This is a genomic window from Streptomyces sp. NPDC055013, from assembly GCF_053608645.1.
This window is the reverse complement of record NZ_JBSGVW010000023.1, coordinates 56,513-114,183: the sequence shown is the minus strand read 5'-3', so window position 1 is coordinate 114,183 and position 57,671 is coordinate 56,513. Positions and strand designations below refer to the sequence as shown.

The window sequence follows — 57,671 nt, the reverse complement described above, 5'->3', positions numbered from 1 at the left end:
CTCAGGACCTGCCGCGTTCAAGAACCTGATGTCCGCCCTGCGCACCGAGTTCGGCTCCAACTACCTGGTCACCGCTGCCATCACCGCCGACGGCTCCAACGGCGGCAAGATCGACGCGGCCGACTACGGCGGTGCCGCCCAGTACCTCGACTGGTACAACGTGATGACGTACGACTACTTCGGCGCCTTCGACGCGGACGGTCCGACCGCCCCGCACTCGCCGCTGACCTCGTACGCCGGCATCCCGCAGGCGGGCTTCAACTCCGCCGACGCGATCGCCAAGCTGAAGTCGAAGGGCGTACCGTCCGCCAAGCTGCTCCTCGGCATCGGCTTCTACGGCCGCGGCTGGACCGGCGTCACCCAGTCCGCCCCCGGCGGCTCGGCGACCGGCGCGGCCCCCGGTACCTACGAGGCGGGCATCGAGGACTACAAGGTCCTCAAGAACTCGTGCCCGTCGACCGGCACCATCGCAGGCACGGCCTACGCGCACTGCGGCAACAACTGGTGGTCCTACGACACCCCGTCGACCATCGCCGGAAAGATGACCTGGGCCAAGAACCAGGGCCTCGGCGGCGCGTTCTTCTGGGAGTTCAGCGGCGACACCAGCAACGGTGAGCTGGTGACCGCCATCAACAGCGGGCTGAAGTAAGCCCATTAAGCAACATTGACGCTCCCCCAGACTTCGTCCGGGGGGACCCCCACCCAGCGAGTGAATGTGGCTACGCCACATTCACTCGCTGTCCGGGCGGGGCTGCTTCCAGCCACGCGAGAAATCCGGTCAGCGCGTCTTCGCTCATGGCGAGTTCGAGGCGGGTGCCCCGATGGAGACAGGTGAGGATCACCGCGTCGGAGAGCAGCGCCAGTTCCTCCTCGCCGTCGGGTACCCGGCGGCCGGCCACCTCGATGGCGGAACGCTCCAGGATGCGGCGCGGGCGGTAGGCGTAGGAGAAGACGCGGTACCACTCGATACGGTCGCCGTTGTAGCGGGCGACGCCGTAGCTCCAGCCCTTGCCGCTGGTATCGGGTTTCTCCGGCACGTCCCAGCGCAGGGAACAGTCGAAAGTGCCGCCCGAGCGCTGGATGAGCCTTCGGCGCAGGCCGAAGACGAACAACCCCAGCACCACGAGGGCGACGACGATTCCGCACACAGTCAGAGCGAGGACCATCGACACCGACCTCCTCGTCTCCTAGGTAACGGAACGGAAAAAACTTCCATATCTGCCTCAGCCGCGACCGGCACCGGATTGCTCCGGTCCCAGCCGCGGCTGAGTGACGTCTTCGCGTGCGCTCCCTCCAGAGCCTAAAGGGCCCGGGAGGTACCTCCAGGGGTCAGCGCGCCGTCGCCGCCCGCAGACGGACCTCCGCGCGGCGCTCGGCGGAGGCATCGTCGTCGGACTGCGCGCGCTCCAGCGCCCGCTCCGCGCGCTGGACATCGATCTCGTCCGACAGCTCGGCGATCTCGGCCAGCAGCGACAGCTTGTCGTCAGCGAAGGAGACGAAACCGCCGTGCACCGCGGCGATGACGGTTCCACCTTCACTCGTACGGATGGTCACCGGGCCCGACTCCAGCACACCGAGCAGCGGCTGGTGACCGGGCATGACGCCGATGTCGCCGGACGTGGTACGCGCGACGACCAGGGTGGCCTGGCCCGACCAGACCTCACGGTCGGCGGCGACCAGCGCGACGTGCAGCTCAGCAGCCAAGGTGGCTCCTCGGGTCACCACCCGGCGGGTTCTGCCGGGTGTTGGTTACAAGTCTAATAGGCATGGAAGAGGGGGCGGGACGTGCCCCGCCCCCTCACCAAGAGCACAAGGCTCACAAGCACCGGTGCGTCAGGAGACGCCCAGCTCCTTCGCGTTCTTCTTCAGGTCCTCGATACCACCGCAGAGGAAGAATGCCTGCTCCGGGAAGTGGTCGAAGTCACCGTCGATGATCGCGTTGAACGCGGTGATCGACTCGTCCAGCGGCACGTCCGAGCCGTCCACGCCGGTGAACTGCTTGGCGACGTGGGTGTTCTGGGACAGGAAGCGCTCGACACGGCGGGCACGCTGGACGACCAGCTTGTCCTCCTCGCCGAGCTCGTCGATGCCGAGGATCGCGATGATGTCCTGGAGGTCCTTGTACTTCTGCAGGATCCCCTTGACGCGCATGGCCGTGTTGTAGTGATCCGCCGCGATGTAGCGCGGGTCCAGAATCCGGGACGTGGAGTCCAGCGGGTCCACGGCCGGGTAGATGCCCTTCTCGGAGATCGGACGGGAGAGAACCGTCGTCGCGTCGAGGTGGGCGAACGTGGTGGCCGGGGCCGGGTCGGTCAGGTCGTCCGCGGGGACGTAGATCGCCTGCATCGAGGTGATCGAGTGACCACGGGTCGAGGTGATGCGCTCCTGGAGGAGACCCATCTCGTCGGCCAGGTTCGGCTGGTAACCCACCGCGGAGGGCATCCGGCCGAGCAGGGTCGAGACCTCGGAACCGGCCTGCGTGAAGCGGAAGATGTTGTCGATGAAGAACAGCACGTCCTGCTTCTGGACGTCACGGAAGTACTCGGCCATGGTGAGGCCGGCCAGCGCGACGCGCAGACGGGTGCCCGGGGGCTCGTCCATCTGACCGAAGACCAGGGCGGTCTTGTCGATGACGCCCGACTCGGCCATCTCCTCGATGAGGTCGTTGCCCTCACGGGTGCGCTCACCGACACCGGCGAACACGGAGACACCGTCGTGGTTGTTGGCGACGCGGTAGATCATCTCCTGGATGAGCACCGTCTTGCCGACACCGGCACCACCGAACAGACCGATCTTTCCACCCTTGACGTACGGGGTGAGAAGGTCGATGACCTTGACGCCGGTCTCGAACATCTCGGTCTTCGACTCGAGCTCGTCGAAGTTCGGCGCCTTGCGGTGGATGCCCCAGCGCTCGCCGTCGTAGCTCTCGTCGACGTTCAGCACCTCACCGAGGGTGTTGAACACCTTGCCCTTGGTGAAGTCGCCGACGGGCACCGTGATGGAGGCACCGGTGTCGGTGACCGGGGCCTGGCGGACCAGACCGTCGGTGGGCTGCATCGAGATCGTGCGGACCAGGCCGTCACCCAGGTGCTGGGCGACCTCCAGGGTCAGCGTCTTCTTCTCGCCGTCCTTGGCCGGGTCGGCGACCTCGACGTGAAGGGCGTTGTAGATCTCCGGCATGGCGTCGACGGGGAATTCCACGTCGACGACCGGGCCGATGACCCGGGCGACGCGGCCCGTGGCAACGGCCGTCTCAACTGTCGTCGTCATTACCTGTCACTCCCCGCGGTCGCGTCGGCCAGGGCTGCGGAGCCACCGACGATCTCGCTGATTTCCTGGGTGATTTCGGCCTGGCGGGCCGCGTTGGCAAGCCGCGAGAGCGTCTCGATGAGCTCTCCCGCGTTGTCGGTGGCCGACTTCATCGCGCGCCGCGTGGCGGCGTGCTTGGAGGCGGCCGACTGGAGCAGCGCGTTGTAGATACGGCTCTCCACATAGCGCGGCAGCAGGGCGTCGAGGACGTCCTCCGCCGAGGGCTCGAAGTCGAACAGCGGACGGATCTCGCCCGAGGGCGCGGACTCCTTGGCCACCTCTTCGAGGCTGAGCGGCAGCAGACGGTCGTCGAGGGCCGTCTGCGTCATCATCGAGACGAACTCGGTGAAGACGATGTGGAGTTCGTCCACGCCGCCCTCGGCCGTGTCCTTCTCGATCGCCTCGATCAGCGGCGCCGCGACCTTCTTGGCGTCCGCGTACGACGGCTCGTCGGTGAAGCCGCTCCACGACTCCGCGATCTTGCGCTCACGGAAGTTGTAGTGGGCGACACCACGGCGGCCGACGATGTAGATCTCGACCTCCTGGCCCTCGCCCTCAAGACGCGCGGTCAGCTGCTCCGCGATCTTGATGGCGTTCGCGTTGAAGGCGCCGGCGAGACCGCGGTCGCTCGTCAGGAGCAGCACCGCGGACCGCGTGACCGTCTCGGCCTGCGTGGTCAGCGGGTGCTTGGTGTTCGAGCCGGTACCGACCGCCGTGACCGCGCGGGTGAGCTCGGTCGCGTACGGCGTGGAGGCCGCCACCTTGCGCTGCGCCTTGACGACGCGCGAGGCGGCGATCATCTCCATCGCCTTGGTGATCTTCTTGGTCGCGGTGACGGATCGGATGCGACGCTTGTAGACCCGGAGCTGGGCTCCCATGAGTCAGGTCCCTTCCTTACGTCACTTGCCGGAGGCCGGGGCGTCCTCGCCGAGAAGCTTGCCGTCCGAGGTCTCGAACTGCTTCTTGAAGTCGGCGATCGCGTCGGCAACAGCGGTGAGGGTGTCGTCCGACATCTTGCCGCCCTCCTTGATGGAGGTCATGAGGCCCTGCTCCTTGCGGTGCAGGTACTCGAGGAGCTCCTTCTCGAAGCGGCGGATGTCGTTGACCGGAACGTCGTCCATCTTGCCGGTGGTGGCACCCCAGACCGAGACGACCTGGTCCTCGGTGGCCATCGGCTGGTACTGCGCCTGCTTGAGCAGCTCGACCAGACGCGAACCACGCTCCAGCTGCGCCTTCGACGCGGCGTCCAGGTCGGAACCGAAGGCGGCGAACGCCTCCAGCTCGCGGTACTGGGCCAGGTCCAGACGGAGACGGCCGGAGACCTGCTTCATCGCCTTGTGCTGCGCGGAACCACCGACTCGGGAGACGGAGATACCCACGTTCAGCGCGGGGCGCTGACCGGCGTTGAACAGGTCCGACTCCAGGAAGCACTGGCCGTCGGTGATGGAGATGACGTTGGTCGGGATGAACGCCGAGACGTCGTTGGCCTTGGTCTCGACGATCGGCAGACCCGTCATCGAACCGGCGCCCATGTCGTCGGAGAGCTTCGCGCAGCGCTCCAGCAGACGGGAGTGCAGGTAGAAGACGTCACCCGGGTAGGCCTCACGGCCCGGCGGGCGGCGCAGCAGCAGGGACACGGCGCGGTAGGCGTCGGCCTGCTTCGAGAGGTCGTCGAAGATGATGAGGACGTGCTTGCCCTCGTACATCCACTGCTGACCGATGGCCGAACCGGTGTACGGGGCCAGGTACTTGAAGCCCGCCGGGTCGGACGCCGGAGCGGCGACGATGGTCGTGTACTCGAGCGCGCCGTTCTCCTCCAGCGCGCGGCGGACCGACGCGATGGTCGAGCCCTTCTGGCCGATGGCGACGTAGATGCAGCGGACCTGCTTGTTCACGTCGCCCGAGCGCCAGTTGTCGCGCTGGTTGATGATCGTGTCGACGGCCAGGGCGGTCTTGCCGGTCTGGCGGTCACCGATGATCAGCTGACGCTGACCACGGCCGATCGGGGTCATCGCGTCGACGGCCTTGTAGCCGGTCTCCATCGGCTCGTGCACCGACTTACGGGCCATGACGCCCGGAGCCTGCAGCTCGAGGGCGCGGCGGCCGGACGTCTCGATCTCGCCGAGGCCGTCGATCGGGTTGCCGAGCGGGTCGACGACGCGGCCGAGGTAGCCCTCGCCGACAGCCACGGAGAGGACCTCACCGGTACGGGAGACCGGCTGACCCTCCTCGATGCCGCTGAACTCACCGAGGATGACGGCGCCGATCTCGCGCTCTTCCAGGTTGAGCGCGAGTCCGAGGGTGCCGTCCTCGAACTTCAGCAGTTCGTTGGCCATGGCCGAGGGCAGGCCCTCGACCTTCGCGATGCCGTCGCCGGCAAGGGTGACCGTACCGACCTCCTCGCGCGAGGCCGCGTCCGGCTTGTACGACTGGACGAAGTTCTCCAGCGCGTCCCGGATCTCCTCCGGCCGGATCGTGAGCTCCGCCATCTGGGTTCCCTGCTCTCCTTGTTGGGCCCGAAGTTTCACTTTGGGGGGATGGGGACTCCCCCCGTAAAAGAGGTGAATCCTCTGCACGGCCCAACATGGGCCGTCGTAAGTACGTACTGCTCTTGCTATGAAGTTGCTGCTAGCTCGCCAGTCGGCGGCCGGCGTCCTCGATGCGGTCCGCGAGGGAGCCGTTGATGACCTCGTCACCGACCTGCACCCGGATTCCGCCGACGACCTCGGGGTCCACGTCGAGGTTGAGGTGCATCTGGCGGCCGTAGAGCTTCGCGAGGGCGGCGCCCAGGCGCTGCTTCTGCGGGTCGCTCAGCGGCACCGCCGAGGTGACGATGGCCACCATGCGGTCCCGGCGCTCGGCGGCGAGCTTGGACAGGGACTCCAGTCCCGACTCCAGGCTACGTCCACGCGGCGCGGTCACAAGACGCGTCACCAGACGCTCGGTGGTCGCCTTGGCCCGGCCGCCGAGCAGGCTGCGCAGCAGCTCGCCCTTGGCCGACGCCGTCGCGGCGCGGTTGGTCAGCGCGGCGCGCAGCTCGGTGTTCGAGGAGACGATCCGGCCGAACCGGAACAGCTCGTCCTCGACGTCGTCGAGCCTGCCCGTGCGCTGCGCGGCGGTGAGGTCGGCGGTGTTCGCCAGCTCCTCCAGCGCGTCCACCAGGTCGCGGGACTGCGACCAGCGGGAACGCACCATGCCGGCCAGCAGGTCAGCGGTCTCGCCGCCGACCTGGCCGCCGAGCAGGCGCTGAGCCAGCTCGGCCTTGGCCTCGCCGGCCTGCGCCGGGTCGGTGAGGACCCGACGCAGCGACACCTCGCGGTCGAGCAGCGCGGTGACGGCGGCCAGCTCGTCGGCGAGCTTGGCCGCGTCGACGGACGTGTTGTCCGTCAGCGCGTCGAGACGCTCACGTGCGGCTGCCAGGGCCTCGCGGCTCGCTCCGTTCATCGCGCGGCCTCGGCCTTCTCCTCGAGGTCCTCGAGGAAGCGGTCGATGACACGGCTCTGCCGGGCGTGGTCCTCGAGGGACTCGCCGACGAGCTTGCCTGCCAGTTCGGTGGCGAGCTTGCCGACGTCCTGGCGCAGCGCGGAGGACGCGGCCTTGCGGTCGGCCTCGATCTGGGCGTGACCGGCGGCGACGATCTCCTCGCGCTGCCGCTGGCCTTCCGCGCGCATCTCGGCGATGAGCGTGGCGCCCTGCTCCTGCGCCTCCTGACGCAGACGCGCGGCCTCGTGCCGGGCCTCGGCGAGCTGGGCCTTGTACTGCTCCAGAACGCTCTGGGCCTCGGTCTGGGCGGCCTCGGCCTTCTCGATACCGCCCTCGATGGCCTCGCGGCGCTCTTCCAGAACCTTGTTGATGTTCGGGAGGAGCTTCTTGGCGAGGAAGCCGAAGACGATGGCGAAGGCGATCAGGCCGATGACGAGCTCGGGGATCGGCGGGACAAGAGGGTTCTCCCCCTCGCTCGCCGCAATGAGCAGCTGGCTCATGTGAGTGCCTTTCGTCTGGTCGGCTGGTTCAGCGGTTTAGTTGTAGCCGTAGACGAACGGCATAACGAGACCGATCAGGGCGAGCGCCTCACAGAAGGCGAAGCCGAGGATCTGGTTGGCACGGATCAGGCCGGCAGCCTCGGGCTGACGGGCGAGGGCCTGGGTGCCGTTACCGAAGATGATGCCGACGCCGACGCCCGGGCCGATGGCAGCAAGGCCATATCCGATGGAGCCGAGCGAGCCGGTGACAGCGGCAAGGGTCTGGGACATGCCAGTTCTTCCTTTTCCTTAACGGACCGGTGGGGGTTGGCCACCGGACGACTTGTAGAGGTCCTGAGGGGAGTGGCTCAGTGGTGCTCGGCGAGAGCGCCCTGGATGTAGGTGCACGTCAGCAGGACGAACACGTACGCCTGCAGAGCCTGGATGAACAGCTCGAAGGCAGTCATCACGATGACCATCACGAACGAGACACCCGCGTAGGCGATACCGAAGCCGTTCAGCATGTACCAGCTGGCGATCGTGAAGAGCAGCAGCAGGGTGTGACCAGCGAACATGTTCGCAAAGAGTCGCACGGCGTGGGTGAACGGCCGGATCAGCAGGTTCGAGAACAGCTCGATCAGCATGGCCAGCGGAAGCACCGCGCCGAGCGACTTGTCGTAGCCGGTGACGTTCTTCCAGAAGCCGACGAAGCCGTGCCGCTTGAACGTCAGGGACACCCACAGGATGTAGACGATCAGGGCCAGGACCAGCGGATACGAGATGATCGAGGTGACCGGGAACTGGGCGATCGGGATGATCGACCAGAGGTTCAGCATCCAGACGAAGAAGAAGAGCGAGACGACGAGTGGTACGTACTTCTCGCCTTCCTTCTTGCCGATGGTCTCGTAGACGACACCGCGCCGGATGAAGTCGTAGCCCGCCTCGGCGACCATCTGGAGCTTGCCCGGGACCACCTGCGGCCTGCGGAACGCGGCCCAGAAGAAGCCCACGATGATGATCGAGCCGAGCAGCGCCAGCAGCATCGTCTTGTTGAAGTACACGCTGCTGTCGCCGTCACCCCACAGGGGCTGGAACATGAACGAGTGCAGGCCCGGGGACACATCGGCGAAGCCACACCCGTCGAAGAGGTGGCAGTTGGTGTCGAAGGCGAGCACCTGCGTCGGGTCAGCACTCACCGCGGGCTCCTTCAGCGTGGCGCATAGGTACGGCAACCTCGTTGTGTCGGCGCGGCGCGCAGCCGCGGTTCGGCACGGGACTGGTGTTACGGATGTGGGGGCGGCTGTGGGGCATCTCGCCTCGCGATTGAGCAGGCGTCAGCTCAGATGCCCGCGCCCGCGATGCCGCAGTTGGCACCGGACGATAGCAGGACTTCTCAAGCGGCTTTATCCCGGCCCTACCCCTCACGACGAGTGCCCCGTCTTTTCGGGCTTGTCACCCTTCGAGGAGACACCCGAATCGGGTTCGACGTAGAGGATCTTGGCCTTCATGTGGGCACGGGTCTGCAACGCGATCCACACGAGGGTGGTGGCGAGCAGCGTGGCCGCGAAGGCCCGGGGATTGAAGAGCGTGGTGTTCTTGAACGCGGCCATGAAGATGAACAGCAGCAGGATCTGCGCCATATACAGCATCAGGCCCATTGCCTGGAACAGATGCGGAAGCGATTTGGCGGTGCGCTGAAGAACGTAGAGACCGAGCCCCATGAACAGGATCACGACAAGTGTCGCGATGACCGCCCCGATCGCCCCCTTGCCACCGGCAACCACCCCACTGACGACGGCGGCGACAGCACCGGCGGCGGCTGTGGGTACGGCGGCCTGGAGCAGGATCCGGGCGTCATTGGACGGCATGGCGGCAACTCCGCTTTCACGGTGGGGGCAGGGTGTCGTCATGGACGAGCGTAGTCCCGGGCTGAGAGAGAACCTCACACCAATGGACCGTCGCACTACGGCCCTTCGGCTCTATCCGGGGGGTTCTCGTGAACCGTATCACAAACTATTTGATGAGGTCTTTACCTGGGAGCGTGCCCAGAGTCACACATGAGAGTGATGGTGCGCGTCTGTGCGGGCCCCTGGTCGACTTGTCTGGTATTGGGGCGCTTCGCTCCCCCATGACTTGGCAATGCTCTAGTCAGATTCTTACCTTGGCCGACTCCTGGAGGTTGGTCCGCGTCGGACGAGAACGCGGCTGGGGCCGTGCGCGGTGCACTCGCGCACGGCCCCAGCCGTTCACTCATCCCCGAGGGGCCAGAGTCAAGCCTTCTTCAGGTGACCCTTGACCTTGCCGTCGATGTCCTTGGCCCAGGAGCGGCCGGCCTGGATACGGAAGCAGGTTCCCTTCTTCACCTTCTTGTCGAGGGTGTAGTAGTCGCCGTACTCCTTCTTGAAGTCCTTCCAGCCGGTAAGGGACTTCCAGTCGCTGCCGCACGTGATGAGGCGCACGCCAACGCCGTTGTTGTACTGCTTCTTCGTCAGCGTGTACTGGATCTTGCCGGTCTTGGTCGCCTTGAACTTCTGATCGGACTCCGTCTTCTCCGTCGGCCTGGTGTGGATGTGGAACTTCCCTGTCGGCAGCGCCTTGGTCGTGGCAGCCGACACCTCCACTGCCCCAACCGCGAGCGTTCCGGCAGTCAGGACGGCCGCGACGGCAGCGCTTACAACTTTGCGCATTATTACTCCCCGTTTCTTCCGATTGGTCATGGCGAGAAGGGCGGCATGGTCATGTGCACGCCATCTCGCCTCGGACGTCGGATTTTGTAACACGCAAAGGCGAATCACCTCAACGCGTTAGCGCCGGGGAAAGCGTTTACAGCTGCATCAATCGGGCCGAAACGCGCGCCACTTCCCCTTTGCAGGAGGAACAGCCCGGCCCGTTCAGCCCTGACCCTCGCCCCGTAAGCGCCGATATGCACACCATTGGGGAGCGATCTTGAGCACCCGCTTCCGGTTTCGAACGTATGTTTTAGCCATCTTCGATGTACCTCCCTGGATCGCCACGGTCCGCAAGCCTCATGCGCAGCAAAAAGCGCGGCTGCCACGGTGTTTGTGGCGGCCGCGCTCCAGGACTGAGCAGGTCACGTACGGGTGGTGTCGACCTTCCGCCGGTCCACAGGGTACGAACGCGCGCCGATCGCGGTCGCCCCGTTGACGCGCGAGGCGCCGGCGGCGACCGGAGTGCGCGGCTCCTGTTCGGACCCGGCCTCCCCCGCTCCGCCGGACTGCGGTGTGGTGGCCGCCGGCTCCGCGACGGTGCCGCCCCGGCGGTAGCGCGGCGGCACGAAGGCCTCGGCCCAGCGCGGAGCGCGCGGTGTGAAGCGAGGGAGCAGCAGCAGGGCCAGGCCGATGGCGCTCAGGAACACCACGCTCAGCACGATCCACATGGACGCCGAGTTCACGGAGTAGGCGAGCGCGCCGAAGGCGATCAGGGCGGACCAGAAGTACATGATCATCACCGCGCGGCTGTGCGAGTGGCCGATCTCCAGCAGGCGGTGGTGCAGGTGGCCCCGGTCCGCGGCGAACGGCGACTGGCCGCGCCAGGTGCGGCGGACGATTGCCAGCACCAGGTCGGCGGCCGGGATCGCGATGATCGTCAGAGGCAGCAGGAGAGGGATGTAGACCGGCACCGTCTGGTGCACGGCCGCCTTCTCGGAGCCGGCGAACAGCTTCAGCGCGTCCGGGTCGACCTGGCCGGTGATGGAGATCGCGCCCGCGGCGAGGACGAGGCCGATGAGCATCGAGCCGGAGTCACCCATGAAGATCCGCGCCGGGTGCATGTTGTGCGGCAGGAAGCCCAGGCACATGCCCATCAGGATCGCCGAAAACAGGGTGGCGGGGGCGGCGGCCTCGATGCCGTACGACACCCAGACGCGGTAGGCGTAGAGGAAGAACGCGGCCGAGGCGATGCAGACCATGCCTGCTGCCAGGCCGTCGAGGCCGTCGACGAAGTTGACCGCGTTGATGGTGATGACGACCAGGGCGACGGTGAGCAGGGTGCCCTGCCACTGGGTCAGCGCGACATTGCCGACGGTCGGGATCGGCAGCCACAGGATCGTCAGACCCTGCATGACCATGACGCCGGCGGCGATCATCTGGCCGCCCAGCTTGATCAGGGCGTCGATCTCGAACTTGTCGTCCAGGACGCCGATCAGCCAGATGAGCGCCGCTCCGGAGAGCAGCGCCCGCGGTTCGTTGGACTTCTCGAAGACCGTACTGAGGTTGGTCAGGTGGTCCGCGACCAGCAGGCCCGCGCACAGGCCGAAGAACATCGCGATACCGCCGAGCCGCGGAGTGGGTTCCCGGTGCACGTCACGTGCCCGGATCTCCGGCATCGCTCCGGCCACGATCGCGAACTTACGCACCGGCCCTGTCAGCAGATACGTCACCGCGGCCGTGATGCAGAGCGTCAGCAGGTATTCACGCACGGGCTTCCCCACAAGTCTCGCTGGCCATCTCAGCCCCACACCCTAGCGACGTACAGATACGCGACGCATATGTGTGGGGACTTCCGGGTAGCGACGATGGTTGCACGTGTGGCTGTGTGCGCAGGTGCGTCTACCCCGTCTCAGCCGGGATACGGCAGAAATCTACCGGCCAGCTCCCGCACTTCTTCACGCGCCTTGTGACTTTCGGTCTCTCCCCGCAGCACACTCGCCAGCAGTGCGGAGAGCCACACCATCTCCGTCTCCCCCATGCCCTGCGTGGTCACGGCCGCCGTGCCGAGGCGCAGGCCGCGGGCGTCGCCGTGCGGCAGGGCGCAGCAGTCGAGCACGATCCCGGCCGCCGCGAGCCGTCCGCGCGCGTCCCGGCCGTCGGCGCCGAGGGGCGCCGGGTCGGCGGTGATGAGGTGCGTGTCGGTGCCGCCCGTGGTGACGACCAGCCCCTCCGCGGTCAGCCCGGCGGCCAGCGTCCTGGCATTGGCGACCACCTGATGGGTGTACACCGCGAACGCCGGGGTTGCCGCCTCGCCGAACGCGACGGCCTTGGCGGCGATGGTGTGCATCTGAGCGCCGCCCTGTGTGAAAGGAAACACAGCGCGGTCGATCCGCTCGGCCGGGTCCGAGCCGCACAGGATCATGCCGCCGCGCGGACCGCGCAGCACCTTGTGGGTGGTGGCGCACACCACATCGGCGTACGGCACCGGGTTCGGCGCCGCTCCCCCCGCGACGAGCCCCATCGGGTGGGCGGCGTCGGCGATGAGATACGCACCCACCTCGTCCGCGATGTCACGGAAGAGGGCGTAGTCGATGTGGCGCGGGTAGGCGATGGACCCGCACACGACGGCCTTGGGCCGGTGGTTGCGGGCCAGCGTGCGCACCTGGTCGTAGTCGATGAGCCCGGTCTCGGCGTCCACCCCGTAGCCGACGAAGTCGAACCAGCGGCCGGAGAAGTTGGCGGGCGAACCGTGCGTGAGGTGTCCGCCGTACGGCAGCCCGAGGGCGAGGACGGTGTCGCCGGGGCGCAGCAGGGCGGCGTACGCGGCGAGGACGGCCGAAGACCCCGAGTGCGACTGGACGTTGGCGTGTTCGGCGCCGAACAGTGCCTTGGCCCGCTCGACGGCGAGGCGCTCGGCGACGTCGACCATCTCGCACCCGCCGTGGTAGCGGGCGCCCGGGTACCCCTCCGCGTACTTGTTGGCGAGCGGCGACCCGAGCGCCGCCAGCACGGCCGGCGAGGTGTAGTTCTCGGCGGCGATGAGCTGAAGCGTCGTCGACTGCCGCTCGAGCTCCCCGAGCAGGATGTCGGCGAGCTGCGGGTCCTGGCGGCGCAGGACATCGGCCTCGAGGGTATGGGTGACCGACATATTGAGCTCCGGGCGTGCGTCGACGGTGACGTACGTCCAATGTAGGCCGCGGACGTCAGCCGCGCCCGGTGTTGTCACGCGCGCGCACGAACCCCCGTCAACGCCGTCACCACCGGATCCAGTGCCTCGTGTATCTCGTCCCCCACCGACCGGAAGAACGTCAGCGGTGCCCCGTACGGGTCGTACACCTCGTCCGCCTCCGCCGTCGGCGCGAGCAGCCACCCGCGTAGCGCGGCGGCCGCACGGACCAGGGCACGGGCGCGGAAGACCACGCCGTCCTCCAGCGGAGGGAGCGTCGCCGGGTCTATGGCCTTCACCAGGCGGGTGAACTCCTTGAGGGTGAAGGTGCGCAGGCCCGCCGAATGGCCCATGGAGATGACCTGGGCACGGTGGTCTCGGGTGGCCGTCAGGACCAGGTCGGCCCGGATGACGTGTTCGTCGAGGAGCTCACGGCCGACGAAGCCGGAGGCGTCCGCGCCGAAGTCGGCGAGGACGGTCTCCGCGTTGGATTCCATGGGCGCGCCCTCGTGGCCCCAGGTGCCCGCGCTCTCCACGATCAGCCCGCCGCCGAGCACACCGAGCCGCTGCGCCACGAAATGACGGGTCAGCCGCTCGGTGATCGGCGAGCGGCACACATTTCCGGTGCTGACGTGGAGGATGCGGAAGCTGTCACGCGGGAGGCCGACGAACGTCGTCGTGATCTCCGCCGCGCTTTCCCCGTTGCCTATGCCACGCCCCGCTTCAGGGGCTGTCAATTGGCCACCTCGAGGTCGGGTACGACCTTCCGCAGCTCTTCCGCGGAGATCGCGCCCGCACGCAGGAGGAGGGGCACCTCGCGCGTCACGTCGACGATCGACGACGGGACGTTGCCGGGGGTCGGACCGCCGTCCAGGTACACGGACACCGAGTCGCCGAGCATCTCCTGTGCCGCGTCGCAGTCCTCGGGGGCGGGGTGACCCGTCAGGTTCGCCGAGGACACCGCCATCGGGCCGACCTCCGTCAGCAGCTCGATGGCGATCGGGTGGAGTGGCATGCGCACGGCAACCGTGCCCCGGGTGTCACCCAGGTCCCACTGCAGCGACGGCTGGTGCTTGGCGACGAGTGTCAGCGCGCCCGGCCAGAAGGCGTCGACCAGCTCCCACGCCAGCTCGGAGAAGTCCGTGACGAGACCATGGAGCGTGTTCGGGGAGCCGATCAGGACAGGGGTGGGCATGGTGCGGCCCCGGCCCTTGGCCTCCAGCAGATCGCCGACGGCCTCCTTGGCGAAGGCGTCCGCGCCGATGCCGTACACCGTGTCGGTCGGGAGGACCACGAGCTCGCCACGGCGGACGGCGGACGCGGCTTCACGCAGACCGGTCGTGCGGTCGGTCGCGTCGTTGGTGTCGTATCGCCGTGCCATATCTAGCGGGCCTCCTCGTACACGAAGTACACGTAACGCGGGGAAAGAGTCTCGGGGGCGGTCACGGCAGTGCCTTGCGGGCGGTCGCGAACCTCGGGCGGTTGTTGAGGTCGGGGTGGTCGGCCGCGTCGGCCCAGCCCCGCTCCTCGGTGAAGATCCACGGCACCTGGCCGCCCTGGGTGTCGGCGTGCTCGATGACGACGACGCCGCCGGGACGCAGGAGACGGTGTGCGGTGCGTTCCAGGCCGCGGATGAGCTCCAGGCCGTCCTCGCCCGAGAACAGGGCGAGTTCGGGATCGTAGTCCCGCGCCTCGGGAGCGACGTACTCCCATTCGGTCAGCGGGATGTAGGGCGGGTTGGAGATGACCAGGTCGACCTGGCCGTCGAGGTCGGGGAAGGCGTCCAGGGCGTTGCCCTGGCGCAGGTCGACCCTGGACCCCTCGACGTTCTTGCGCGTCCAGCGCAGGGCGTCCTCGGACAGCTCCACGGCGTGCACGCGCGAGCGCGGGACCTCCTGGGCGAGGGCGAGCGCGATGGCCCCGGAGCCGGCGCACAGGTCGACGATGCAGGGCTCGACGACGTCCATCGCGCGCACTGCGTCTATGGCCCACCCGACCACCGACTCGGTCTCGGGGCGGGGCACGAACACCCCGGGCCCGACTTGGAGTTCGAGGTAGCGGAAGTAGGCCCGCCCGGTGATGTGCTGCAGCGGCTCGCGCTGCTCACGGCGGGCGATGACCTCCCAGTAGCGGGCGTCGAAGTCCGAGTCCTTCACGGAGTGCAGCTCGCCCCGCTTCACGCCGTGCACGAACGCGGCGAGCTCCTCCGCGTCGGTGCGCGGCGAGGGCACGCCGGCGTCGGCCAGCCGCTGGGTGGCCTGTGCCACCTCCGCGAGCAGCACGCTGCGGGGGCTTGAGGGTCGCCCCCCAATGAATTGCTGCACGCAAGTCCTCCGTGTCGTACTCGTACGTGCGTACGTACGTCGTTACGCAGCCGCCAGCTTCGCTGCCGAGTCCGCGTCGACGCAGGCCTGGATCACCGCGTCGAGTTCGCCGTCCAGGACCTGGTCCAGGTTGTACGCCTTGAAGCCGACGCGGTGGTCCGAGATGCGATTCTCCGGGAAGTTGTAGGTGCGGATCTTCTCGGAGCGGTCGACGGTGCGGACCTGGCTGCGGCGGGCGTCGGCTGCTTCCTTCTCCGCTTCCTCCTGCGCCGCTGCGAGCAGCCTGGAGCGCAGGATACGCAGTGCCTGCTCCTTGTTCTGCAGCTGGCTCTTCTCGTTCTGGCAGGAGGCGACGACTCCGGTGGGAATGTGCGTGATGCGCACGGCGGAGTCGGTGGTGTTGACGGACTGGCCACCGGGTCCGGAGGACCGGTAGACGTCGATGCGGAGGTCGTTGGGGTTGATCTCGACGTCGACTTCCTCGGCCTCGGGCGTCACGAGCACACCGGCCGCCGACGTGTGGATACGGCCCTGCGACTCGGTCGCAGGCACACGCTGCACGCGGTGCACGCCGCCCTCGTACTTCATCCGGGCCCAGACGCCCTGCCCGGGCTCGGTGGCGCCGTTGCCGCCCTTGGTCTTCACGGCGACCTGGACGTCCTTGTAGCCGCCCAGCTCGGACTCGGTCGAGTCGATGATCTCGGTCTTCCAGCCGACGCGCTCGGCGTACCGGAGGTACATGCGCAGCAGGTCGCCCGCGAACAGTGCGGACTCGTCCCCGCCGGCCCCGGCCTTGATCTCCAGAATGACGTCCTTGTCGTCACTCGGGTCACGCGGGACGAGCAGCAGGCGCAGCTTCTCGGTCAGTTCCTCGCGCTGCTTGTCGAGCTCCTTGACCTCGGCCGCGAAGTCCGGGTCGTCGGCGGCGAATTCCTTCGCCGTCTCGATGTCGTCGCCGGTCTGCTTCCAGGAGCGGTACGTGGCGACGATCGGGGTGAGCTCGGCGTAGCGCTTGTTCAGCTTGCGCGCGTTCGCCTGGTCCGCGTGGACCGACGGGTCGGCGAGCTTCGTCTCCAGGTCGGCGTGCTCTGCGACGAGCTCCTCGACGGCCTCGAACATCTTTGGCTCCTGTGTAGGTACGTCTGTGAAGGGCGGGCGACCAAAAACGCCGGTCCCGGCGCGCCTGAGTAGGGCGCGACCGTGGACCGGCGAATTGGAGCTCGCTACTTCTTGGAGCCGGCAGAAGCCTTGCCGAAGCGGGCCTCGAAGCGGGCCACACGGCCACCGGTGTCGAGGATCTTCTGCTTACCCGTGTAGAACGGGTGGCACTCGGAGCAGACCTCGGCACGGATGGTGCCGCTGGAGATCGTGCTGCGGGTGGTGAACGACGCGCCACAGGTGCAGCTGACCTGCGTCTCGACGTACTCGGGGTGGATGTCGCGCTTCAAGGGTGTCTCCTAGTTTCGGGAGGGCGCCGGGTCGCTGCCGCGGGATACGAGAGCGTGAACCGGAGCCGACGTACCAGTCTGCCAGGACTGGGGCCATCCCCCAAAACCGGGGGGCGGTGCGATCTATTCCCGGGGGCCGGGAGCGAGGGGTGCGGGGATGAGTTACGAGTTGCGGGCGGTGATCGCCGGTGAGGCGCTGCTGTGCACGGTCACGAGGGATGTGCCCGCCGCCCGGGCGTCTCTTGAGCAGGGCCTGGCGCTGATGCCGATAACGGGCGACCTCTTCGACTCCGCCACTAACGGCGACGCCACCCGGGCCCTGGGGTTCCGGGGACTACCCGGGGGGTTCGAGGGCCGCCTCGCCGCTTGGTCGGCCGACGGGCCGGTCGCCTTCGTGGAGGCCGAGTACTTCGGTGGCGTGGGTGAGCAGCGCGCGGCCGTGTGGGACGACGGTGCCCTGGTGCTGGGGCCGCTGGGCATCGGGGAGGACCAGGGCTTCCCGGTGGCCGGCAGCCCGATCTCACAGGCTCTTCGCCGGCTGGGTGCGGTGGCACGGGCCGGCGGCGACGAGTTCTCGGCCGTGGGGCTGGGCCGGCATCGTCACAGCGCCCGCTGGGTGGGCTGACCCCGCCGCGAACCCGCGCCCCTCAGGGCGTCACCACACTGTTGGCGTCGCCCTTCGCCGTGCCCTTTGTGGCCGACTTCGGGATCGGCTTGTCGTTCTTCAGGGCCGTCCACACCTGCTGGGCCTGCGACTCGGCCACGATCACGCGGTTCGGGTCCGCGGGGTCGTACCGGACCGGCATCGTGACCATGGTCATGTTCTTGGAGTCGATGCTCTTGAGGCCGCCTGCGAACGACATCAGGGAGTTGACCGAGCCCAGGTCGGAGTCGGTGGTCACCGTCTTGGTGGCGGTGTTGGCCAGGTCGTAGAGCTTCTTCGGGTTGCCGAAGAGGTTGATGTCCTTGACCTGGTTGATCAGTGCCTTGATGAAGGCCTGCTGGAGCTGGATGCGGCCGAGGTCGGAGCCGTCGCCGACGCCGTGCCGGGTACGGACCAGACCGAGGGCCTGCTTGCCGGTGAGCTGGTGGGTGCCGGCCTCGAGGTTGAGATGGCTGTCGGGGTCGTTGATGGCCTTGGTGGTGGTGACCTCGACGCCGCCGAGCTTGTCGACCAGCTTCTGGAAGCCGGAGAAGTCGACCTCCAGGTAGTGGTCCATGCGGATACCGGAGACGGACTCCACCGTCTTCACCGCACAGGCCGCACCGCCCGTCGTGTACGCGGAGTTGAACATCACGTCGGAGTCGGCCGGGTATCTCTTGCCGTTGGTGTCGGTGCAGTCGGGCCGGTCGATGAGCGTGTCGCGCGGGATGGAGACGACGCTCGCCTTCTTGTGGCCCTCGTAGACGTGCAGGATCATCGCCGTGTCCGAGCGGGCACTGCCGTCGTCGGCGCCGCCGCCGAGCTTCTTGTTGCTGCCGGAGCGGGTGTCCGAGCCGAGGATGAGGATGTTCTCCGAGCCGTTGTCGACCTTCTCGGGCCGGTCGGTGCCCAGGACCTGGTCGATGTCGACGCTCTTGAGGTTGCCGTTGAGCTTGAAGTACAGGTAACCCGCACCGGTGCCGCCCAGGACCACGATCCCGGCGGCCGTCCAGGCCATGATCAGCAGGCCCTTGCGCTTGTCGCGCGGCTTGCGTCGGCGGCCCTTGGCGCGGCCACGCGGACCCTTGGTGCCGTTCTCGCCCGGTATGGCAGGCTCCGGCGTGCTCTCGGCAGACACTGTGCTCCTCGGTTCTCGTCCGGTCGGTTACCCCCTGCTTTCAGGGTCAGGCGTGGCCATTTGGCCCGTACCACACCATCGTCACCCCGTCCGGTCAGACGGGGAAACTCGGAGAAGGGTTGCACAACGGACCGTGCCCACCGCTCGCAGGCGATGGGCACGGTCCGTAGTCGGAGAGGCCGGGCAAACCGGCCTCACCTGCGATTTCAGCCGAAGATGTCGTACTGCTTGTAATCGGTTCCTACGGATCTTGCTGTGGTAAAGATCTCGCTGGTGGCCTTGCCGGAACCCGGGTACAGATAGAGCGTTCCGGAGGAGTTGCGGGCCAGGAAGTCCGCCTTGCCGTCGCCGGTCACATCACCGACGGCGTCGAAGGCCGTGTAGCTCTCCCAGGTACGCACCTTGACGCGGCCGGCGAAGGCGCCGGTGCCGGCCTTGCCGGTGCCCTTGAACAGGTAGACATGGCCGCCGGTCTTGCTGCGCGCGATCAGGTCGGTCCTGCCGTCGCCGGTGAAGTCGCCGTGGCCGCGCAGGGAGTTGTACTGGTTCCAGCCGGAGCCGACCTGCACTCGGGCACCGAAGGTGCCGTTGCCCTTGCCCGGGTAGATCCACAGATAGCCGCCGGAGTCGACCGACAGCAGGTCGGGCAGGTAGTCGCCGGTGACATCGCCCGGGGTGACGATGCGGGTGCGGGTCTTCCAGTTGTCGGCGAGCTGCTTGGTGGCCCAACTGCCGCTGGAGGGCACGAAGTGCGACCAGAACAGGTCGCCGTCGGAGCTGCGCCGGTAGACCAGGTCCTGGTAGCCGTCCCGGTCGAGGTCGGTCTGCAGCACGACGTTGACGCCGTCCCAGTTGCCCCAGGACTCGCGCGCCCCGAACGAGGTGCCGGTCGAGTCCTTCGAGTAGCCCGTCCTGCTGGAGGCGTTGCGCAGCCACAGGTCGGCCCGGTGGTCCCCGCTGAGGTTGGTGTCGTCGACGCGCGGGTGGGCGGCGCCGACATAGCTCGTCACCTTGGCGAACACGCTGTACGCGCCCTTGGCGACGCAGTCCCGCACGCCCCAGGAGACGACGCCGACGATCCGGCCGTTCACGACGAGCGGCCCGCCGGAGTCCCCGTTGCAGGCGGAGGTGGTGCCGCTGTCGGCGCCGCTCGCCGGCTTGCCCGCACAGACCATGTGGCCCTTGACGAACCCGCCGCCGTAATAGCCGGCGCAGGTGGTGTCGGACTGGATGGGCAGCGTGGCCGTCTTCAGCGTCTGGGAGATGTCCGAACTGGTGGAGCTGGTACGGCCCCAGCCGTAGACCTTGGCGCTGGTCCCGGCGGCGTACGAGGCGGTGTCACCGGCGGTCGTCATGCGGATCGGCGTCGCCTTGACCGCGTTCGCCAGCGTGATGACGGCCATGTCGTTGTCGATCGTCGTCGAGTTGTACGACGGGTGGTACCACTGCCGGTGCGGCAGTGTGACGGTGCCGCCGTGCAGGTCGCTGTTGCCGGCATCGTCGGTGGTCGGCAGCTGGGCGGTGCCGGTGATGACGGCGCCGAAGTTGTGCCAGTCGTAGCCCTTGACGCAGTGCGCGGCGGTGAGGATCTTCGTCGGCGCGACGACGGCGCCGCCGCAGAAGAACCCGAGGTCGTCGGCCTCGTCGGCGGTGCCCTGGTCGTCGTGGTACCAGAGCTGCGCCATCCAGGGCGCCGAGGTGATGCCGGTCGTGGTGCCGCCGATGACCATGGGACTCACGGTGGAGTCATCGGAAGAGCTGCTGCTCGCGCCGAACGACGACTTCCCGGTCGTCTCCCCCGCGGTGTCGTCGCCGACTACGGCGCCCGCGACCCGCCGCTCCAGCTCGGCGAGCGAGGCGGAGCTGGTGGCGGGCTTCACGGTGGGCCTGGGCAGCGCGGTCGCGGCCCCGGCGGACGAGGTCAGCAGCGCGGCGGCGACGGCCGCGGCGAGGCCGGCGGCGGCGACGGGCAGCCCGAAACGTATCCGGCGTCTGTGACGACCACTGCCGGACATGGTGGTGCTCAAGTAGGTCCCCCCAGAGACACAAGAGTAGGAAGGGGCGTACTGATACGCCCGTCCCTATCAGCGCCAAAAGGCCGCTTCCCGTCACTGATTGACGGGAAGCGGCCTTGTGGGATCGCTGTGCTCAGTCTCCGTTGCCGGGGGCCGGCGTCGTCTTCTGAATCTGCATCAGGAACTCGGCGTTCGACTTCGTCTGCTTCATCTTGTCGAGGAGCAGCTCGACCGCCTGCTGCTGGTCGAGGGCGTGCAGCACCCGGCGCAGCTTCCAGACGATGGCAAGCTCGTCGGGAGCCAGCAGGATCTCTTCCTTACGGGTACCGGACGCGTCGACGTCCACCGCCGGGAAGATGCGCTTGTCGGCGAGCTTCCGGTCGAGCTTGAGCTCGGCGTTGCCGGTGCCCTTGAACTCCTCGAAGATCACCTCGTCCATGCGGGACCCGGTGTCCACCAGCGCGGTGGCGAGGATGGTCAGCGAGCCGCCGTCCTCGATGTTGCGCGCGGCACCGAAGAAGCGCTTCGGCGGGTACAGCGCGGTCGAGTCGACACCACCGGACAGGATGCGGCCGGAGGCCGGGGCGGCGAGGTTGTACGCACGGCCCAGACGCGTGATGGAGTCGAGCAGCACGACGACGTCGTGACCCAGCTCCACCAGTCGCTTCGCACGCTCGATGGCGAGCTCGGCGACCGTGGTGTGGTCCTCGGCCGGACGGTCGAAGGTCGAGGAGATGACCTCGCCCTTCACCGACCGCTGCATGTCGGTGACCTCTTCCGGACGCTCGTCGACGAGGACGACCATCAGGTGGCACTCGGGGTTGTTGTGCGTGATCGCGTTGGCGATCGCCTGCATGATCATGGTCTTACCGGTCTTCGGCGGGGCCACGATCAGACCGCGCTGGCCCTTACCGATCGGCGACACGAGGTCGATGATGCGGGTGGTCAGCACGCCCGGGTCGGTCTCCAGACGGAGCCGGTCCTGCGGGTACAGCGGGGTGAGCTTGTTGAACTCCGGGCGGCCGCGGCCGTGTTCGGGCGCCATGCCGTTGACGGAGTCGAGGCGGACCAGCGCGTTGAACTTCTCGCGCCGCTCGCCTTCCTTGGGCTGACGGACCGCACCGGTGATGTGGTCGCCCTTGCGCAGGCCGTTCTTGCGGACCTGGGCGAGGGAGACGTACACGTCGTTGGGGCCCGGCAGGTAGCCCGACGTACGGATGAAGGCGTAGTTGTCGAGGATGTCCAGGATGCCCGCGACCGGGATCAGGACGTCGTCCTCGTTGATCTGCGGCTCCGAGGCCATCTCGTCACGGCCGCGACGGCCACGACGGTCGCGGTAACGCCCGCGACGGCCACGGCGGCCACCCTCGAAGTCGTCATCGTCCTGCTGCTGCTGACCACGGTCCTGACGACCGCCGCCCTGCTGCTGGTTCTGCTGCTGGCCACGGTCCTGACGGCCACCGCCCTGCTGGTCGTCGCCCTTGCGGCGGTCACCGCGGTCACCGCGGTCGCCACGGTCACGGTCGCGGCCGCGCTCACGGCGGTCACGACGACGGCCCTCGCCGCCGTCACCGGCGTCGCCCTTGGCGTCGCCCTGCGACTGCGCGGGCGTCTCCGCCTTCGACTCGCTCTTCGCCTCGGCGGCGACCGTCTCGGGGGATCCGGCATCGGCGGTGGCACGGCGACGGCGGCGCTCGGCCGGGGCGTCGTCGCTGGCCGGCTGGCCGGGAATCTCGATCTGCTGCTGGGCCACGGCCTTCTCGGCGGGGGCCTCAGCCGCCTTCTCCGCCTTCTTCTCGGCGTCGTCGCCGGTACGGGCCTTGGAGGTGGCGCGGCGCTTGGGCTTGGTCTCGGTGGCGGCCTCCGCCTTCGGAGCCGCGGCACCTCCCCCGGCCTGCGCCTCCTTGATGACCTCGATCAGCTGGCTCTTGCGCATGCGCGCCGTGCCCCTGATGCCGAGGCCGGATGCGACCTGCTGAAGCTCGGCCAGCACCATGCCCTCGAGGCCGGTACCGCGGCGCCGCCGGGAGCCGGCACCGCTGGCAGGCGCGGAGGCGTCCGTGGCGGGCGCGGCAGCGGTCTCCTCGACACGTGCGCCCATCAGATCGGTGGTGTCGCTCACGAAGGGTCCTTCCCTGGAGCGGACGTCGGCCTGTCTGGCTCGGCGACCGGTTGTGCTGTCCGGCTTCGGTCCCTGGTGTGTGGACCGTGCCGGGGCGGTGGTCCGCCAAAGCGGCGGAAGAAATATCTGGTGATGACGGTTCCCAGAGCCGTGGCACGGAGTGTCTGTGTCACTCGGCTCGGTATCGCCGGTTCCGGAGCGTGCCCGGCAAGTCGCTCAGCGCCCGCGTACGAGGTACTGCCCGCGTACGTCGTACGGAACACAGTGCGGCTTGGGAGGCTCCCGGAAGAATGTCTGTCCCTGACGGGGACAACAAGCACCTCGCCATGGTGGGGTCGGGTGCAGACTTGAGGTTAACACTACCGGATCCAACAAACATTCCCCCTCTCGAAATCCGGCAACCGAGTGTCAGGTCGCAAGCGGCAGCACGCTCGCTCCCTGGGCATCCAGCTCGAGCCGGTTCGCGGCCCAGCCGTCGCCTGCCAGATGAGCCACCTTGTCGGCGCTGTCGTGATCCGCCAGCGCCAGAACGGTGGGACCCGCGCCGGAGATGACCGCCGGCACTCCGTCGGCCCGCAGCCGCTCCACCAGCGCCGCGCTCTCCGGCATGGCGGGCGCGCGGTACTCCTGGTGGAGACGGTCCTCGGTGGCCGGCAGCAGCAGCTCGGGGCGCCTGGTCAGGGCCTCTACGAGCAGGGCGGCACGGCCGGCGTTGGTGGCGGCGTCGACATGCGGCACGGTGCGCGGGAGCAGGCCGCGCGCGGTCTCGGTGAGCACCGGCTTCCCGGGCACGAAAACCACCGGAACGATGGAATCGGCCGGCTCCATCCTGATCGCTCGCGCGGCACCCGCCTCCATCCAGGAGAGGGTGAACCCGCCGAGCAGACACGCCGCCACGTTGTCGGGGTGGCCCTCGATCTCGGTGGCGAGCTCCAGCAGGGCCGTGTCGTCGAGCTTGGCCTCGCCGCCTATGGTCACGGCGCGCGCGGCGACGATGCCGGCGCAGATGGCGGCCGAGGAGGAACCGAGGCCCCTGCCATGCGGGATGCGGTTGGCGCAGACGATCTCGAGGCCGCGCGGCTGGCCGCCGAGCAGGTCGAAGGCGGTACGCAGGGAACGTACGAGAAGGTGGCTTTCGTCACGCGGCAGCGTCTCGCTGCCCTCACCCGCGATGTCGATGTGCAGCCCGGAGTCGGCCACCCGGACGACAACGTCGTCGTAGAGCCCCAGCGACAGGCCCAGGGCGTCGAAGCCCGGGCCGAGGTTGGCGCTGGTGGCGGGGACGCGCACCCGGACGGCGGCGGCGCGGAACGCTGGACCGGCCATCGCTTGATGACTCTCCTTGAACTGCGTGATTGTCGAAGACATTCGATGACGTACGAACACCCCTGGGGCCGCTTCCGGGCCGCGGAGACGGCGCGGCACCGCACCCCATGCGGAGGCATATGCGGCGGGCGGGTTCGGTACAGCCTATCGAAGGTAGGTTCTGTGGCGACATAGGGCGCACAGGAGGCGCACGATGCGTGTCGTATGCCCCCTGTGCACCCCCTGTCGGGAAGTTCCCCAGGTAAGCGCCCTCGTACTCGCGGACGCGAGCCCCGTACGACGGGGTGTGGCCCGCTTACGCCTGCGCTTACGCCAGCCCGAGCCGCTCGGCCGCCGTGGCCGCGTCGACCGGGACGGTGACGGGCTGCGGGGCGCCGGCGACGGCCCAGTCGGGGTCCTTGAGGCCGTTGCCGGTGACGGTGCAGACGATGCGCTGGCCCGGGTCGACCTTGCCCTGCTCGGCGGCCTTCAGCAGACCGGCGACGGACGCGGCGGACGCGGGCTCGACGAAGACGCCCTCCTGCGCGGCCAACAGCCGGTAGGCGCGCAGGATTTCACGGTCCGTCACCTCGTCGATCGACCCGCCGGACTCGTCCCGCGCGGCGAGCGCGTACTGCCAGGACGCCGGGTTGCCGATGCGGATGGCGGTGGCGATGGTCGACGGGTCCTTGACGATCTCGCCGCGCACGATGGGCGCGGAGCCGGAGGCCTGGAATCCCCACATGCGGGGGGTCCGCTTCGAGACACCGTCGGCGGCGTACTCCTTGTAGCCCTTCCAGTACGCGGTGATGTTGCCCGCGTTGCCGACCGGCAGGACGTGGATGTCGGGGGCGTCGCCCAGCATGTCCACGATCTCGAAGGCGGCCGTCTTCTGCCCTTCGATACGCACCGGGTTAACCGAATTGACCAGCGCCACGGGGTAGTTGTCGCTCAGGGCCCGGGCGAGCGTGAGGCAGTCGTCGAAGTTGCCGTCCACCTGGAGGATCTTCGCGCCGTGCACGAGGGCCTGGCCCATCTTGCCGAGCGCGATCTTGCCCTGCGGGACGAGAACGGCCGAAACCATGCCCGCGCGGACGGCGTAGGCGGCGGCCGAGGCCGACGTGTTGCCGGTGGAGGCGCAGATGACGGCCTTCGCGCCCTCCTCCTTGGCCCGCGTGATGGCCATGGTCATGCCGCGGTCCTTGAAGGAGCCGGTCGGGTTCGCACCCTCCACCTTGAGGTGGACCTCGCAGCCCGTGCGCTCGGAGAGCACCTGCGCGGGCACGAGGGGCGTGCCGCCCTCGCGGAGCGTCACGACCGGAGTGGTGTCGGAGACGGGCAGCCGGTCCCGGTACTCCTCGATGATTCCGCGCCACTGGTGGGTCATTGCTGGTTACTCTCCTTCAACCCGCATGATGCTGGCGACACCCCGCACGGTGTCGAGCTTGCGCAACGCCTCGACGGTCCCGACCAGGGCCGCGTCGGACGCACGGTGGGTGACGACGACGAGGGAGGCCTCGCCGTCCTTGCCCTGCTGGCGAACCGTATCGATCGAGACACCGTGCTCTGCGAACACGGTCGCCACCTGGGCGAGAACACCCGGTTTGTCCGCCACGTCGAGGCTGATGTGGTAGCGGGTGACAACCTCACCCATCCCCGACACGGGCAGGGCGGCGTACGCCGACTCGCCGGGCCCCGTTGCCCCGCTGAGCCGGTTGCGGCAGACGGCGACGAGGTCGCCGAGCACGGCCGAGGCGGTCGGGGAACCACCCGCGCCGGGGCCGTAGAACATGAGCTGGCCGGAGGCGTCGGACTCGACGAACACGGCGTTGTACGCGCCGCGCACGGAGGCCAGCGGGTGGCTCAGCGGGATCATCGCGGGGTGCACGCGCGCGGTGACGGACGCGCCGTCCTCGGCCCGCTCGCAGATGGCGAGCAGCTTGATGGTGCAGCCCATCTCCTTGGCGGAGGCGAAGTCGGCCGCGGTCACCTCGTTCATGCCCTCGCGGTAGACGTCGTCGAGGCGCACGCGCGTGTGGAAGGCGATACCGGCGAGGATCGCGGCCTTGGCGGCGGCGTCGAATCCTTCGACGTCGGCGGTGGGGTCGGCCTCCGCGTACCCCAGGGCGGTGGCCTCGTCGAGGGCCTCCTGATACCCGGCGCCGGTCGAGTCCATCTTGTCGAGGATGAAGTTCGTGGTGCCGTTGACGATGCCGAGGACCCGGTTGACCTTGTCGCCGGCGAGGGACTCGCGCAGCGGGCGGATCAGCGGGATGGCGCCGGCGACGGCGGCCTCGTAGTAGAGGTCCTTGCTGTTCGCTTCCGCCGCCGCGTGCAGGGTGGCCCCGTCCTGGGCGAGGAGCGCCTTGTTGGCGGAGACGACGGACGCGCCGTGCTCGAAGGCGGTGGTGATGAGGGTGCGGGCGGGCTCGATGCCGCCGATGACCTCGACCACGACGTCGATGTCGCCGCGTTTGACGAGGGCGGTGGCATCGGTGGTGATCAGCGACGGGTCGATGCCCTCACGGACCTTGGAGGGCCGCCGTACGGCCACGCCCGCGAGCTCCACGGGCGCCCCGATCCGGGCGGCGAGGTCGTCGGCGTGCGTCGTCATGATGCGCGCCACCTCTGAGCCGACCACTCCACAGCCCAGCAGCGCCACCTTCAGCGGACGCGTACGCATCATCCGACCTCGTTTCCTCTTACCGTCTACGGTTGCACCAGTCTCACTCACCGGACGGGACTTTCTGCCCTTCGTCCGGATCGTGAGATATCGATTTCATTTCTACCGGGGTGGAAGACAGGAGATCTTCCACCCCGGTGTCTTTGCGGGTTACCCGACATCGAGACGGAGGAGGTCCTCCTCCGTCTCCCGGCGGACGATCACCCGGGACTCGCCGTCGTTCACCGCGACGACGGGCGGCCGGAGGACATGGTTGTAGTTGCTGGCCATGGACCGGCAGTACGCACCCGTCGCCGGTACGGCGATGAGGTCACCCGGCGCCAGGTCGGCCGGCAGGAACGCGTCCTTGACCACGATGTCCCCGCTCTCGCAGTGCTTGCCGACGACACGGGCGAGCATCGGCTCGGCGTCGCTCGTCCGGGACACGAGGGCGACGCTGTACTCGGCGTCGTACAGCGCCGTACGGATGTTGTCCGACATGCCGCCGTCGACGGAGACGTACGTCCGCAGCCCGTCGAGCGGCTTGATGGTGCCGACCTCGTAGAGCGTGAAGGCGGTCGGCCCGACGATGGCGCGCCCCGGCTCGACGGAGATACGGGGGGTCCGCAGACGGGCGGCCTCGCACTCACGGGTGACGATCTCGGTCAGCGCCTTGGCGATCTCGTGCGGCTCACGGGGGTCGTCGTCACTCGTGTAGGCGATCCCGAGCCCGCCGCCGAGGTCGATCTCGGGCAGCTCCACGCCGTGCTCGTCACGGATGTCCTTGAGAAGCGAGACCACCCGGTGGGCGGCGACTTCGAAGCCCGACATGTCGAAGATCTGCGACCCGATGTGCGAGTGGATCCCGATGACGTCCAGCCCCTCGAGCTGGAGCGCCCGCCGCACGGCCTCGGCGGCCTGCCCACCGGCCAGCGGAATCCCGAACTTCTGGTCCTCGTGGGCGGTCGCGATGAACTCGTGGGTGTGTGCTTCCACGCCCACGGTGATACGGATCTGGACGCGCTGCCGCGTGCCGAGCTCCTGCGCGATGTGGGCGACGCGGACGATCTCCTGGAAGGAGTCGAGGACGATACGTCCGACGCCTGCGGTGATCGCGCGGCGGATCTCCTCGACGGACTTGTTGTTGCCGTGGAAGGCGATGCGGTCGGCGGGCATGCCGGCGGAGAGGGCGGTGGCGAGCTCACCCCCGGAGCACACATCCAGGTTGAGCCCTTCCTCGTGCAGCCACCGCACGACGGCACGGGACAGGAACGCCTTGCCGGCGTAGAAGACGTCGGCGTCGGTCCCGAAGGCGCTGCGCCAGGCGCGGGCCCGGGACCGGAAGTCGGCCTCGTCCATGAAGTAGGCCGGGGTGCCGTGCTGTTCGGCCAGGGTCTTCACGTCGATACCGCCGACGGTGACGACGCCGTCGGCGTTGCGGCCGACGGTCTCGGCCCACACCTTCGGGTCGAGGGTGTTGAGGTCGGCGGGCGGGGCGGAGTAGTGGCCCTCGGGGAAAACGTCGGCGTGGCGGGGCCCGGCGGGGTGTGCGGAACGGCTCATGACTTTCGTGGGCTCTCTCAGAGATGGTCGGGTGCGTCGATGCCGAGCAGGGACAGGCCACCGGCCAGCACCGTCCCGGCGGCTTCGGCGAGCGCGAGCCGGGCGCGGTGGGTGGCCGAGGGTTTCTCCGCACCGCGGGGAAGGACGGCGGGCAGCAGGGGCAGGACGGCATCGGCGACGGTGACGAGGTGCCGGGCGAGACGGTCGGGGGCACGGTGGGCTGCCGCCTGGGCCAGCAAGCGGGGGTGATCCGCGAGCAGGACGACGACGTCGTGCCGTACGTCCCCGGGCTCGGCGTCGAACCCCAGGTCGGCGGCGTTGCGGCTGAGAGCCCGGGTGCGGGCGTGGGCGTACCGGACGCGGAAGAGAGGGTTGCTCTCACGCTGGACGAGGTGCCCGTCCGTAACACGGGGCCGGTCGTGACCGGCGGGATGAAGCAGGGCCCAGCGTGCGGCGTCACGGCCGAGCGGGAGGGGGTCGACGGGGGCGGGCACCGGACGCACGGCGTAGTGGGGCAGCGCGGGTGAGTCCTGCATACGACGCCCGTCGACCCGTACGCCGAGGATGTCGACCCAGCGCGGATCGAGGGGCGCCTCGCATCCGGTGCGGACGGCGGCCCCCTGGGACTGCAGAATCCGGGCGAGGGCGTCCATCACCACGACGGCCCGTACCTCGTGGGGGCAGTACAGCGGGATGAAGTCCGCCGAGGGGCCGTTGACGTATCCGTACCGCGTGCCGCGCCGCCGGATCTCCTCGACGACGGTGGCGGAGGCGGTGGCGCCGAGGCTGATGTTCAGGAAACCGGGGCCGGTGATGACGACGTCGGTGATGCCGTCGGTTGCGCCACCGGTTGCGCCATCGGTGACGCCGCTGCTGACGCCGTCGCTGCTGAGCAGGAGGGCCTGCAGGATCTCGGCAACCTCCCTCGGCGGCCGCCCGGCCGGGCGCGCGAGCTGAAGCGCGATGTTGGTGGCGTAGTCCCCACAGCCCCCGGGCCCCGGGGCTGTGACCACGACCCGCTCCGGCACGGCGACCCGCAGCTCCCCGTCATCGACAGCACGACGCACCGCGCGCAGCACGGTACGGGAGAGCTCGACGGGGGTCACGGGACAAGCGTATGGGAGGAGGGGGGTGGGTATGCGAATGGGTTTGGGGAGGGTCCGGGATGTGGACGGGTGGATGGGTGGACGGGTGTGTGTGGGGGGTGGCGCGGCGGGTGGGTGTGGGTGCCGGTGGGCTGCCGACGTGGGTCGGGCACGCCCAGGGATGCGTCTGACCGACCGGGGGGTGGGCTGCCGACGTGGGTCGGGTATGGCCGGGGATGCGTCTGACCGACCGGGGGGTGGGCTGCCGACGTGGGTCGGGCACGCCCGGGGATGCGTCTGTCGACCGGGATGCCGGGCCGTCAAGCCCTGTTGTGCCGGTCCGGAACGGCCCTCGGCGTCAGCTTCCGGTGCGCCCGGCGGCCTCGCCGGCTGCCCCCAGGACGCCCCCGAACACGGCCGTGTCCTCGCTCCCGCCGTCGCGTTCCGCGCCCCTTTGCAGAGCCCGTTCCGCGTTCCTCCTCACCTCGATCAACCTCCCTACGAGGCTGACGAGTTCGGCGGGCTCGAAGGGCTTGGCGAGGAAGGCGTCAACGCCGACGTCGAGGCCGGTGTCGACCTCGTACTGCGTACAGGCACTGATGATGGCGACGGGAAGATCACGGGTACGCGGATCGGCGCGCAGCCGAGCGGCGGTGCGCAACCCGTCGAGCCGCGGCATGACGACGTCCAGGGTGACCACGTCGGGCCGCACCTGATGAACGACTTCCAGACACTCGGCACCATCGGCCGCGGTCACCACCTCAAGCCCCTCCAGCTCGAGATTGACCCTGATCAGCTGCCGGATGACCTTGTTGTCGTCCACAACAAGCACCCGGCCCGACGCGCCTGGCACAACTCGAGAGTAGGTCCGGACCGGCCACCGCGTCCGGGTTTTCCCCACTTCCACCCCCTGCGAGCGAGCCACCCCAGGTCACACCCCGTGCGGCGACCCCATAAGCCCGTTCATGAACACCCCACCGAAGCTGGTAGGGTTCTACCCGTCGCCGCCAAGCAAGGCGCCCGACACGCCCCCGTAGCTCAGGGGATAGAGCAACGGCCTCCGGAGCCGTGTGCGCAGGTTCGAATCCTGCCGGGGGCACCCTGTATGAGGTGCCCAAAGACCCCGCCATCAGCGAGAGCGCTGAGGACGGGGTCTTCGCGTATCTGCAGGCGTTATGCCGCCCGGAGCGGCCCGATGTCGGAGGCAAGGGCCCGCACCGGCGCCAGGCGGCGGCCCACCAGGACACTCGTCGCGCGGTGGAGGCCACCCGCAGCTCCCGCTGGGGGTGGCCGGCACCTCACCAAGGCCCGCTCAGGGGCTGGCGGTGGCGAGTCACGTGGTGCGCCTGTTCGGGCGTCGGTGTCTGCCTGTGTCGCTGTTGCGTTGCTGCTGGGGTGCGTGGCTGCCACTCGTTGGAGGCTCGGTCCGGCGGGCCCGTCGTCGCCGCTCAGCCGAAGTGGTGGTGGTCCCGGTGAGGAAGCTCCCCGGGGGTCAGCAGTTCGGACGCCTGGTGCTGGGTGTGTGCGGCTGCTATTTGTGCTTCCGTCACGGCGTCTCCGCGTTCGCGCACCAGGTCTTCATAGATCGGCAGGTGATCGCTTCCGGTGGGAGTGCGGGGAGTGGGTGCCATAAAGCTGGTCCTTCGCTGGGTAATGCCGTCAGGCCCTGTTGAGTCGGGCGGCAATTCCGTGCCCGAGGAGCAGATAGAGGACGGCCGGGAGGCCGTAATTGAGGAGGACTCGGAGGCCCTCTGTGTCCATCGTGAAAATGTCCTGTGCCCATCCGGACAGCCAGTCCGCCGATCCGTGCACGAATTCCACGAACGCGTTGCCTTGGTTCGCGTCGAGCAGGTACAGCACGATCCACAGGCCTAGCAGACCTGCCGCGACGTCGGCAATCGTGCAGATTGTCAGGGCCGCTTTGCGTGCGGTGTCCGGGTTGTGCTGGGGGCGGTCGGGGGGTGGGGGCTGGTCGTAGGGCTGGTAGCCGGGAATCGGGTCGGTGTTCACGAGGAAATCCGTTCTGACGCGTTGCCGGGCGGAGGGTGTGAGCCATCCCGCGAAACCGGAAACGGACGTCGAGGATGACCTGCTTCTGCCTGGTTCTGCGTCATGCGGACGTGACCGTGTTACACCGCTGCCCTGATCGTCCCCAAACAGCGGCAATATGCCGGCCTATTCGGGTACTTGCCTCAATAGGCGCGTGCGGCCGTACATTTACCGCACATTTGCGCATGCACCGGCATCGCCGGGTCCCGGAGGGCGGGTCAGGCCTGCCTGGCCGTCGGGAGCATCGCCCAGACCGTCTTGCCCGCAGGCTGGCGTCTCGTCCAGCCCCAGTGTTCGGACAGGGCGTCGATGATGCGCAGCCCGCGGCCGTGCTCATCGAAGGGGTCACTGGTGTGCGGGTAGACAGGGAGGTTGTCGCTCGGGTCGACGACGGCGCAGACGAGGTGGGCCGGGCGCCGGAGGCTGAGCCTCAGCCAGATCTCGGTCTCGGGGCGCGACGGGGTTGCGTCGGCCGAGCAGGGCGAGGGGGGCGATACGGCGTGCAGCACGGCGTTGGCGAGCAGTTCGGTGACCACCGTGAGGGCGTCGGCGCTGCAGTGGTCCAGTGCCCAGTCGTCGAGCGTGCGACGGACGAAGTCGCGGGCTCGGCCGCAGCCCTGTTCGGCGCCGACCAGGCGCAGGGCGGCGGAACGAGGCGAGGTACGCGGGGGCTCGGGGCTGCCGAGCGGGCGGAGGCCCGAGGTGCCGCGCTGTGCTTCCGGCGTCACCGTCAGCCCCGCATGGGGCGCAGCGCTGCCGGGCAGTTGGAGCCCTTCGTACGCAGGTAAGGACACAACGTCTCCCTGATACATGGTCAGGACAGGGCGTCCGCACTGCCGTTGACGCCACGGACTATTATCCACGCCGACGGCTCCTCCGTGCAATTTCACGGGAAATTGCGGGAAGGTGTCGGCGCAGAGCACGTGGTGCGGCCGGTGTCCGGCGGGGCGTCGGGGTGCGCGCGTGGCCGAACGTGAGCAAGGAGAGTGCAGTGCCAACAGCACAGAACGGCGTACGGGCAAGCTCGTTGGGCGTCCGCTGGATCAAGAGCCGGCACAGCAATGCCGAGGGCAACTGCGTCGAGGTGGCGAGCCTGGGCGACGGCAGCATCGCGATGCGCAACTCCCGCGACCCCGAGGGGCCGGCCCTGGTGTACACCCCGGCCGAGATCACCGCGTTCCTGGCGGGCGCCAAGGAGGGAGAGTTCGACCACCTCGTGTGACCTGGACGGAGAACCGGGCGGGAGGCGAAACACCGCCGGGAAGCGGAAGTTGAGCCTTCTAATTGCTGCGGTTCCGGCAGCAGGAGGCGGCGGGATGCGATAATGCGGTCTGTCGTATGCCGGTCTACGGGGAGTCAGGATGTCCGCCGAGTCACCTCGCATCTCCCGCCTCGAGCCCTACCTCAGCCGGACCGAACCCGCGCCGACCCTGCTGAAGATGCTGGTCGGCGTCCAGTTGGCGGGTATCCGCGACGACGCGGGCCTCTCCCAGGACCAGGCGGCGCGTGCCGTGGGTTTCAGTCCGGCGAAGCTGTCGCGCATCGAGGCGGGCAAGGGGCGTCGGCCGCCGGCGGAGGCCGATGTCCGCCTGCTGCTGAACGAGTACCGGACCGAGGAGTACGAGGCCTCGGTGCTGCTGCAGTTGCTGAAGCGTGCCGGTGAGCCGGGGTGGTGGCAGCGCTATGACAAGCGGCTGATGCCCGAGTGGTTCGACCGGCTGGTCGGGCTGCAGGAGGCCGCGACGGCCATCCGTACCTTCGAGATCCAGTACGTGCCCGGCCTGTTGCAGACCGAGGCATACGCACGGGCCGTGGTGGAGCGCGGGCTGCCGTCGGCGCCCGGCCGCGAGGTGGAGCGGCGTGTGGAGCTGCGGATGCGGCGGCGCCAGCTTCTGCACCGCGCGGACCCGCCTCAGCTGTGGGCGATCGTCGACGAGTCGGTGCTGCTGCGGATGCTGGGCAGCCGCGAGGTGATGCGCGAGCAGCTCGAGTATCTGGAGGAGATGGCGCGGCTCCCCCATGTGACCCTGCAGATCGTGCCCCTGGACGTGACCAACGCGTCCGCGCCGGCCATTCCCGTCACCTATCTGCGCTTCGGCGGCATCGATCTGGCCGACATCGTCTATCTGGAGCACATCAAGAGCGCCGCGTTCCTGGAGGACCAGGACGAGACGGAGGAGTACCGGATCGCCCTGGACCGTCTCGGCGACGAGGCCCTCAACCCGCGCGAGTCGCTGGAGCGGCTGCGTGAGACGAAGGCCCGCTACTCCCCTGCCCCGTAGGACACTGCACGCCGTAGGACACCGCAACCAGTACGGCACTGCGCCCCGTGGGCGAGGCCTCGTTACGGCAGGCGGCCCACGCCGCCGAACTCGATCCACTCCTGGGTGAGTTGACGCGGCGCCACCTCGGTGTCGGGGCGCCAGGTGGAGACCTCCACCAGGCCGGGGTCGAGAATCTCCAGGCCCTCGAAGTACTCCGCGACGTCCTTCTCCTGGCGCACCCGGCCCCAGTGACCCTGGGTCGCCTGGTCCATGAAGTCGGTGACGAACTCACGGACCTTGGGGTCCTCGCTGACCAGCTGGCACATCAGCATGAAGCTGCCGGGCGCGAGGTGCTCGCGCACCCGGCGGGCCACGGCGAGGGGGCCGTCGGTGTCGCTGTCGGGGATGCAGTGGAAGACCGAGTTGAACAGCACCGCCACCGGCTGCGAGAAGTCGATCAGGCGCTCGGTGTCGGGGTGGGCGAAGATCGCGTCGGTCTCGCGCATGTCGGCGTGAATGACGGCCGTGTTGTCGTTCTGGTCCAGCAGGGCGCGGCCGTGGACCAGGACCATCGGGTCGTTGTCGACATAGACCACGCGCGAGGACGGGTCGATGGACTGCGCGACCTGGTGGACGTTGTTCTGGGTGGGCAGGCCTGAGCCGTGGTCGAGGAACTGCCGGATGCCGTGGTCCTCGGCCAGTGTCCTGACCACCCGCTGCAGGAAGCGGCGGTTGTTCAGGGCGAGGGCGCGGGTGCTGGGGACGACCTTGTCCAGCTCCTCGCAGGCGGCTCGGTCGGAGGCGTAGTTGTCCTTGCCGCCGAGGTAGTAGTCGTACATGCGCGCGGCTGTCGGGATCGCGGCATCGATCGACGTGGACAGCTGCTTTCCAGGCTCCATCGTTTCCCCCAGTCACAGGGCCGGCCGAGGAGATCACCTCGCCGACAACACATCCTAGGGAGGCGGCAGTTGGTGGGGCCAGTCCATCGGTCAACCGCCGGAGAAATGTGCCCTCGGCGAGCGGAGGGCGAGTGGCCGCCGGGGGAACCGGCGGCCGGAGTGCGACTCAACCCGGCCGCGAGGCAACGGAATTGTCCGGAGAGAGCGTCTCTCGTCCCGGATGTCGTTGTGTCGTCAAAGGTTCGTAGATGTATACGAGGCACTGCAGTTCGACGCCAGTCAGAGCGCGCCCTCACCGTCATGGAGCCGCATCCGTGAGGGCTTCTCGGACGCCTTTCAAGATCGGGGCTGTGCTGCGCGCCACTTCGAACTAGGGTTCTCGGTCGGAAGCCACATTCGACGGGGGTACGCACGTGGCCGATTCGGCGCGCTCGCTCGACGACACCGCGCAGGACGGGGGAAAGCCGGGCCGGTTCACCGGCATGGGCCCCTTCATGCTCGTCTGGAGCGGGCAGGCGATATCGCTGGTCGGTAATTCCGTCCTGCGTTTCGCCTTCGTCTTCGAGACCTGGTCGGCCACCGGCCGCGCGACGGCGCTGACCACGCTGTCGCTGTGTGCCCTCCTCCCCCAGGTGCTGCTGAGCCCGCTCGCCGGGGCCTTCGTCGACCGGGTCAGGCGACGTACCGCGCTGCAGGTGGCGGACGGCGGCGGGCTGTTGATCGTGGCGCTGCTCGGCGTCCTGCACTTCACCGGCGGGCTGCACACCTGGGAGGTCTACGCGGCGGTCATGCTGCTCGGCTCGGCCGCCGCCTTCCAGTTCCCGGCGCTGGGCGCCTCGGTGCCGCTGCTCGTGGACAAGGCCCAACTGCAGCGGGCCAACAGTCTGCTCGCCAGCGCCAAGAGCACGGCGGATGTCGGCGGTCCCGCTCTGGGCGGGCTCCTGGTGGCGTTCTCCGGGCTCGGTTTCATCCTCGTCGCCGACCTGGTGAGCTTCGCTCTCGCGCTGGTCGCCATCCGGGTCGTGCGGATGCGGGGGGACACCGGTCCCGCGAGCAAACCGGCGGGCGGGCCGCGCAAGAAGCTCACCGCGGAGGCCATGGAGGGGATGCGATTCCTCTTCCGGTATCCGAGCCTGCGCGATCTGATGCTGGCCTTCTGCGTGGTCAACCTGGTCATGGTCTTCGGCTTCGCCGCCGTACAACCCATGGTTCTGGCCCGGTCCGGCGGTGAGACCGCGGCGCTGGCCGGCGTCAACACCGCGATCGGCGTCGGCGGGGTCGCGGGCGGGCTGCTGATGGCGGCGTGGAGCGGGCCGAGGAACCGGGCCCGGGGCATGCTGCTCGGGATCATCGGCATGTGCCTGTCCGCCCAGGTGGCGATGGCACTCGTGGGGGGCGTGGTCGGCTGGTGCGCGGCCATTCTGGTGGGCGCGGCGCTGATGCCGATGATCAACGGCGTGATGCAGGCGATCGTCCAGACCAAGGTGCCTCAGGAGTGGCACGGCCGGGTCTTCGGCGCCGTGATGTTCCTGTCGCAGATCTCCGTCCCGCTGGCGACCGCCGTCTCCGGGCCGCTCGCCGACGAGGTCTTCGAACCGCAGGCCGCGGAGGGCACCGGGATCTTCGTGGTGCTGGGGCCGCTCGTGGGCGACGGGCCGGGCAGCGGCATGGCCGCGATGCTGCTCATCGCCGGCCTGTGCGGCATCGCCGTCGGGGTGCTGAGCATGACGCGGCGCACGGTGCGGGAGATCGACACGCTGCTGCCCGATGTCACCGACGACTCCCCCGACACGGCCGACATCGGCACCACCGACATCGATGCCACCGACGGCTCCGGACGCCCCGGCGATCCCGAGGACCCGGAGAACCCCGACCACCCCGACAACCCCGGGAACAAAGAGCTTGTGGAGGGCTGACCATGACCACCAATCCGTTCGAGGACGAGAGCGGCACCTACCTCGTACTCACCAACGCCGAGGGCCAGTTCTCGCTGTGGCCCGACGGGATCACCGTGCCGGACGGGTGGGACGTTGCCCTGACCGCGAGCAGCCGCGCGGACTGCCTCGCCTTCGTCGAAGACCGCTGGACGGACATATGTCCCACCCGCACGGCCTCCGATGCCTGAGACGAACGCAACGGGGGCGTTGCACGGCGTGCATGAACTCTTCGAGGAACAGGCCCGGCGGACACCGGCGGCGACCGCGCTGGTGTCCGGCGACCAGCGGCTGAGCTACGGCGAACTCGACGCGCGGGCCGACCGGTTGGCCGGGCTGCTGCGGGACCACGGCGTACGGCCGGGAGCCCTGGTGGGCGTTCATCTGGAGCGGTCCGCCGAGATGGTGGCGGCACTGCTCGGCACGCTCAAGGCCGGTGCCGGCTACGCGATGCTCGACCCGGGCTTTCCGGCGGAACGGCTGCGCGGGATGGCGGCCGACGCGGGCGTCGCGCTGGTGGTGTCCCGGCGTGGCTCCCAACAGCCCTTATCCGCGGTCGGGTCGGTGACCGTGGAGGACGCCGAACAGGCCGGGCCACTGCGGCGCGGCACCGTGGAGGTACGGCCGCAGGACCCGGCCTGCGTGATGTTCACCTCCGGCTCCACCGGCCGCCCGAAGGGCATCGTCGCCTCCCACGCCGCGATCACCGGGACACTGACCGGGCAGGACTTCGCGTCGTTCGGGCCCGGCGCGGTCTGGCTGCAGTGCTCCCCCGTGTCCTGGGACGCGTTCGCGATGGAGCTGTGGGGTCCGCTGCTGAACGGCGGTCTGTGCGTACTGCACCCGGGCCGGCGCCCCGACCCGGTGGTGATGGCCGGTCTGGTCGAGCGGCACGCCGTCACCTCCCTGTACCTCTCCGCCTCCCTCTTCCACGTGATCGTCGACGAGTACCCGCGGGCCCTCGCCGGTGTACGCGAACTGATCGTCGGAGGCGAACCGTTGTCGCCCGCGCACGCGGCCCGCGCCCTGGAGCGCCACCCCGCGCTGCGGCTGAGCAACGGCTACGGCCCGGTCGAGGGCATGGTCTTCCTGACCGTCCATCCGGTCACCGCCGACGAGGTACGGGACGGCAGCCCGGTGCCGATCGGCCGCCCGCTGGCCGGCAAACGACTCCGGGTGCTCGACGAGCGGCTGCGGCCGGTCGCCGACGGGGAGACGGGTGAGCTGTACGCCGCCGGGGCGGGCGTCGCCCTCGGCTACTGCGGCCGCCGCGAGTTGACGGCCGAGCGGTTCGTGGCCGACCCGTACGGGCCCGCCGGTGGCCGGATGTACCGCACCGGTGACCTGGTGCGGCGCCGGGCGGACGGAGTGCTGGAGTATTTGGGGCGGGCCGACGCGCAGGTGAAGATCCGCGGGTTTCGGGTGGAGCCCGGCGAGGTGGAGACGGTGCTGACCGGCCATCCGGGCGTGGTCCGGGCCGCCGTGGTCGCCCGTCCCGACGCCACGGGTGACAAGCGGCTGATCGCGTACGTCGTCCCTCGGGAAGGTCATCGGCAACAGCTGCCGGCAGCGGAACTGCGGGACCACGCGACGCGCGTCCTGGCCGACTATCTCGTCCCGGCCGCCTTCGTGGTCCTCGACGCCCTGCCCCTCACCCCCAACGGCAAGCTGGACCGCGCCGCCCTGCCGGAGCCCGGCCCCATCACCGGCTCCCTCGCGTCGGCGTCGGCACGACAGCCGTCCGGCCCGGTCGAGGGGGCGCTGTGCGAGCTGTTCTCCGAGGTGCTGGGGGTGGCGTCGATCGGCCCCGAGGACGACTTCTTCGCGCTCGGCGGCAACTCGCTGACGGTGGCGCGGCTGCTGGGGCGGATCCAGTCGACGCTGGGCGCCGGGATCGGCGTACGGACGCTGTTCGAGTGCCGGACGCCGGCGGCGCTGGTGCCGTATGTGGAGAAGGCCTGCAAGGCGGAGGCAGGGAGGGTCGAGGAGCCCGCAGTCGCCCCGGAGGGGGATGCGCTGCCCCTGTCGTACGCCCAGCGCCGCCTCTGGTTCCTCGACCAGGTCGACGCGGGTAACGCCTACACGCTTCCGGTGCTGGTGCGGCTGCGCGGCACGGTCGATCCGGAGGCTCTTCGGGCCGCTCTCGGGGACGTGGCCGCCCGGCAGACGGCGCTGCGTACGGTCTTCGAGGAGCGCGACGGTGAGCCGTGGCAGCGGGTACGGGTCGGCGCCGAAGCACTGCCTCGGCTTCGGCAAGTCGACGTGACATCCGGCCAATTGGTCACGGCTGTCGCGGAAGCCGCCCGGCACCGTTTCGACCTCGCTGCCGAACTTCCCCTGCACGCCGTGCTGTTCGGCATCCAGGACCGGCCGGGCGAGCACGCGCTGCTGCTTGTGCTGCACCACATCGCGGGTGACGGCTGGTCGCTGCCCCCGCTCTTCCGGGACCTGTCGCGCGCCTACGCCACCCGGGTCTCCGGCTCCGCGCCGGAGCTCGCCCCGCTGCCGGTGCCGTACGCCGATTTCGCCCGCCGGCAGCAGGGGCGGCTGGGTTCGGCGGACGATCCGGGATCGCTCGCCGCGGCCCACCTCACCTTCTGGCGCAAGGCATTGGCGGGCCTTCCGACCGGCGGCCCCCTGCTCCCGCGGCGCCCTGGAAGGCCCGCCGTGCCGGGCCGGGAAGCCGCCACGGTCGTACGGCGGCTGGACGCCCGAGCGCATGCGCTGATCGTCGACGGGGCCCGGGCGGAGGGCGCCACGCTCTTCATGGCGTTGCACGCCGCCCTCGCCGCCGTGCTGGTGCGTGCGGGGGCCGGCGAGGATCTGGCGGTCGGCTCCCCCATCGCCGGGCGGGGGCACGACGGCGCGGTCGACGACGTCGTCGGGTTCTTCGTCAACATGCTGGTGCTGCGCAACGACGCCTCCGGCGACCCCACGGCCCGGCAGCTGCTCGCGCGTACCCGGGAGACGGCGCTGGACACCTTCGCCCACCAGGACGTGCCGTTCGAGGAGGTCGTGGGAGCGCTCAACCCGGTACGGCCCCCGGGGCGGCAGCCGTTCACCGAGGTCGTGCTGGCGTTGCAGAACAACGCCCGGGCCGAGGTGGACCTGCCCGGCGCCGAGTCCGGCGTGGAGCCGCTGCGCACCGGAACCGCGCGCTTCGAGCTGCTGGTCGACGTCACCGACGACCACGGGGCGTCGGGCGCGCCGGACGGCATGACGCTGGTCTTCGAGTACCGGACCTCGTGTCTGGAGCCGGAGTTCGTCGAGTGGCTGGCGGACGCGGTCGTCGAGGCGCTGCGCGCGGGGGCCGCCGAGCCGGACGTACCGCTGTCCCGGCTCGAGCTGCCGGAGCCTCCCCGGCGGGCGGACGCGGCGCGGGACGCTGTCCTCACCCCCGCGACCTCGGCAGGCGTCCCGACGGACTCCGCGCTGCACCGGGAGATCGCCGCCGTCTGGTCCGACGTCCTCGGGATGGAGCACATCGGTCCGGATGACGACTTCTTCCGGCTCGGCGGCAACTCGCTGCGCGCGGTACGGGTCGCGGCCCGCCTCACCAGCACCGGGCGCACGGTGACGGCCGGCCAGCTGTTCACCTCGCCCACGGTCGCCGCCCTCGCCGCCGAGCTGGAGCGGGCACCGGCCGAGGCACCCGCCGCCCCGGCGCCCATCCCGCGCCGACCGCGCGTTCCCCGGCAGCCGGGCCGCGGCAGCCGTACCGACGTCCCCGGTACAGGCCGTACCGACGACCCGAGTCAGAAGGAGGTGCCATGGACCTGAGTGTGATGTTCTTCGGCGCCGACACACCCGCCGACAGCCCGGCCGGCGGCGTGCCGCGGCACAGCGAGGCCTACGACGACATCCTCACGGTCGCCCGCACCGCGGACCGGCTCGGCTTCCACGCGATCTGGACGCCCGAGCGGCACTTCCAGCAGGTGGGCCAGGTGTTCCCGAGCCCGCCGGTGCTCAGCGCGGCGCTCGCGGTGGCCACCGAGCGGATCAACATCCGGGCGGGCAGCGTGATCCTGCCGCTGCACCATCCGCTGCGGATCGCGGAGGACTGGGCCGTCGTCGACAACCTCTCGCACGGCCGGATCGGGCTGTCCGCGGCCACGGGCTGGCACTCGACCGACTTCGTGCTGGCCCCGGACAACTACGACGGCCGGCGCGAGCAGACGCTCCGGGACATCCCGCTGCTGCGGCGGCTGTGGGCCGGCGAGGCCGCCGAGTTCACCGACGGCACCGGCACCCCGGTCGCCGTCCTGCCGCAGCCCCGCCCCGTCCAGAAGACCCTGCCCCTGTGGCTGACCAGCTCAGGCAACCCCGTGACCTGGGAGGCCGCCGGAAGCCTGCGCACCGGCGTACTCGGGGCGACCGTCGGGCAGAGCCGGGACGAGCTGGCCGAGAAGATCGCCCGCTATCGCGCGGCCTGCGCCGCCGCCCCCGACCAGGGCGGCACCGACGCGCACGGCCGGGTGACGCTGATGGCACACACGTTCGTCGGCGCGGACGACGAGGAGGCGCGGCGGCTGGCCGGCGTACCGCTGAAGCGGTATCTGCAGTCGTACGTACGGCAGACGACCGCCAACCGCACGGCCGACAAGGCGACGGCGGAGCTCACCGAGGAACAGACCGTGCTGCTCGCCGAGTTCGCCTTCCACCGTTATCTGACCTGGGGCAGCCTGCTCGGCTCCGCCGGGACCTGCCGGAAGATGCTCGCCGATCTGCGCGAGCTGGGCTGCGACGAGGTCGCATGCTTCGTGGACTTCGGCCTCGGCCGCGACGAAGTGCTGGCCGGGCTGCACCGGCTGGCCGAACTCCGGGAGGACGTGGCGTGACAGGGGATTTCGCGAGACTCCGGGAGGACGTGGCGTGACGGGGACGACGGGGGCGGCCAGGGCGACCGGTGCCTCGATGGCCGAGCGGTTCGGCGCGCTCAGCGGTGAGCAGCGCGTCCGGCTGATGCGCCGGCTCGTGGAGTCCGGGCAGCTGGGTCTGATCCCGGCGGTCGTGCCGCGCCGGGACGAGAACGGTCCGGTGCGGCTCAGCCCCGCGCAGGAGGACCTGTGGGTGTACGAGTCGCTGTATCCCGGCACTCCCGCGCTCAACCTGTGCAGCGCCTACCACTTCGACGAGACGGTCGCGCCGGTCGACCCGGACCGGCTGGAGACCGCGCTCACCCTGGTCCGGTCCCAGCACGACATCCTGCGGGCGCGCCTCGGCGGCGAGCCGGGCGCCCTGTACGTCACCTTCCCGTCCGAGGACCGTTTCGTCCTGGAGCGGGAGGACCTGCGCGGCACCGGCACCACCATCGCGGAAGCCTTCGAGACCTTCCGGCGCCGCTCCTTCGACCTGGCCGGCGGACCACTGATGCGGGCCCGCCTCGTCACCCTCGACGAGCGGCGCACCACGCTGATGCTGGGCCTGCACCACGTCATCGCCGACTGGTGGTCCTTCGACGTGCTCCAGGCCGAGTTCGCCGAGGCCCACCACGCCACCGGCAGCGGCGGCGGTACGACCACGGCCCGTCCCCTCATCCAGTACGCCGACTTCGCCTCCTGGCAGGGTGAGCTTGAGGAAGCCGGCGTCTTCGCGGCACGGCTGGACTTCTGGCGCCGCTACCTGGCCCAGCCGCCGGGCCCGCTCACCGTGCCGGGCAGCCGCAACGACTCCGGCGACGACATCGCGCAGATCCCCTTCCGCGTCGACGCCCCGACCGCCCGGGCGATTCGGGCCCTGGCCCGGGAGCGCGGTGCCTCCGTCTACGTCGTCCTGATGGCGGCCTTCGCGGTCCTCGCGCACCGCCTCACGGGCGCCGACGACATGGTGCTCGGCACCCCGACCGCCAACCGGGCCGCCAAGGGCCTGGAGCGGGTCATCGGGTATGTCATGAACGCCATCCCGACCCGCTGGCGGATCCGGCCCGGGGACTCCTTCGCCGACGTGCTGTCCCGGTTCGCCACGGACTTCCCCGAGCTGATGGCCAACGCCGACGTGCCCGTGGGCCGGATCGTCTCGACGGTGGCCCCCGACCGCAGCGCCGGGCGCTCCCCGCTGTTCCAGTGGGTGTTCATGCACCTCACCCAGCAGCGCAGCGTGGCCGCGCTGCGGGAGTTCAGCGAGCCCGAGCGGATCCACACCGGCGGCGAGCACGACCTCGTGGGCATCGTCCGCGACGCCGACGACGGCGCGATGGACGGCAGCTTCGAGATCCGTACGGCCCTCTTCGGCGCCGACACCGTACGTCACTGGACGGACGCCTACCTGGAGCTGCTGCGCCGCTTCACCGCCGACCCCGAGGTGCCGCTCGCCGAGGTCGGCCTGGTTCCGGAGGCCGACCGGACGCGGCTGCTGGAGCTCGGCGTCGGCCCTGACGCACCCGAGCCGGTGTCGCTACCCGACCTGGTGGCACGGCAGGCGGTCCGTACGCCGGACGCGCCTGCGCTGGAGGCCGGGGCGCTGGCGCTGACCTACGCCGAACTCATTGACCGGGTTGACAGGTTGGCCGCGGTGTTCGCCGAGCACGGGGTGGGGGCCGGTGCGGTCGTGGCCCTTGCGCTGGGGCGCACGGCGGCGATGGTCCCTGCGTTGCTGGCCGTGCAGCGGGTCGGCGCCGCCTATCTGCCGGTGGATCCGGACTATCCGAGCGAGCGGATCCGGGGGGCGCTGGAGGACGCGAAGCCGGTGCTGATGGTGGTGGGCGAGCAGGGCGCCGCGGTCGATACGGATGTGCCGATGCTGGTCTTGAGCAATTCACTGGAATTGCCGCACAATGCCGGTGGTCGTGTGCCGCGCCGTCGTGGCTTGTCGCACAGTTCCCCGCGCCCCTTGAGGGGGCTGACGCCTGCGTATGTCATACACACCTCGGGTTCCACCGGGCGTCCCAAGGGCGTCCTCGTCCCGCACACCGGTCTGGCCGCCCTCGCTCGCGGTCTCACGGAGTCGATGGAGCTGGGCCCCGACAGCAGGATCCTGCAGCTCGGGTCGCCCGCGTTCGACATCTCCGTGGCCGAGATGTGCATGGCGTTCGGCTCGGGCGGGACGCTGGTCGTGCCGCCCGAGGGGCCGCTCGCCGGGCCGGGGCTGGCCGATGTGCTGACCGGGCTGCGGATCAGCGCCGCGATGCTGCCGCCGTCGGTGCTGGCGACGGTCCCCGCCGGGGAGTACCCGGCGCTGCGGTCGCTGGCCGTGGGCGCGGAGGCGTGCCCGCCGGAACTGGTGGCCCGCTGGGCGGTCGGCGGACGCCGGTTCCACAACGCCTACGGGCCCACCGAGTTCACCGTCGCCGCCACCGTCTCCGGCCCGCTGACCGGCGACGGCACGGCCCCGCCCATCGGCGCCCCGCTGCCGGGCACGCGCGCGTACGTGCTCGACGGGCGGCTGCGGCCGGTGCCGCCCGGGGTGAGCGGCGAGCTGTATCTGGCGGGGCCGGGGGTGGCGTACGGCTATCTGGGCCGGCCGGGGGCGACCGCCGAGCGGTTCGTCGCCGACCCGTACGGGGAACCCGGCGCGCGCATGTACCGCACCGGTGACCTGGCCCGGCGGCGTGACGACGGGCAACTGGAGTACCTGGGCCGGTCCGACGACCAGGTGAAGATCCGGGGGCAGCGGATCGAGCCCGGCGAGATCGCGGCCGTCCTCGGCGGGCATCCGTCGGTGGAGCAGGCCGTGGCCGTCGTACGGGAGGACCGGCCGGGCAGGCCGCGGCTCGTCGCGTACGTCGTCGGCGCGGCCGGCAGGGAACCGGCGCCGGACGCCCTGCTGGCGTACGCCGCCGGGCGGTTGCCCGCCGGCATGGTGCCGGCCGACGTGGTGGTGCTGGGGGCGCTGCCGCTTGCGCCCAACGGCAAGCTGGACCGGGCGGCGCTGCCCGCGCCGGGAACGCGGCCCGATCGTGCCGGGCGGGCGCCGGAAGGCGTTCGAGAAGTCACCCTGTGCGCCCTGTTCGAGGAGGTGCTCGGTGTCGAACGGGTCGGTGCCGATGACGACTTCTTCCGGCTCGGCGGCGACAGCATCATGGCGATCCAGCTGGCCGGGCGGGCTTCGGGGGCGGGACTCGGCATCACGCCGCGTGACGTCTTCACGGCCCGTACGCCGGCCGCACTGGCACTGACGGCGCGGGAGGTGGCGGGACTCGGCGCGGATGCGGGCCCGGACTCCGGCACCGGGCGCTTCCCGCTCACGCCGGTCATGCGCTGGTGGCGTGAGCAGGGCGGCGGGGACGCGGCGGCGTTCACGCAGTCGATGGTGTTCCCGGTGCCGCGGGACGTGACCCCGGAGCGTGTCGAGGAGGCGGTGCGCGGGCTGGTCGGGCGGCACGGTGTGCTGCGGATGCGTCTCGTGGACGGGGAGTTGGAGGTTCCCGAGGACATTCCCGGGGCGGCCGTCGACCGTGTCGGAGTGCCGGTCGGTGCCGATCTGCGGGTAACGGCCGAGGAGTTGGCGGCGTCGGTGCGGCTCGACCCGGAGAGGGGCGAGATGCTGCGGGCGACCTGGCTGGCCGCTGCTGCCGGGCAGCCGGGGTTGCTCCTGCTGACGGTGCACCATCTGGCGGTGGACGGGGTGTCCTGGCGGCTGCTGGGTCCCGAACTGGCCGCCGGGCTGGCCGGGGAGCGGCTGCCGGAGAGCGCGGGCACCTCCTTCGCGCGCTGGGCCGGCCTGCTGGCGCAGGAGGCGGTGCGGCCCGAGCTTGCCGATGTGGAGTCCGCCTGGTGGGAGCGGATGCTGACCGGCCCGGACGCGCGGATCGCCGGCGGGCGCGGTGTCGGGGCAAGCCGTGCCGTGCTCACCGTCGAGCTGACACCCGAGGTCACCGAGGCTGCCCTGTCCGAGGTGACCGCGGCCTTCCACTGCGGCCCGGACGCCGTGCTGCTGACGGCGCTGGCCGCCGCCGCGGTACGGCGCCGGGGCGAGGGCTCCGGCCTGCTGGTCCACCTGGAGGGCCACGGCCGTGAGGCACTCTCCACGCCGGCCGACGTCTCTCGTACGGTCGGCTGGTTCACCACCCAGTACCCGGTCCGGGTGGACGCGGGCAGCGCGCTCGGCCCGGACTTCTGGCAGCCCGTGCGGGACGCGGCCGGAGAGGCGCTCAAGCAGATCAAGGAGCAGCTGCGGGCGGTCCCCTCGGGCGGCCTCGGCTGGGGTCTGCTGCGCCACCTCAACCCGGACACGGCCCCGAAGCTGGCCGCACTGCCCGTCCCCGACCTGCGCTTCAACTACCTGGGCCGGTTCTCCGGCGACGACACGGCCGACGGCGAGCTGCTCGGCATGGCCACGGAGGCGCTGCCGCTCGGACACGCGGTGGAGGTCGACGCGCTGGTCACGGAACGGGATTCCGGGCGGCTGTGTCTCAGCGCCGGATTCTCGTACGCGCGTGGCGAGCTCGGCGAGGACGAGGTCCTGGCGCTGGCCCGGCTGTGGTGCGAGGCGATCGAGGTGCTGGTCGAGCACACCCGCCGGGACGGCACCGGCGGCCACACCAGCTCCGACTTCCCGCTCGTCGACCTGTCCTCCGATCAACTCGCCCTGCTGGAGGAAGACTTGGACTTCGAGCCGGCCGACGAGGACAGCGAGGGGGACGACTGATGGGCGGCCGTATCGCGGACGTGCTTCCGCTTTCCCCCGCGCAGGAGGGGCTGCTCTTCCACGCCCTGCGTGATCCGGAGGGCCCCGACCCGTATCTGGTGCAGGCGCGGTTCCGGATCGCCCCCGGTGTCACGGCCGAGGCGGTGCGGGCCGGGGTGGCCGGGCTGCTGGAGCGGTATCCGAATCTGCGGGCGTGCTTCCGGCACGAGCACGTCGACCGGCCGGTGCAGGTGATCCCGCGTGCGGTGAAGCTGCCCTGGACGCAGACCGACCACACCGGGCGTACACCGGACGAGACGGAGGCGGAGCTTGCCCGCCTCATGGCCGAGGACCGGCACCGGCGCTTCGATCCGGCCCGGCCGCCCTTGGTACGGGCCACCCTGGCGCGGCACGACGAGGGTGCGGATCTGCTGCTGACCTTCCACCACATCCTGCTGGACGGCTGGTCGTTGCCGTTGCTCGCGCGGGATCTGGAGGCGCTGGTGGCGGGTACCGGGGAGCTCTCACCCGCCGCTCCCTTCAAGCAGTACCTGGTCTGGCTGAACGGTCAGGACCAGGTCCGCGCGGAAGCTGCCTGGCGCGAGGCGCTGGGCGGCCCGACGCGGCCCGCGTTGCTGTCGCCGCAGGGGCCCGACGGCCGCGAGGACACGGTCGACATCGAGCTGACACCCGAGCTGACGGCGGCCGTCACCCGACGTGCCGCGGACGCCGGTGTCACCGTCAACACCGTCGCGCAGACCGCCTGGGCCCTGGTGCTGGCCCGGATGACCGGCGCCGAGGACCTGGTGTTCGGCGCGGTCGTCTCCGGGCGGCCGCACGATCTGCCCGGTGTCGAGCGGATGGTGGGGCTGTTCATCAACACGCTGCCCGTGCGGATCGGGCTGCGCCCCGGCGAGGACGTCGACGGACTGCTGGCCCGCGTCCAGGACGAGCAGTTGCGGCTGGCGCCGTACCACCACGTACGGCTCTCGCAGGTGCAGCGGGCGGCCGGCGCGGGCGAACTCTTCGACACGGTCCTGGCGTTCGAGAACTTCCCGCGTTCCGAAGGGCGCGCCCCGGCCGTCGAGCTGGTCGAGACACGGGACGCGACGCACTACCCGGTGACCGTCGCCGTCGTCGCCGGCGAACGGATGCTGCTGCGGGTCAGCTGCCGCCGGGGCATCTCTGCGGCCACGATCGGCGCCCGCCTGGCGCACGCCCTGGAGGCGCTGACCTGCGCGCACGGGTCGCCGGCCGACCGGCTCGACGTCCTCCCGCCACAGGAACGGCGGCAGTTGCTCGCCCTCTCCGACGGGCCGGTGCGTCCGGCGCCCGAGACGTTGAGCATCCCCGGGCGCTTCGCCGAGCAGGTGGCCCGTACGCCCGACGCACCCGCCGTCGAGTCCGACGGCGAGGTGCTGACGTACGGCGGTCTCGACGCGGCGTCCCACGCGCTGGCGGGTCGGCTCCGGGAGGCGGGGGTACGGCCCGGCGACGCCGTGGCCCTGCCGCTGGCACGGTCCGTGTCCATGGTCGTCGCGCAGCTGGCCGTGCTGAAGGCGGGCGCGTGCTGTCTGCCGCTGGATCCGGAGGCTCCGGCGGGACGGTTGGCGGCGCTGGTGAAGGCGGCGGACGCGCGGATGGCGATGGTCGGCACGGAGGTGGATCTGCCGGATGGCGTACGGACGTTGGACCTTCGCGAACCCGACGCCACCGCACACCCGCCGATGCCCCCCGTACAGCCCGGGTCTCCGGCCTGCGTGATGTACACCTCCGGCTCGACGGGCGAACCGAAGGGCATCGTCACCCCGCACCGGGCCGTCGTCGAACTCGCCGCCGACTCCCGCTTCACGGGCGGCGCTCACGAGCGCGTCCTCCTGCACAGCCCGCACACCTTCGACGCCGCGACCTACGAGACGTGGGTGCCCCTGCTGAACGGCGGCACCGTGGTGGTCGCCCCGCCCGGCCCCGTCACCCCTGACGTGCTCAAGAGGCTGCTGCCCGAAGCGCGTGTCACGGCCGTATGGCTCACCGCAGAACTCCTGCGCACCGTCGCGGAGATCGCGCCCGAGGTGCTCGGCAGCGTGCGTGAGGTGTGGGCGGGCGGGGACGTCCTCGCGCCCGAGGCGGTGCGCCGGGTGCGTGAACTGTGCCCCGGCACCCGGGTCGTCAACGGCTACGGCCCCACCGAGACCACGGTGTTCGCCACGGCCCACGGTGTGACCGGTGACATCGGCGCGTCCGTGCCGATCGGCCGGCCCCTCGACAACACCCGCGCCCACGTCCTCGACCACCTCCTGCGCCCGGTACCGGTGGGAACGGTCGGCGAGCTGTACGTCGCCGGTGCCGGGCTCGCCCACGGGTACCTGAACCGCCCCGGCCGAACCGCCGAGCGTTTCGTCGCCGATCCGTACGGCCCGCCCGGCGCACGGATGTACCGCACGGGCGATCTGGTGCGCCGGCTCGCGGGCGGTGACCTGGAGTTCATGGGCCGCGGTGACGACCAGGTCAAGGTGCGCGGCTTCCGGATCGAGCCCGGCGAGGTGGAGGCCGCCCTGGCCGGCTGCCCGGGTGTGGAGCGGGCCGTGGTCGCCGCGCGCCCCGGGCCGGACGGCGGCAAGCGGCTGGTCGCGTATGTCGTGGGCGGCGACCTGGACCTCGTACGGGAGCACGCGGCGCGCACGCTGCCCGCGCATCTGCTGCCGTCGGCGTGGGCCCGCCTGGACGCCGTCCCGCTGACCGTGCACGGCAAGGTCGACCGGGCCGCGCTGCCCGAGCCCGAGCCGGAGGGAGGCCGTCGGGACAGTGGGAGGCGGATCGCCCGGCCGGGGCGCGAGCAGCGGTTGTGCGCGCTGTTCGGGCAGGTGCTGGGCGTCGACGGGCTCGGCCCCGACGCCGACTTCTTCGCGCACGGCGGCCACTCGCTGCTCGCCCTGCGTCTGACCGCGAGGATCCAGGCGGAGCTGGGTATCCGGGTGCCCCCGGCCGTGCTGTTCGAGGCGCCCACACCCGCCGCGCTCGCCGCGCGCCTGGCGACAGGGCAGGCGGAGGACCGGGACGACGACGCCTACGCCCCGCTGCTCACCCTGCGCCGCGAGGGCGACCTGCCCCCGCTGTTCTGTCTGCACCCGGGGCTGGGGCTCGGCTGGGCGTACGCGGCACTGCTGCCGCACCTCGCGCCCGGGCGGCCGGTGTACGCGTTGCAGACGCCGGTGCTGCAGGGCGAACAACTGCCTCGGACGATGGCGGAGTTGGCAGAGAGCTACGTGTCGCGCATCCGGGCGGTGCGGCCGCACGGGCCGTATCTGCTGCTCGGCCGGTCCTTCGGCGGGCCCATCGCCCATGAGCTGGCGGTGCGGCTGCGCGCGGCCGGCGAGCAGGTCGGGCTCGTCGCCGTACTGGACGCGATGCCGAAGCCGCCCGAGGTGGCACGCGTACCGCTGGACCCGGCGGTCGTGGAGCAGTCCGCGCTGGACAACCTGCTGCGCAACGCGCTGCCCGGGGTTGCGGCCGGGCCGGGGCCGCTGGAGCGGGCCGAGGTCGTCGCCCGCGTCCACGCGCACAGCGCCCTGCTGGCCGACCTGGACGAACGGCGCCTCGACACCCTGGTCGCCGCCATGGAGCGGTACATCGAGCTGGCCCGCGCCTGGCGGCCGTCGCCGTACGACGGTCGCGTGACCCTCTTCTCGGCCACCCGCACGGCGGAGGCCACGACCGAGGAGAAGGACGCGGCGTGGCAGGCCTGCTCGGCCGGGGTGGACGTGCACGAACTGGACTGCGAGCACAGCGATGTGCTCACGGCGGGGCCGGTCGGCGAGATCGCCACGGCCGTGGAGAACGTACTGGCAAGGGACCGCACGGGGGACGGAGCACAGGCAGATGGACGCTGACGACATCGGTACCGGGACCACTGAGGAGTACGAGTTCCCGACCTCGGACGCGCAGGCCCGGCTGCTCGTCCTGGACCACATGGACCCGGGCAGCGCGACCTACCACGTGCCCGCCGCCTTCGCCGTGCACGGGCCCTTCGACACGGCCGCCTTCGGCCGTGCCCTCGACGCGCTCGTCGTCCGGCACGAGTCGCTGCGCACGGTGTTCCGTACCGGCACCGACGGAGTGCCGCTGCAGATCGTGTCGGCGGCCGGGCGGGCCGAGCCGCGCGTGGAGCGCGATGTCCCCGTGGCCGAGGTGGACGCCCGGATGCGCGCGGAGGCCGCGCGCCCCTTCGACGTGACGACCGGCCCGCTGCTGCGCTGCACGCTGTACGCCGTGGCCGACGGCAGCCACCGCATCCTGCTCGTCGCCCACCACCTGGTCTGCGACGGCTGGTCGCTGGGCGTGCTGCTGCGGGAGCTGTCGGCCGGCTACGAGAACGAGACCAAGGGCCTGGCCCATACGCTGCCCGAACTCGCCCTTCAGTTCCCGGACTTCGCGTCCTGGCAGCGCGAGCGGCAGGCGAACGGCGAGTACGCCGGCTCCGTCGCGTACTGGGCCGAGCGGCTGCGGGGCGCCGCCGGGACGGTCCCGCTGCCCTTGGACCGGCCGCGCGGTGCGGTCCGTTCGGCGGCGGGCGGCACCGAACGGTTCACGTTGCCGGCCGGGGTCCGCGAGCGGATCGCCGAGACGGCACGGGCACGCGGCGGTACGCCGTTCATGGCGGTCTTCGCCGCGTACGCCGCGTTCGTGAGCCGGCTGTCGGGCGCCGAGGACCTGGTGATCGGTTTCCCCGTCTCCGGCCGGGACCGTCCGGAACTCCAGGACCTGGTCGGCATGCTGACCAACACCCTGGCCCTGCGGATCGACCTGTCCGGCGACCCGTCGTACCACGACCTGATCGACCGCCTGCGCACCGCCCTGCTGGACTCCCAGCCGTACCAGGACGCCCCCTTCGAGGCCGTCGTGAACGCGGTCGCCCCCGCCCGCGAGATCAGCCACGACCCGGTCGTCCAGGTGGTCTTCGGCTACGACGACGACACCGAACTGACGCTGCGCCTGGCCGGCGCCGAGACCGAGCGCGTCCATGTCGGCCTGGACACCGCGAAGTTCGACTTCCACCTCCAGGTGGAGCGCTGGGGCGAGGACCTCGCCGCGTATCTCATCCACCGCAGCGCCCTGTTCGAGGCGGAGACGGTACGCCGGTGGGTGCGGTGCTTCGAGACGCTGGTGGGGGGCTTGCTGGACACGCCGGACGCCCCACTGTCGACGGTCGACATGCTCCCGGAGGACGAGGCGGAACGTCTTCTCGCCCTGCACGACAACGCGCCCCACAGGGGCGCGGGGAACTGCGCGACCAGCCACAACGAACCCGCAGCCGCCGTACGACACAACGCGGCACCCCCCAAGGCGCACCTGGTACCCGACCTCGTGGCGGACCGCGCCGCCGAGCAGCCGGAGGCCACCGCCCTGGTCTGCGGCGACCTGCGCCTGACGTACCGCGAACTGCTCGAGCGCGCCGACACCCTCGCGGCCCGCCTGCGCGAGCACGGCGTACGCCCCGGCGACCGGGTCGGCCTGCTGCTGCCGAGGGGTGCCGACATGGGCATGGCCGCCCTCGCGGTGCTCCGCGCCGGCGCCGCGTACGTACCCCTGGACCCGGCGCATCCGGCGGCCCGCCTCGCCTACATGATCGCCGACTCGGGCACGTCCCTGCTGCTGACGGCGGTGGAGACGACAGGCCTGGCCGGGACGGACGTACCGGAACTGCGGGTCGACGAGGACACGGACACGGCACCCGCGCAGCCCCCGGTGGCGTGCGCCCCCGGCGACCTCGCCTACGTCCTCTACACATCCGGCTCCACCGGCGTCCCGAAGGGCGTCGCCGTCGAGCACCGCTCGCTGCTGAACCTCGCGACGAACGTGCGCCTCGTGTTCCCGGTGACCGCCGAGGACCGCGTCCTCCAGTTCGTGTCGTTCGGCTTCGACGTGGCCGTGTCCGACCTGTTCTTCCCCTGGGTCGCGGGCGCGGAACTGCACATCGCGCGGGAGGACGAGCGACTCGGCGAGGCGCTTCAGGCACGGCTCAGGGACTCCCGCATCACTTACGTCTTCCTGCCGCCGTCCGCCGCGATGACCCTGCCCCGCGCCCCGGGCGCCCTGCCCGAGCTGCGCACGCTCGCGGTCGGCGGCGAGGCGTGCCCGGCCGAGCTGGTGGAGCGGCTCGGCGAGGAGGGCCGCCGGATCGTCAACGCGTACGGCCCCAGCGAGGCCACGGTGTACTCCACCACGGCCGATCTGCGTCCGGGCGAGCCGGTGGTGATCGGTCACACCGTCCCCGGCTCCCGCGCCTACGTACTGGACCGCCGGCTGCGCCCGGTCCCGGTCGGCGTTACCGGCGAGCTGTACGTCGCCGGGGCCACGCTGGCCCGCGGCTACATCGGCCAGCCCGGAATGACGGCCGAACGCTTCGTCGCCGACCCGTACGGCCCGCCCGGCAGCAGGATGTACCGCACCGGGGACCTGTGCCGTGTCGACGCGCACGACGTGCTGCACTACCTCGGCCGCGGGGACTCCCAGGTGAAGCTGCGCGGCTACCGGATCGAGCTGGGCGAGATCGAGGCCCTGCTGGCAGGGCATGCCGATGTCACGGTGGCCGCGGCCGCGGTGCGCGGGGACGGTGCCGAGCAGCGGCTGGTGGCGTACGTGGTCACCACCGCGGAGATGCCGGACGCGGTGCTGCGTGCCCACTTGGCGCAGCGGCTCCCCGGCTACATGGTCCCGGATGTCTTCGTACGCCTGCCGGAGCTGCCCCTGAACCGCTCCGGCAAGATCGACCGGTCCCGGCTTCCCGAACCCTCCTCGTCACGGCCGGCGTTGAGCGAGTCGTACGCCGCTCCGGGCAGCGCGACCGAGCAGCGCGTGGCCGGGGTCTGGCAGCGGGTGCTGACCCTGGACCGGGTCGGCGTGCACGACAACTTCTTCGACCTCGGCGGGAATTCGGTACGGCTGCTGGCGGTGCTCGCGGCGCTCCAGGAGCACCCGGAGCACCGGGGCCTCACCCTCGTCGACCTCTTCCGGCATCCGACGGTGGCTGCCGTGGCGGCCCACCTCGACAGTACGGCCGAGAACACCGCACCCCGCGAGGAGGCGGCCCGGCGCGGCAGCGACCGCCGGGCGGCCCTGCAGAAGATCCGTTCCAGGAAAGGCACGACGCGATGACGACCGAGGAAGTCCCGATGCAGGATCTCGAATCCGCGGTGGCCGTCGTCGGCATGAGCGGCCGCTTCCCCGGCGCGCCGGACCTGGAGGCCTACTGGGCCAACCTGCGCGACGGCGTCTGCTCCCTGTCCACCTTCACCGAGAAGGAGTTGCTCGCCGACGGCGCGGACGCGGCGGAGCTGCGCAACCCCGCGTACGTCGCCGCACAGGGCCGGCTCGCGGACGCGGACCGCTTCGAGGCGGACCTCTTCGGCTTCAGCCGCACCGAGGCGGCGGCCCTGGACCCGCAGCACCGGGTACTGCTGGAGACCGCCTGGTCCGCCCTGGAGGACGCGGGCCACGCCCCGCTGACCGCCCCGTCCCGCACCGGCGTGTACGTGGGCGGCAGCCCGACCGAACACGCCCTGGCCGCCGGCACCGACCCGGCGCTCGCGGCGACGATCGGCGCCCTTCAGGTCCGAATCCTCACCGACCGCGAGTTCCTGGCACCGTGGATCTCGTACCGCCTGGGGCTGGACGGCCCGAGCATGACGGTCCAGACGGCCTGTTCGACCTCGCTCACGGCGGTCCATCTCGCCGTGCAGGCCCTCCTCCTCGGCGAGTGCGACACGGCGCTCGCGGGCGGCGTGGCCGTCGGCGGTGTGCGCAAGCAGGGCTACGTCCACTACCAGGGCGGGATCTTCTCCCCCGACGGCCGCTGCCGCCCCTTCGACGAGAAGGCGGCCGGCACGGTGCCGGGCAGCGGGGTGGGCGTGCTGGTGCTGCGCCGGCTGGAGGACGCGCTGGCCGACGGTGACCCGGTGCGCGCGGTGATCCGGGGTACGGCGGTCACCAACGACGGTTCCGCGAAGGTCGGGTTCACCGCTCCGGGGGTGGACCAGCAGACGGCCGCGATCACGGAGGCGTGGGCGGCGGCGGGGCTGGAGCCGTCGGCGGCACAGTATGTGGAGGCGCACGGGACCGGGACGGAGCTGGGGGACCGGATCGAACTGGAGGCGGCGAGCGCGGCCTTCGCGGGCGGTGCCGGCATCGGCTTCGGCTCGGTGAAGTCGAACATCGGGCATGCGGACGCGGCGGCCGGGGCGGCGGCGCTGATCAAGACGATCCTGATGCTGGAGAACGCCACGCTGGCCCCGACGGTGGACGTCACCAGCCCGGTCACCGCACTCCGGGACGCGCCGCTGCGGCTGGTGACGGCGACGGAGGAGTGGCCGGACAGGGCGAACCTGCCCCGGCTGGCGGGCGTGACGTCGGTGGGGATCGGCGGCACGAATGTGCACGTGGTGGTGCAGGAGGCACCGGAGCGGCCGACCCGACCGGATCCGGCCGCGCACTCGCTGGTCCTGCCGCTGTCGGCCCGTACCGAGCCCCAACTCGCCGCTCTCGCCGACCGGTTGGCGAGGCGCCTGCGCGCCGCGGACGCCCCGCCCCTCGCCGACGTCGCCCACACCCTGCGCACGGGCCGGGTCGCGATGCCCGTACGCGGTTATGTCGTGGCCGCCGAGGCACGGGAGGCCGCCGACAAGCTCGCGGCGCTGGCCGGCGGCCGCCGGGACAGCACGACCGACCCCCGGGGCGAGGCCTGGCTCGGCGGCGAGGAGGTGACCTGGCCGGCCCTCGACGGGGACGCACGGCGGGTGTCGCTCCCGACGTACCCGTTCGCGGGTGACCGCCACGGCGCGCTGACGCTGAGGCGGCCCGCGGCGGCGGAGGGGACGGCGGAGGCGCCGGGCCCGCCGACACCGGCATCGACGCCGTCGCCGTCGCCGTCGCCCGAGGGCGAACTCGAGGCCGTGGTCGCCGAGTTGGTGATCGAGGCGCTGGATCTCAACGGCGCCGCCGATCTGCAGCAGACGTACTTCGAGGCGGGCGGCGACTCACTGACGGCCGTGCACCTCGCCGGGAGGCTCCGTGACGAATTGGGCATCGACGTTCCGATCCAGCTGTTCCTCGAACCGGTCACACTGAAGGACATGACGAACCGCATCGTCGAGATGAAACAGAACGGTGGCGCCGACGGCGCCCTCGACGCCCTCCTGTCCGAGTTCGAGGCGGAGTCATGACCGTCCCGCTCCCGGACAGCGGGACCCGATGGCTCAGGGGCGTCAGCGCACCCGGCGCGAAGATCCGCCTGGTGTGCTTTCCCCATGCCGGCGGCGCGGCGGGCTTCTTCCACGACTGGGCCACGCTGACGCCACCGGAGATCGACGTCGTGTCGGTGCAGTACCCCGGCCGCCAGGACCGCTTCTCCGACCCGTGCGCGACCACGATGGAGGAGCTGGCGGACGCGATCACGACGGCCCTGCTGCACGAGGTGACCGACGATCTGCCGTTGGCCTTCTTCGGCCACAGCATGGGTTCGTCGGTGGCGTACGAGGTGGCCCGCCGTCTGGAGGACGTCCCCGGCCGCACCCTCACCCGCCTGATCGTGTCGGGCCGCACCCGGCCCCGTGTCCCGCAGGAGCAGGCGCGGGGCCCGCTCCAGACCGACACCGAGATCCTGGACCACGTCCGGCGACTGGACCCCGAGGGCGCCGCCGTCTACGAACACCCCGCGCTGCGGCCGGTGATCATGCCGGCCCTGCGCGCGGACTTCGGGCTGCTGGCGACGTACCGCCCGCCCCGTCTGCACCGGCTGGGAGTTCCGGTCACGGCCTGCGGCGGCGACCGCGATCCCGCCTGCACGATCGAGGACCTCTCGGCATGGGCGGACGTCACGACCGAAGAGCTGGACGTCCGGGCCTTCGAGGGGAACCACTTCTATCTCACCCCGCGCCGAGACGAGTTGCTCGCGCTGATCACCTCGCTGCTTATGTGAGGGGGCGCGTCGAACGGACGTGCAAGAGGTGACGTGCAAGAGCTGAGAGAACTGGGCAGGGCGGCGGGCGGGTTCGAGGCCGTCGCCGCCGCCCTGACGCTGCATCACGGGGTGGTGCCGCCGACCGTCGGGTGCGGGGACGCCGACGACGGATCGGGCTGGATGTGGTGAGGGGGTGCCGCGGGCCCTGCCGGCGGACGGGGACCTGGTGCTCAGCAATTCGTTCGGGTTCGGCGGGCCCAACGCGGTGCCGGCGCTGCGGCGGAGATAGGGGCGCGCGGAGACCTCAGGCGGTGCGCTTGCGTGACGCCGTCTTCTTGGCCGTGGTCTTCTTCGCGGTGCTCTTGGCAGTGCTCTTCGCCGTCGACTTGGCCGCTGTCCTCTTCGCGCCCTGGGCCGTCTTCGCGGTGGACTTCTTGGCCGACGACGCGGTCTTCTTGGCCGCCGCCTTCTTCGTCGCCGCCGTCGACTTCTTGCCCGCCGCCTGTTTGGGCGCCGCCCGGGCCGTCTTGCGCTGGGGCAGGGACCTGACCTCCGCCTCCGCCGGCTCTTCGCCGCGCGACTCCTTCGCCGCCCGCACGCTCTTCTCCAGGGCCGCCATCAGGTCGAGGACCTTGCCGGACTTCGCCGGTTCGGGTGACTCCGGCGGGGCCTCGCCGGCGGCCTTCGCGGCGACGACCTCCTCCAGGGCCTCGCGGTACTCGTCGTGCAGTTCATCGAGTTCGATCTCACCGAGGGTGTCCATCAGGGCGTCCGCGAGGTCCAGCTCCTTGTCGTTCACGGTGACGTGCGCGTCGGGCGCGACGCCCTCCGGGGCGCGGACCTCGTCCGGCCACAGCAGCCCGTGCATGGCGATGGCGTCCTCGACCACGCGCAGCATGCCCAGGCGTTCACGGCCGCGCAGCGCGTACTTGGCGATCGCCACCTTCTGGCTCCGCTTCAGCGCCTCCCGCAGCAGGGTGTACGGCTTGGCCGCGGGCGCGCCGCCCGCCGCGAGGTAGTAGGCGCTGTCCATCTGGAGGGGGTCGATGCGCTCCGCCGGCACGAACGCCACGATCTCGATCGTCTTCGCGGTCGGGAGCGGCAGGTGGGACAGGTCCTCGTCGGTGATCGGGATGATCGTGCCGTCCGCGTCCTCGTAGCCCTTGCCGATCTCGGCCTGGGTGACCTCGCGGTCCTCCAGTTCGCAGACCTTGCGGTACCGGATACGGCCGCCGTCCTCGGTGTGGATCTGACGGAAGGAGATCGAGCGGTTCTCCGTGGCGTTCACGAGCTTGATCGGGATGCTGACCAGGCCGAACGAGATGGCGCCGTTCCAGATGGATCGCACGTGCAGCACCCTTTCGATCGGTTTGCCAGGATCACCCGGACATCCTCCGTGTTTTCTGGAATTCTCATCGTATGACGCCGATCACAGAGGTGGAGGGGCGACGGCTGGCGCTCAGCAATCTGGAGAAGGTGCTGTACCCGGCGACCGGCTTCACCAAGGGCGAGCTGCTGCACTACTACGCGACCACGGCCGACGCCCTGCTGCCGCATCTGCGGGATCGGCCGGTGTCCTTCCTGCGCTACCCCGA

Annotated in this window: 46 protein-coding genes, 1 tRNA gene and 1 pseudogene (2 of these 48 running past the window's edge); 16 read left to right on the top strand and 32 right to left on the bottom strand. The window is 70.5% G+C overall.

The window, feature by feature from the left end; genetic code table 11:
- Positions 1-649, top strand: partial view of a glycosyl hydrolase family 18 protein gene (locus tag ACWGDB_RS26135; protein WP_453824634.1) — the 3' portion only. 1,172 nt of this gene lie to the left of the window's left edge; only the last 649 of its 1,821 coding nucleotides appear in the window; its start codon lies off the left edge, out of view; its stop codon occupies positions 647-649.
- A gap of 70 nt (positions 650-719) precedes the next feature.
- Here ACWGDB_RS26135 and ACWGDB_RS26130 read toward each other — a convergent pair whose 3' ends face one another.
- The 18 genes from ACWGDB_RS26130 to rpmE form a co-directional block, all read right to left on the bottom strand.
- A complete protein-coding gene (locus ACWGDB_RS26130; RefSeq protein WP_062709764.1) occupies positions 720-1,166 on the bottom strand; it encodes a DUF2550 domain-containing protein in 447 nt (148 codons plus the stop codon).
- 163 nt (positions 1,167-1,329) lie between these two features.
- Positions 1,330-1,704, bottom strand: coding sequence for a F0F1 ATP synthase subunit epsilon (locus ACWGDB_RS26125; RefSeq protein WP_328423388.1), 375 nt, complete (start codon positions 1,702-1,704; stop codon positions 1,330-1,332).
- Positions 1,705-1,833: 129 nt separating this feature from the next.
- Entirely contained in the window at positions 1,834-3,270 is a 1,437-nt protein-coding gene (gene atpD, locus ACWGDB_RS26120; protein ID WP_389449939.1) for a F0F1 ATP synthase subunit beta, read from the bottom strand.
- A complete protein-coding gene (locus tag ACWGDB_RS26115; RefSeq protein WP_453824633.1) occupies positions 3,270-4,187 on the bottom strand; it encodes a F0F1 ATP synthase subunit gamma in 918 nt (305 codons plus the stop codon). Before ACWGDB_RS26115 ends, atpD begins: the two co-directional genes overlap by 1 nt.
- A gap of 21 nt (positions 4,188-4,208) precedes the next feature.
- The gene (gene atpA, locus ACWGDB_RS26110; RefSeq protein WP_453824632.1) at positions 4,209-5,798 is read right to left on the bottom strand and encodes a F0F1 ATP synthase subunit alpha; all 1,590 of its coding nucleotides are present in this window, start codon (positions 5,796-5,798) and stop codon (positions 4,209-4,211) included.
- Between the two features lie 139 nt (positions 5,799-5,937).
- Positions 5,938-6,753 carry a F0F1 ATP synthase subunit delta gene (locus ACWGDB_RS26105; protein WP_453824631.1) on the bottom strand — a complete coding sequence of 272 codons (816 nt, stop codon included), beginning with the start codon at positions 6,751-6,753 and terminating at the stop codon, positions 5,938-5,940.
- Positions 6,750-7,292, bottom strand: coding sequence for a F0F1 ATP synthase subunit B (locus ACWGDB_RS26100; RefSeq protein ID WP_453824630.1), 543 nt, complete (start codon positions 7,290-7,292; stop codon positions 6,750-6,752). The genes ACWGDB_RS26105 and ACWGDB_RS26100 overlap by 4 nt, the downstream gene beginning before the upstream one ends.
- Before the next feature lie 36 nt (positions 7,293-7,328).
- Complete coding sequence (atpE, locus tag ACWGDB_RS26095) at positions 7,329-7,562, bottom strand: ATP synthase F0 subunit C (RefSeq protein ID WP_033275524.1); 234 nt, start codon at positions 7,560-7,562, stop codon at positions 7,329-7,331.
- A gap of 77 nt (positions 7,563-7,639) precedes the next feature.
- On the bottom strand, positions 7,640-8,467 hold the full coding sequence (gene atpB, locus ACWGDB_RS26090) for a F0F1 ATP synthase subunit A (protein ID WP_453824629.1): 828 nt from the start codon (positions 8,465-8,467) through the stop codon (positions 7,640-7,642).
- A gap of 225 nt (positions 8,468-8,692) precedes the next feature.
- On the bottom strand, positions 8,693-9,139 hold the full coding sequence (locus ACWGDB_RS26085; RefSeq protein WP_453824628.1) for a hypothetical protein: 447 nt from the start codon (positions 9,137-9,139) through the stop codon (positions 8,693-8,695).
- Between the two features lie 402 nt (positions 9,140-9,541).
- A complete protein-coding gene (locus ACWGDB_RS26080) occupies positions 9,542-9,958 on the bottom strand; it encodes a hypothetical protein (RefSeq protein ID WP_453824627.1) in 417 nt (138 codons plus the stop codon).
- 404 nt (positions 9,959-10,362) lie between these two features.
- Positions 10,363-11,709, bottom strand: a complete 1,347-nt coding sequence (locus ACWGDB_RS26075) for an MraY family glycosyltransferase (RefSeq protein WP_453824626.1) — start codon at positions 11,707-11,709, stop codon at positions 10,363-10,365.
- Positions 11,710-11,849: 140 nt separating this feature from the next.
- The gene (locus ACWGDB_RS26070) at positions 11,850-13,088 is read right to left on the bottom strand and encodes a serine hydroxymethyltransferase (protein ID WP_453824625.1); all 1,239 of its coding nucleotides are present in this window, start codon (positions 13,086-13,088) and stop codon (positions 11,850-11,852) included.
- Between the two features lie 74 nt (positions 13,089-13,162).
- Positions 13,163-13,843 (bottom strand): arsenate reductase/protein-tyrosine-phosphatase family protein, encoded by a 681-nt coding sequence (locus ACWGDB_RS26065; protein WP_453824624.1) that lies wholly within the window; start codon positions 13,841-13,843, stop codon positions 13,163-13,165.
- The gene (locus ACWGDB_RS26060) at positions 13,840-14,487 is read right to left on the bottom strand and encodes an L-threonylcarbamoyladenylate synthase (protein ID WP_453824623.1); all 648 of its coding nucleotides are present in this window, start codon (positions 14,485-14,487) and stop codon (positions 13,840-13,842) included. Before ACWGDB_RS26060 ends, ACWGDB_RS26065 begins: the two co-directional genes overlap by 4 nt.
- 61 nt (positions 14,488-14,548) lie before the next feature.
- A complete protein-coding gene (gene prmC, locus ACWGDB_RS26055; RefSeq protein ID WP_453824622.1) occupies positions 14,549-15,388 on the bottom strand; it encodes a peptide chain release factor N(5)-glutamine methyltransferase in 840 nt (279 codons plus the stop codon).
- 84 nt (positions 15,389-15,472) lie between these two features.
- Positions 15,473-16,549: a peptide chain release factor 1 gene (gene prfA, locus ACWGDB_RS26050; protein ID WP_453824621.1), complete on the bottom strand. Its 1,077-nt coding sequence runs from the start codon at positions 16,547-16,549 to the stop codon at positions 15,473-15,475.
- Between the two features lie 104 nt (positions 16,550-16,653).
- On the bottom strand, positions 16,654-16,878 hold the full coding sequence (gene rpmE / locus ACWGDB_RS26045) for a 50S ribosomal protein L31 (RefSeq protein WP_093906598.1): 225 nt from the start codon (positions 16,876-16,878) through the stop codon (positions 16,654-16,656).
- Positions 16,879-17,035: 157 nt separating this feature from the next.
- Here rpmE and ACWGDB_RS26040 point away from each other — a divergent pair, with 157 nt between their 5' ends.
- A complete protein-coding gene (locus ACWGDB_RS26040; protein ID WP_453824620.1) occupies positions 17,036-17,503 on the top strand; it encodes a hypothetical protein in 468 nt (155 codons plus the stop codon).
- A gap of 22 nt (positions 17,504-17,525) precedes the next feature.
- On the opposite strand, the gene ACWGDB_RS26035 is transcribed toward ACWGDB_RS26040, so the two are convergent.
- The 9 genes from ACWGDB_RS26035 to ACWGDB_RS25995 form a co-directional block, all read right to left on the bottom strand.
- The gene (locus ACWGDB_RS26035) at positions 17,526-18,659 is read right to left on the bottom strand and encodes an LCP family protein (RefSeq protein ID WP_453824619.1); all 1,134 of its coding nucleotides are present in this window, start codon (positions 18,657-18,659) and stop codon (positions 17,526-17,528) included.
- Positions 18,660-18,865: 206 nt separating this feature from the next.
- Positions 18,866-20,674, bottom strand: a complete 1,809-nt coding sequence (locus ACWGDB_RS26030; RefSeq protein WP_453824662.1) for a trypsin-like serine protease — start codon at positions 20,672-20,674, stop codon at positions 18,866-18,868.
- Positions 20,675-20,807: 133 nt separating this feature from the next.
- On the bottom strand, positions 20,808-22,796 hold the full coding sequence (rho, locus tag ACWGDB_RS26025; RefSeq protein ID WP_453824618.1) for a transcription termination factor Rho: 1,989 nt from the start codon (positions 22,794-22,796) through the stop codon (positions 20,808-20,810).
- A gap of 408 nt (positions 22,797-23,204) precedes the next feature.
- Complete coding sequence (gene thrB / locus ACWGDB_RS26020; RefSeq protein ID WP_369273410.1) at positions 23,205-24,122, bottom strand: homoserine kinase; 918 nt, start codon at positions 24,120-24,122, stop codon at positions 23,205-23,207.
- A 307-nt stretch (positions 24,123-24,429) separates the two neighbouring features.
- The gene (gene thrC / locus ACWGDB_RS26015) at positions 24,430-25,488 is read right to left on the bottom strand and encodes a threonine synthase (RefSeq protein WP_383602614.1); all 1,059 of its coding nucleotides are present in this window, start codon (positions 25,486-25,488) and stop codon (positions 24,430-24,432) included.
- A gap of 6 nt (positions 25,489-25,494) precedes the next feature.
- Complete coding sequence (locus ACWGDB_RS26010) at positions 25,495-26,787, bottom strand: homoserine dehydrogenase (protein WP_427839918.1); 1,293 nt, start codon at positions 26,785-26,787, stop codon at positions 25,495-25,497.
- A 147-nt stretch (positions 26,788-26,934) separates the two neighbouring features.
- Positions 26,935-28,326, bottom strand: a complete 1,392-nt coding sequence (lysA, locus tag ACWGDB_RS26005) for a diaminopimelate decarboxylase (RefSeq protein WP_453824617.1) — start codon at positions 28,324-28,326, stop codon at positions 26,935-26,937.
- Between the two features lie 17 nt (positions 28,327-28,343).
- Positions 28,344-29,432: an ArgS-related anticodon-binding protein NrtL gene (nrtL, locus tag ACWGDB_RS26000; protein WP_453824616.1), complete on the bottom strand. Its 1,089-nt coding sequence runs from the start codon at positions 29,430-29,432 to the stop codon at positions 28,344-28,346.
- Between the two features lie 337 nt (positions 29,433-29,769).
- Complete coding sequence (locus ACWGDB_RS25995; RefSeq protein WP_453824615.1) at positions 29,770-30,336, bottom strand: response regulator; 567 nt, start codon at positions 30,334-30,336, stop codon at positions 29,770-29,772.
- A gap of 102 nt (positions 30,337-30,438) precedes the next feature.
- On the opposite strand from ACWGDB_RS25995, the gene ACWGDB_RS25990 reads away from it, so the two are divergent.
- Positions 30,439-30,510: transfer RNA gene (locus tag ACWGDB_RS25990), tRNA-Arg, on the top strand.
- A gap of 349 nt (positions 30,511-30,859) precedes the next feature.
- On the opposite strand, the gene ACWGDB_RS25985 is transcribed toward ACWGDB_RS25990, so the two are convergent.
- The 3 genes from ACWGDB_RS25985 to ACWGDB_RS25975 all read right to left on the bottom strand — a co-directional run bounded on the left by ACWGDB_RS25985 (position 30,860) and on the right by ACWGDB_RS25975 (position 32,254).
- Positions 30,860-31,042: a hypothetical protein gene (locus tag ACWGDB_RS25985; protein ID WP_453824614.1), complete on the bottom strand. Its 183-nt coding sequence runs from the start codon at positions 31,040-31,042 to the stop codon at positions 30,860-30,862.
- A gap of 28 nt (positions 31,043-31,070) precedes the next feature.
- Positions 31,071-31,421, bottom strand: a complete 351-nt coding sequence (locus ACWGDB_RS25980) for a hypothetical protein (protein ID WP_453824613.1) — start codon at positions 31,419-31,421, stop codon at positions 31,071-31,073.
- Between the two features lie 257 nt (positions 31,422-31,678).
- Positions 31,679-32,254, bottom strand: coding sequence for an ATP-binding protein (locus ACWGDB_RS25975; protein WP_453824612.1), 576 nt, complete (start codon positions 32,252-32,254; stop codon positions 31,679-31,681).
- 197 nt (positions 32,255-32,451) lie between these two features.
- On the opposite strand from ACWGDB_RS25975, the gene ACWGDB_RS25970 reads away from it, so the two are divergent.
- Positions 32,452-32,682, top strand: coding sequence for a DUF397 domain-containing protein (locus ACWGDB_RS25970; RefSeq protein ID WP_369273402.1), 231 nt, complete (start codon positions 32,452-32,454; stop codon positions 32,680-32,682).
- A gap of 139 nt (positions 32,683-32,821) precedes the next feature.
- Positions 32,822-33,742, top strand: a complete 921-nt coding sequence (locus ACWGDB_RS25965) for a helix-turn-helix domain-containing protein (RefSeq protein ID WP_453824611.1) — start codon at positions 32,822-32,824, stop codon at positions 33,740-33,742.
- Between the two features lie 62 nt (positions 33,743-33,804).
- Here ACWGDB_RS25965 and ACWGDB_RS25960 read toward each other — a convergent pair whose 3' ends face one another.
- The gene (locus ACWGDB_RS25960; RefSeq protein WP_453824610.1) at positions 33,805-34,623 is read right to left on the bottom strand and encodes an SAM-dependent methyltransferase; all 819 of its coding nucleotides are present in this window, start codon (positions 34,621-34,623) and stop codon (positions 33,805-33,807) included.
- 413 nt (positions 34,624-35,036) lie between these two features.
- Between ACWGDB_RS25960 and ACWGDB_RS25955 the strand changes: the two genes are divergently transcribed.
- From ACWGDB_RS25955 to ACWGDB_RS25910, 10 genes and pseudogenes are all read left to right on the top strand, one after another.
- Positions 35,037-36,539: an MFS transporter gene (locus ACWGDB_RS25955; protein ID WP_453824609.1), complete on the top strand. Its 1,503-nt coding sequence runs from the start codon at positions 35,037-35,039 to the stop codon at positions 36,537-36,539.
- A 2-nt stretch (positions 36,540-36,541) separates the two neighbouring features.
- Positions 36,542-36,748: an MbtH family protein gene (locus ACWGDB_RS25950; RefSeq protein WP_453824608.1), complete on the top strand. Its 207-nt coding sequence runs from the start codon at positions 36,542-36,544 to the stop codon at positions 36,746-36,748.
- Entirely contained in the window at positions 36,741-40,337 is a 3,597-nt protein-coding gene (locus tag ACWGDB_RS25945) for an amino acid adenylation domain-containing protein (RefSeq protein WP_453824607.1), read from the top strand. Before ACWGDB_RS25950 ends, ACWGDB_RS25945 begins: the two co-directional genes overlap by 8 nt.
- On the top strand, positions 40,328-41,395 hold the full coding sequence (locus ACWGDB_RS25940) for a MupA/Atu3671 family FMN-dependent luciferase-like monooxygenase (protein ID WP_453824606.1): 1,068 nt from the start codon (positions 40,328-40,330) through the stop codon (positions 41,393-41,395). The genes ACWGDB_RS25945 and ACWGDB_RS25940 overlap by 10 nt, the downstream gene beginning before the upstream one ends.
- Before the next feature lie 34 nt (positions 41,396-41,429).
- Complete coding sequence (locus ACWGDB_RS25935; protein WP_453824605.1) at positions 41,430-46,142, top strand: amino acid adenylation domain-containing protein; 4,713 nt, start codon at positions 41,430-41,432, stop codon at positions 46,140-46,142.
- Positions 46,142-50,011: a non-ribosomal peptide synthetase gene (locus ACWGDB_RS25930; RefSeq protein WP_453824604.1), complete on the top strand. Its 3,870-nt coding sequence runs from the start codon at positions 46,142-46,144 to the stop codon at positions 50,009-50,011. The genes ACWGDB_RS25935 and ACWGDB_RS25930 overlap by 1 nt, the downstream gene beginning before the upstream one ends.
- Positions 50,001-53,276, top strand: a complete 3,276-nt coding sequence (locus tag ACWGDB_RS25925; RefSeq protein ID WP_453824603.1) for a non-ribosomal peptide synthetase — start codon at positions 50,001-50,003, stop codon at positions 53,274-53,276. Before ACWGDB_RS25930 ends, ACWGDB_RS25925 begins: the two co-directional genes overlap by 11 nt.
- A 17-nt stretch (positions 53,277-53,293) precedes the next feature.
- Complete coding sequence (locus ACWGDB_RS25920; RefSeq protein ID WP_453824602.1) at positions 53,294-55,339, top strand: beta-ketoacyl synthase N-terminal-like domain-containing protein; 2,046 nt, start codon at positions 53,294-53,296, stop codon at positions 55,337-55,339.
- On the top strand, positions 55,336-56,094 hold the full coding sequence (locus ACWGDB_RS25915; RefSeq protein WP_453824601.1) for a thioesterase II family protein: 759 nt from the start codon (positions 55,336-55,338) through the stop codon (positions 56,092-56,094). Before ACWGDB_RS25920 ends, ACWGDB_RS25915 begins: the two co-directional genes overlap by 4 nt.
- A gap of 42 nt (positions 56,095-56,136) precedes the next feature.
- Positions 56,137-56,365 (top strand): annotated as a pseudogene (locus ACWGDB_RS25910) (3-oxoacyl-ACP synthase); the annotation flags it as partial.
- A gap of 15 nt (positions 56,366-56,380) precedes the next feature.
- On the opposite strand, the gene ku reads toward ACWGDB_RS25910, so the two are convergent.
- A complete protein-coding gene (gene ku / locus ACWGDB_RS25905; RefSeq protein ID WP_453824600.1) occupies positions 56,381-57,424 on the bottom strand; it encodes a non-homologous end joining protein Ku in 1,044 nt (347 codons plus the stop codon).
- A gap of 71 nt (positions 57,425-57,495) precedes the next feature.
- Here ku and ligD point away from each other — a divergent pair, with 71 nt between their 5' ends.
- Positions 57,496-57,671 carry the 5' portion of a non-homologous end-joining DNA ligase gene (ligD, locus tag ACWGDB_RS25900; RefSeq protein ID WP_453824599.1) on the top strand. The gene runs 706 nt beyond the window's last position, so only the first 176 of its 882 coding nucleotides appear in the window; the start codon lies at positions 57,496-57,498; the stop codon falls past the right edge of the window.

Excerpts from the sequence above, each read along its gene's own strand:
- ACWGDB_RS25915 (WP_453824601.1), top strand. The coding sequence starts at position 55,336 with ATGACCGTCCCGCTCCCGGACAGCGGGACCCGATGGCTCAGGGGCGTC.
- atpA (WP_453824632.1), bottom strand. The coding sequence starts at position 5,798 with ATGGCGGAGCTCACGATCCGGCCGGAGGAGATCCGGGACGCGCTGGAG.
- ACWGDB_RS26030 (WP_453824662.1), bottom strand. The coding sequence starts at position 20,674 with ATGTCCGGCAGTGGTCGTCACAGACGCCGGATACGTTTCGGGCTGCCC.
- atpE (WP_033275524.1), bottom strand. The coding sequence starts at position 7,562 with ATGTCCCAGACCCTTGCCGCTGTCACCGGCTCGCTCGGCTCCATCGGA.
- ACWGDB_RS25925 (WP_453824603.1), top strand. The coding sequence starts at position 50,001 with ATGGACGCTGACGACATCGGTACCGGGACCACTGAGGAGTACGAGTTC.
- lysA (WP_453824617.1), bottom strand. The coding sequence starts at position 28,326 with ATGAGCCGTTCCGCACACCCCGCCGGGCCCCGCCACGCCGACGTTTTC.
- ACWGDB_RS26100 (WP_453824630.1), bottom strand. The coding sequence starts at position 7,292 with ATGAGCCAGCTGCTCATTGCGGCGAGCGAGGGGGAGAACCCTCTTGTC.
- ACWGDB_RS26085 (WP_453824628.1), bottom strand. The coding sequence starts at position 9,139 with ATGCCGTCCAATGACGCCCGGATCCTGCTCCAGGCCGCCGTACCCACA.
- ACWGDB_RS25960 (WP_453824610.1), bottom strand. The coding sequence starts at position 34,623 with ATGGAGCCTGGAAAGCAGCTGTCCACGTCGATCGATGCCGCGATCCCG.
- ACWGDB_RS26010 (WP_427839918.1), bottom strand. The coding sequence starts at position 26,787 with ATGATGCGTACGCGTCCGCTGAAGGTGGCGCTGCTGGGCTGTGGAGTG.
- ACWGDB_RS26130 (WP_062709764.1), bottom strand. The coding sequence starts at position 1,166 with ATGGTCCTCGCTCTGACTGTGTGCGGAATCGTCGTCGCCCTCGTGGTG.
- ACWGDB_RS25940 (WP_453824606.1), top strand. The coding sequence starts at position 40,328 with ATGGACCTGAGTGTGATGTTCTTCGGCGCCGACACACCCGCCGACAGC.
- ACWGDB_RS26115 (WP_453824633.1), bottom strand. The coding sequence starts at position 4,187 with ATGGGAGCCCAGCTCCGGGTCTACAAGCGTCGCATCCGATCCGTCACC.
- ACWGDB_RS26040 (WP_453824620.1), top strand. The coding sequence starts at position 17,036 with ATGAGTTACGAGTTGCGGGCGGTGATCGCCGGTGAGGCGCTGCTGTGC.
- ACWGDB_RS25950 (WP_453824608.1), top strand. The coding sequence starts at position 36,542 with ATGACCACCAATCCGTTCGAGGACGAGAGCGGCACCTACCTCGTACTC.
- ACWGDB_RS25930 (WP_453824604.1), top strand. The coding sequence starts at position 46,142 with ATGGGCGGCCGTATCGCGGACGTGCTTCCGCTTTCCCCCGCGCAGGAG.
- ACWGDB_RS26070 (WP_453824625.1), bottom strand. The coding sequence starts at position 13,088 with ATGTCGGTCACCCATACCCTCGAGGCCGATGTCCTGCGCCGCCAGGAC.
- atpD (WP_389449939.1), bottom strand. The coding sequence starts at position 3,270 with ATGACGACGACAGTTGAGACGGCCGTTGCCACGGGCCGCGTCGCCCGG.
- ACWGDB_RS25945 (WP_453824607.1), top strand. The coding sequence starts at position 36,741 with ATGCCTGAGACGAACGCAACGGGGGCGTTGCACGGCGTGCATGAACTC.
- ACWGDB_RS26060 (WP_453824623.1), bottom strand. The coding sequence starts at position 14,487 with ATGGCACGGCGATACGACACCAACGACGCGACCGACCGCACGACCGGT.
- ACWGDB_RS26080 (WP_453824627.1), bottom strand. The coding sequence starts at position 9,958 with ATGCGCAAAGTTGTAAGCGCTGCCGTCGCGGCCGTCCTGACTGCCGGA.
- ACWGDB_RS25920 (WP_453824602.1), top strand. The coding sequence starts at position 53,294 with ATGCAGGATCTCGAATCCGCGGTGGCCGTCGTCGGCATGAGCGGCCGC.
- thrC (WP_383602614.1), bottom strand. The coding sequence starts at position 25,488 with ATGACCCACCAGTGGCGCGGAATCATCGAGGAGTACCGGGACCGGCTG.
- thrB (WP_369273410.1), bottom strand. The coding sequence starts at position 24,122 with ATGGCCGGTCCAGCGTTCCGCGCCGCCGCCGTCCGGGTGCGCGTCCCC.
- ACWGDB_RS25985 (WP_453824614.1), bottom strand. The coding sequence starts at position 31,042 with ATGGCACCCACTCCCCGCACTCCCACCGGAAGCGATCACCTGCCGATC.
- ACWGDB_RS25965 (WP_453824611.1), top strand. The coding sequence starts at position 32,822 with ATGTCCGCCGAGTCACCTCGCATCTCCCGCCTCGAGCCCTACCTCAGC.
- prfA (WP_453824621.1), bottom strand. The coding sequence starts at position 16,549 with ATGTTCGAGGCCGTCGAGGAGCTCGTCGCAGAGCACGCCGACCTGGAG.
- ACWGDB_RS26105 (WP_453824631.1), bottom strand. The coding sequence starts at position 6,753 with ATGAACGGAGCGAGCCGCGAGGCCCTGGCAGCCGCACGTGAGCGTCTC.